58 protein-coding genes and 7 pseudogenes are annotated in these 55,607 nt (G+C 60.5%); 38 read left to right on the top strand and 27 right to left on the bottom strand.

Translation table 11 applies throughout. From position 1 onward, the window contains the following. Window positions 1-296 precede the first annotated feature (296 nt). The 4 genes from P0D80_RS29455 (at window position 297) to P0D80_RS29440 (ending at window position 2,338) form a co-directional block, all read left to right on the top strand. On the top strand, window positions 297-632 hold the full coding sequence (locus P0D80_RS29455) for a ChaB family protein (protein ID WP_408288897.1): 336 nt from the start codon (window positions 297-299) through the stop codon (window positions 630-632). Between the two features lie 98 nt (window positions 633-730). Next, the gene (locus P0D80_RS29450) at window positions 731-1,063 is read left to right on the top strand and encodes an Hsp20/alpha crystallin family protein (protein WP_408288894.1); all 333 of its coding nucleotides are present in this window, start codon (window positions 731-733) and stop codon (window positions 1,061-1,063) included. Window positions 1,064-1,206: 143 nt separating this feature from the next. Next, window positions 1,207-1,365, top strand: coding sequence for a hypothetical protein (locus P0D80_RS29445; protein WP_408288891.1), 159 nt, complete (start codon window positions 1,207-1,209; stop codon window positions 1,363-1,365). Between the two features lie 79 nt (window positions 1,366-1,444). Beyond that, a complete protein-coding gene (locus tag P0D80_RS29440; protein WP_408288888.1) occupies window positions 1,445-2,338 on the top strand; it encodes a CHAD domain-containing protein in 894 nt (297 codons plus the stop codon). Between the two features lie 12 nt (window positions 2,339-2,350). Here the strand turns inward: P0D80_RS29440 and P0D80_RS29435 are convergent, their stop codons facing one another. Genes P0D80_RS29435 through P0D80_RS29425 form a run of 3 tightly spaced genes read right to left on the bottom strand, consistent with a single transcriptional unit; the run spans window position 2,351 to window position 5,035 of the window. Continuing rightward, entirely contained in the window at window positions 2,351-3,001 is a 651-nt protein-coding gene (locus tag P0D80_RS29435; RefSeq protein WP_408289085.1) for a dienelactone hydrolase family protein, read from the bottom strand. A 37-nt stretch (window positions 3,002-3,038) separates the two neighbouring features. Next, a complete protein-coding gene (locus P0D80_RS29430) occupies window positions 3,039-4,361 on the bottom strand; it encodes an erythromycin esterase family protein (protein WP_408288885.1) in 1,323 nt (440 codons plus the stop codon). After that, window positions 4,361-5,035, bottom strand: coding sequence for a phosphoribosyltransferase (locus P0D80_RS29425; RefSeq protein WP_408288882.1), 675 nt, complete (start codon window positions 5,033-5,035; stop codon window positions 4,361-4,363). The genes P0D80_RS29430 and P0D80_RS29425 overlap by 1 nt, the downstream gene beginning before the upstream one ends. A 519-nt stretch (window positions 5,036-5,554) precedes the next feature. On the opposite strand from P0D80_RS29425, the gene P0D80_RS29420 reads away from it, so the two are divergent. Both P0D80_RS29420 and P0D80_RS29415 read left to right on the top strand, forming a co-directional pair. After that, window positions 5,555-6,877 carry a class I SAM-dependent methyltransferase gene (locus P0D80_RS29420; RefSeq protein ID WP_408289082.1) on the top strand — a complete coding sequence of 441 codons (1,323 nt, stop codon included), beginning with the start codon at window positions 5,555-5,557 and terminating at the stop codon, window positions 6,875-6,877. A gap of 654 nt (window positions 6,878-7,531) precedes the next feature. Further along, window positions 7,532-7,984, top strand: a complete 453-nt coding sequence (locus P0D80_RS29415) for a CBS domain-containing protein (RefSeq protein ID WP_408288879.1) — start codon at window positions 7,532-7,534, stop codon at window positions 7,982-7,984. Window positions 7,985-8,005: 21 nt separating this feature from the next. On the opposite strand, the gene P0D80_RS29410 is transcribed toward P0D80_RS29415, so the two are convergent. After that, on the bottom strand, window positions 8,006-8,173 hold the full coding sequence (locus P0D80_RS29410; RefSeq protein WP_408288876.1) for a hypothetical protein: 168 nt from the start codon (window positions 8,171-8,173) through the stop codon (window positions 8,006-8,008). Window positions 8,174-8,817: 644 nt separating this feature from the next. Between P0D80_RS29410 and P0D80_RS29405 the strand changes: the two genes are divergently transcribed. From P0D80_RS29405 to P0D80_RS29380, 6 genes are all read left to right on the top strand, one after another. Further along, a complete protein-coding gene (locus P0D80_RS29405; protein WP_408288873.1) occupies window positions 8,818-9,039 on the top strand; it encodes a hypothetical protein in 222 nt (73 codons plus the stop codon). A gap of 422 nt (window positions 9,040-9,461) precedes the next feature. Then, entirely contained in the window at window positions 9,462-10,181 is a 720-nt protein-coding gene (locus P0D80_RS29400; RefSeq protein ID WP_408288870.1) for a Bax inhibitor-1/YccA family protein, read from the top strand. Between the two features lie 8 nt (window positions 10,182-10,189). Continuing rightward, window positions 10,190-10,540 (top strand): hypothetical protein, encoded by a 351-nt coding sequence (locus P0D80_RS29395; protein ID WP_408288867.1) that lies wholly within the window; start codon window positions 10,190-10,192, stop codon window positions 10,538-10,540. A gap of 319 nt (window positions 10,541-10,859) precedes the next feature. Beyond that, on the top strand, window positions 10,860-13,541 hold the full coding sequence (locus P0D80_RS29390) for a cation-translocating P-type ATPase (RefSeq protein WP_408288864.1): 2,682 nt from the start codon (window positions 10,860-10,862) through the stop codon (window positions 13,539-13,541). A gap of 744 nt (window positions 13,542-14,285) precedes the next feature. Next, window positions 14,286-15,125, top strand: coding sequence for a universal stress protein (locus tag P0D80_RS29385; protein ID WP_408288860.1), 840 nt, complete (start codon window positions 14,286-14,288; stop codon window positions 15,123-15,125). A gap of 257 nt (window positions 15,126-15,382) precedes the next feature. After that, window positions 15,383-15,688: a c-type cytochrome gene (locus P0D80_RS29380; protein ID WP_408289079.1), complete on the top strand. Its 306-nt coding sequence runs from the start codon at window positions 15,383-15,385 to the stop codon at window positions 15,686-15,688. A 298-nt stretch (window positions 15,689-15,986) separates the two neighbouring features. Here the strand turns inward: P0D80_RS29380 and P0D80_RS29375 are convergent, their stop codons facing one another. After that, window positions 15,987-16,244, bottom strand: coding sequence for a transposase (locus tag P0D80_RS29375; RefSeq protein WP_408288857.1), 258 nt, complete (start codon window positions 16,242-16,244; stop codon window positions 15,987-15,989). 196 nt (window positions 16,245-16,440) lie between these two features. Here P0D80_RS29375 and P0D80_RS29370 point away from each other — a divergent pair. Further along, window positions 16,441-17,416: pseudogene (locus P0D80_RS29370) on the top strand (IS5 family transposase). A gap of 47 nt (window positions 17,417-17,463) precedes the next feature. Further along, window positions 17,464-17,616 (top strand): potassium-transporting ATPase subunit C, encoded by a 153-nt coding sequence (locus P0D80_RS29365; RefSeq protein ID WP_408288854.1) that lies wholly within the window; start codon window positions 17,464-17,466, stop codon window positions 17,614-17,616. A 15-nt stretch (window positions 17,617-17,631) separates the two neighbouring features. Here the strand turns inward: P0D80_RS29365 and P0D80_RS29360 are convergent, their stop codons facing one another. From P0D80_RS29360 to P0D80_RS29350, 3 genes are all read right to left on the bottom strand, one after another. Further along, a complete protein-coding gene (locus tag P0D80_RS29360; RefSeq protein WP_408288851.1) occupies window positions 17,632-18,027 on the bottom strand; it encodes a hypothetical protein in 396 nt (131 codons plus the stop codon). Between the two features lie 210 nt (window positions 18,028-18,237). Then, window positions 18,238-18,894, bottom strand: coding sequence for a nitroreductase family protein (locus tag P0D80_RS29355; protein WP_408288848.1), 657 nt, complete (start codon window positions 18,892-18,894; stop codon window positions 18,238-18,240). An 84-nt stretch (window positions 18,895-18,978) separates the two neighbouring features. Next, entirely contained in the window at window positions 18,979-19,575 is a 597-nt protein-coding gene (locus tag P0D80_RS29350; protein ID WP_408289076.1) for a rhomboid family intramembrane serine protease, read from the bottom strand. 60 nt (window positions 19,576-19,635) lie between these two features. Between P0D80_RS29350 and P0D80_RS29345 the strand changes: the two genes are divergently transcribed. Together P0D80_RS29345 and P0D80_RS29340 are read left to right on the top strand one after the other, a co-directional pair. Next, a complete protein-coding gene (locus P0D80_RS29345) occupies window positions 19,636-19,812 on the top strand; it encodes a hypothetical protein (RefSeq protein ID WP_408288845.1) in 177 nt (58 codons plus the stop codon). A gap of 35 nt (window positions 19,813-19,847) precedes the next feature. Continuing rightward, window positions 19,848-20,498 carry a BON domain-containing protein gene (locus tag P0D80_RS29340; protein WP_408288842.1) on the top strand — a complete coding sequence of 217 codons (651 nt, stop codon included), beginning with the start codon at window positions 19,848-19,850 and terminating at the stop codon, window positions 20,496-20,498. Window positions 20,499-20,910: 412 nt separating this feature from the next. Here the strand turns inward: P0D80_RS29340 and P0D80_RS29335 are convergent, their stop codons facing one another. The 5 genes and pseudogenes from P0D80_RS29335 to P0D80_RS29315 all read right to left on the bottom strand — a co-directional run. Continuing rightward, complete coding sequence (locus tag P0D80_RS29335) at window positions 20,911-22,785, bottom strand: exo-beta-N-acetylmuramidase NamZ domain-containing protein (protein WP_408288839.1); 1,875 nt, start codon at window positions 22,783-22,785, stop codon at window positions 20,911-20,913. Then, complete coding sequence (locus P0D80_RS29330) at window positions 22,782-23,228, bottom strand: serine hydrolase domain-containing protein (protein ID WP_408288836.1); 447 nt, start codon at window positions 23,226-23,228, stop codon at window positions 22,782-22,784. Before P0D80_RS29330 ends, P0D80_RS29335 begins: the two co-directional genes overlap by 4 nt. Continuing rightward, complete coding sequence (locus tag P0D80_RS29325; protein ID WP_408288833.1) at window positions 23,225-24,496, bottom strand: putative glycoside hydrolase; 1,272 nt, start codon at window positions 24,494-24,496, stop codon at window positions 23,225-23,227. The genes P0D80_RS29330 and P0D80_RS29325 overlap by 4 nt, the downstream gene beginning before the upstream one ends. Continuing rightward, entirely contained in the window at window positions 24,493-25,311 is an 819-nt protein-coding gene (locus P0D80_RS29320) for a polysaccharide deacetylase family protein (protein ID WP_408288830.1), read from the bottom strand. The genes P0D80_RS29325 and P0D80_RS29320 overlap by 4 nt, the downstream gene beginning before the upstream one ends. Before the next feature lie 82 nt (window positions 25,312-25,393). Then, window positions 25,394-25,921 (bottom strand): annotated as a pseudogene (locus P0D80_RS29315) (amino acid kinase family protein); the annotation flags it as partial. A gap of 348 nt (window positions 25,922-26,269) precedes the next feature. Between P0D80_RS29315 and P0D80_RS29310 the strand changes: the two are divergent. Continuing rightward, window positions 26,270-26,596 carry a hypothetical protein gene (locus P0D80_RS29310; protein WP_408288827.1) on the top strand — a complete coding sequence of 109 codons (327 nt, stop codon included), beginning with the start codon at window positions 26,270-26,272 and terminating at the stop codon, window positions 26,594-26,596. Here P0D80_RS29310 and groL read toward each other — a convergent pair. Both groL and P0D80_RS29300 read right to left on the bottom strand, forming a co-directional pair. Further along, entirely contained in the window at window positions 26,578-28,212 is a 1,635-nt protein-coding gene (gene groL / locus P0D80_RS29305) for a chaperonin GroEL (protein WP_408288824.1), read from the bottom strand. The genes P0D80_RS29310 and groL overlap by 19 nt on opposite strands. A gap of 200 nt (window positions 28,213-28,412) precedes the next feature. Further along, a pseudogene (locus tag P0D80_RS29300) lies at window positions 28,413-29,298 on the bottom strand (LOG family protein). Between the two features lie 283 nt (window positions 29,299-29,581). Between P0D80_RS29300 and P0D80_RS29295 the strand changes: the two are divergent. Continuing rightward, window positions 29,582-30,094, top strand: a complete 513-nt coding sequence (locus P0D80_RS29295) for a BCAM0308 family protein (protein ID WP_408289073.1) — start codon at window positions 29,582-29,584, stop codon at window positions 30,092-30,094. A gap of 49 nt (window positions 30,095-30,143) precedes the next feature. Continuing rightward, window positions 30,144-32,108 carry an ATP-dependent zinc metalloprotease FtsH gene (gene ftsH, locus P0D80_RS29290; RefSeq protein ID WP_459252762.1) on the top strand — a complete coding sequence of 655 codons (1,965 nt, stop codon included), beginning with the start codon at window positions 30,144-30,146 and terminating at the stop codon, window positions 32,106-32,108. 730 nt (window positions 32,109-32,838) lie between these two features. On the opposite strand, the gene P0D80_RS29285 is transcribed toward ftsH, so the two are convergent. Next, on the bottom strand, window positions 32,839-33,222 hold the full coding sequence (locus P0D80_RS29285; RefSeq protein WP_408288819.1) for a hypothetical protein: 384 nt from the start codon (window positions 33,220-33,222) through the stop codon (window positions 32,839-32,841). Between the two features lie 400 nt (window positions 33,223-33,622). Here P0D80_RS29285 and P0D80_RS29280 point away from each other — a divergent pair. The 5 genes and pseudogenes from P0D80_RS29280 to P0D80_RS29260 all read left to right on the top strand — a co-directional run. Further along, window positions 33,623-33,916, top strand: a pseudogene (locus P0D80_RS29280) (cysteine hydrolase family protein); the annotation flags it as partial. A 187-nt stretch (window positions 33,917-34,103) separates the two neighbouring features. Continuing rightward, window positions 34,104-34,190, top strand: a pseudogene (locus P0D80_RS29275) (cytochrome c4); the annotation flags it as partial. A gap of 355 nt (window positions 34,191-34,545) precedes the next feature. After that, complete coding sequence (locus P0D80_RS29270) at window positions 34,546-34,893, top strand: hypothetical protein (RefSeq protein WP_408288817.1); 348 nt, start codon at window positions 34,546-34,548, stop codon at window positions 34,891-34,893. Between the two features lie 105 nt (window positions 34,894-34,998). Then, window positions 34,999-35,443: pseudogene (locus P0D80_RS29265) on the top strand (universal stress protein). A 461-nt stretch (window positions 35,444-35,904) separates the two neighbouring features. Further along, window positions 35,905-36,183: a hypothetical protein gene (locus P0D80_RS29260; protein WP_408288815.1), complete on the top strand. Its 279-nt coding sequence runs from the start codon at window positions 35,905-35,907 to the stop codon at window positions 36,181-36,183. 2 nt (window positions 36,184-36,185) lie between these two features. Here the strand turns inward: P0D80_RS29260 and P0D80_RS29255 are convergent, their stop codons facing one another. Then, window positions 36,186-36,308 (bottom strand): hypothetical protein, encoded by a 123-nt coding sequence (locus tag P0D80_RS29255; RefSeq protein WP_408288811.1) that lies wholly within the window; start codon window positions 36,306-36,308, stop codon window positions 36,186-36,188. 32 nt (window positions 36,309-36,340) lie between these two features. Here P0D80_RS29255 and P0D80_RS29250 point away from each other — a divergent pair, with 32 nt between their 5' ends. Further along, window positions 36,341-36,568, top strand: coding sequence for a hypothetical protein (locus P0D80_RS29250; RefSeq protein WP_408288807.1), 228 nt, complete (start codon window positions 36,341-36,343; stop codon window positions 36,566-36,568). A gap of 250 nt (window positions 36,569-36,818) precedes the next feature. Here the strand turns inward: P0D80_RS29250 and P0D80_RS29245 are convergent, their stop codons facing one another. The 3 genes from P0D80_RS29245 to P0D80_RS29235 form a co-directional block, all read right to left on the bottom strand. Further along, window positions 36,819-36,968: a hypothetical protein gene (locus P0D80_RS29245; protein WP_408288804.1), complete on the bottom strand. Its 150-nt coding sequence runs from the start codon at window positions 36,966-36,968 to the stop codon at window positions 36,819-36,821. A gap of 13 nt (window positions 36,969-36,981) precedes the next feature. Next, entirely contained in the window at window positions 36,982-37,158 is a 177-nt protein-coding gene (locus tag P0D80_RS29240; protein ID WP_408289070.1) for an ABC transporter permease subunit, read from the bottom strand. A 464-nt stretch (window positions 37,159-37,622) separates the two neighbouring features. Further along, the gene (locus P0D80_RS29235; protein WP_408288801.1) at window positions 37,623-37,994 is read right to left on the bottom strand and encodes a hypothetical protein; all 372 of its coding nucleotides are present in this window, start codon (window positions 37,992-37,994) and stop codon (window positions 37,623-37,625) included. Between the two features lie 261 nt (window positions 37,995-38,255). Between P0D80_RS29235 and mgtA the strand changes: the two genes are divergently transcribed. The 6 genes from mgtA to P0D80_RS29205 all read left to right on the top strand — a co-directional run bounded on the left by mgtA (window position 38,256) and on the right by P0D80_RS29205 (window position 44,123). After that, window positions 38,256-40,928: a magnesium-translocating P-type ATPase gene (gene mgtA, locus P0D80_RS29230; RefSeq protein ID WP_408288798.1), complete on the top strand. Its 2,673-nt coding sequence runs from the start codon at window positions 38,256-38,258 to the stop codon at window positions 40,926-40,928. A gap of 488 nt (window positions 40,929-41,416) precedes the next feature. Further along, complete coding sequence (locus tag P0D80_RS29225) at window positions 41,417-41,533, top strand: hypothetical protein (RefSeq protein ID WP_408288795.1); 117 nt, start codon at window positions 41,417-41,419, stop codon at window positions 41,531-41,533. 275 nt (window positions 41,534-41,808) lie between these two features. Further along, complete coding sequence (locus P0D80_RS29220; protein ID WP_408288792.1) at window positions 41,809-42,429, top strand: LemA family protein; 621 nt, start codon at window positions 41,809-41,811, stop codon at window positions 42,427-42,429. Continuing rightward, window positions 42,426-43,286 carry a TPM domain-containing protein gene (locus tag P0D80_RS29215; protein WP_408288789.1) on the top strand — a complete coding sequence of 287 codons (861 nt, stop codon included), beginning with the start codon at window positions 42,426-42,428 and terminating at the stop codon, window positions 43,284-43,286. The genes P0D80_RS29220 and P0D80_RS29215 overlap by 4 nt, the downstream gene beginning before the upstream one ends. Window positions 43,287-43,288: 2 nt before the next feature. Then, window positions 43,289-43,786: a TPM domain-containing protein gene (locus tag P0D80_RS29210; protein WP_408288786.1), complete on the top strand. Its 498-nt coding sequence runs from the start codon at window positions 43,289-43,291 to the stop codon at window positions 43,784-43,786. Window positions 43,787-43,952: 166 nt separating this feature from the next. Further along, window positions 43,953-44,123, top strand: a complete 171-nt coding sequence (locus tag P0D80_RS29205) for a hypothetical protein (protein WP_408288783.1) — start codon at window positions 43,953-43,955, stop codon at window positions 44,121-44,123. Between the two features lie 77 nt (window positions 44,124-44,200). Here P0D80_RS29205 and P0D80_RS29200 read toward each other — a convergent pair. Then, a pseudogene (locus tag P0D80_RS29200) lies at window positions 44,201-44,619 on the bottom strand (zinc-binding dehydrogenase); the annotation flags it as partial. Here P0D80_RS29200 and P0D80_RS29195 point away from each other — a divergent pair. Beyond that, a complete protein-coding gene (locus P0D80_RS29195) occupies window positions 44,567-44,773 on the top strand; it encodes a VIT1/CCC1 transporter family protein (RefSeq protein ID WP_408288780.1) in 207 nt (68 codons plus the stop codon). The pseudogene P0D80_RS29200 and the gene P0D80_RS29195 overlap by 53 nt on opposite strands. Before the next feature lie 198 nt (window positions 44,774-44,971). Here P0D80_RS29195 and P0D80_RS29190 read toward each other — a convergent pair whose 3' ends face one another. The 5 genes from P0D80_RS29190 to P0D80_RS29170 form a co-directional block, all read right to left on the bottom strand. Further along, the gene (locus tag P0D80_RS29190; RefSeq protein WP_408288777.1) at window positions 44,972-45,622 is read right to left on the bottom strand and encodes a BON domain-containing protein; all 651 of its coding nucleotides are present in this window, start codon (window positions 45,620-45,622) and stop codon (window positions 44,972-44,974) included. Between the two features lie 202 nt (window positions 45,623-45,824). Next, window positions 45,825-46,757, bottom strand: a complete 933-nt coding sequence (locus P0D80_RS29185) for a 1-phosphofructokinase family hexose kinase (protein WP_408288774.1) — start codon at window positions 46,755-46,757, stop codon at window positions 45,825-45,827. A 40-nt stretch (window positions 46,758-46,797) separates the two neighbouring features. Then, window positions 46,798-49,203, bottom strand: coding sequence for a phosphoenolpyruvate synthase (gene ppsA, locus P0D80_RS29180; RefSeq protein WP_408288771.1), 2,406 nt, complete (start codon window positions 49,201-49,203; stop codon window positions 46,798-46,800). Between the two features lie 192 nt (window positions 49,204-49,395). Beyond that, window positions 49,396-49,869, bottom strand: a complete 474-nt coding sequence (locus P0D80_RS29175; protein WP_408288768.1) for a hypothetical protein — start codon at window positions 49,867-49,869, stop codon at window positions 49,396-49,398. Between the two features lie 227 nt (window positions 49,870-50,096). Then, a complete protein-coding gene (locus tag P0D80_RS29170; protein ID WP_408289066.1) occupies window positions 50,097-50,360 on the bottom strand; it encodes a CorA family divalent cation transporter in 264 nt (87 codons plus the stop codon). On the opposite strand from P0D80_RS29170, the gene P0D80_RS29165 reads away from it, so the two are divergent. From P0D80_RS29165 to P0D80_RS29145, 5 genes are all read left to right on the top strand, one after another. After that, window positions 50,359-50,766 carry a hemerythrin domain-containing protein gene (locus P0D80_RS29165; protein ID WP_408288765.1) on the top strand — a complete coding sequence of 136 codons (408 nt, stop codon included), beginning with the start codon at window positions 50,359-50,361 and terminating at the stop codon, window positions 50,764-50,766. The genes P0D80_RS29170 and P0D80_RS29165 overlap by 2 nt on opposite strands. Beyond that, complete coding sequence (locus P0D80_RS29160) at window positions 50,767-51,858, top strand: lysylphosphatidylglycerol synthase transmembrane domain-containing protein (RefSeq protein WP_408288762.1); 1,092 nt, start codon at window positions 50,767-50,769, stop codon at window positions 51,856-51,858. A 313-nt stretch (window positions 51,859-52,171) separates the two neighbouring features. Then, complete coding sequence (locus P0D80_RS29155) at window positions 52,172-52,720, top strand: hypothetical protein (RefSeq protein ID WP_408288759.1); 549 nt, start codon at window positions 52,172-52,174, stop codon at window positions 52,718-52,720. A gap of 381 nt (window positions 52,721-53,101) precedes the next feature. Then, a complete protein-coding gene (locus tag P0D80_RS29150) occupies window positions 53,102-54,043 on the top strand; it encodes a DnaJ C-terminal domain-containing protein (protein WP_408288756.1) in 942 nt (313 codons plus the stop codon). Then, on the top strand, window positions 54,040-54,369 hold the full coding sequence (locus tag P0D80_RS29145; protein ID WP_408288753.1) for a chaperone modulator CbpM: 330 nt from the start codon (window positions 54,040-54,042) through the stop codon (window positions 54,367-54,369). Before P0D80_RS29150 ends, P0D80_RS29145 begins: the two co-directional genes overlap by 4 nt. Window positions 54,370-54,624: 255 nt before the next feature. On the opposite strand, the gene P0D80_RS29140 is transcribed toward P0D80_RS29145, so the two are convergent. Further along, a complete protein-coding gene (locus P0D80_RS29140; protein WP_408288750.1) occupies window positions 54,625-54,852 on the bottom strand; it encodes a hypothetical protein in 228 nt (75 codons plus the stop codon). A gap of 305 nt (window positions 54,853-55,157) precedes the next feature. On the opposite strand from P0D80_RS29140, the gene P0D80_RS29135 reads away from it, so the two are divergent. Next, on the top strand, window positions 55,158-55,607 hold a 450-nt coding region (locus tag P0D80_RS29135; protein WP_408288747.1), incomplete at its 3' end, for a hemerythrin domain-containing protein.

Raw genomic sequence — 55,607 nt, 5'->3', positions numbered from 1 at the left:
ATCATCGACGCGACCATGCGTGAGGTGCTGATCCACATCAAAAGGTCGCGATGTTCGCGCGTAGGGATTGCAACGTTTAGGCTAAATGCATCGGTGTTGGCGAGTTCGAGCTGGGTAGTCTGCGCTGTTCATATCCGACACCACACTATTGACGGCATATCCTTGACAAGAATTGCCCCGACCGTCATGCGCAAGAATAAGGACGGACCTGCAAGGGTCTGATGTCAGCTGTATCAGGAGACGATACTTTCAAGGACCGTCGCGACCGACCATGACATGCAAAGCGGCTTCGGCGCATGCGTGTCTGCGCGGCGCGCAGCTGGTGGCGAGCCTGGCGTGGGAGTGCGCTCGATCGGATATTCGCTGAGCTCGTAGCACCGGCTATGCACGGCTTTGCGTCAGTGCGATCTACTGATATTTGGGGAGGGGCTGTGCCCTATAATTCCAACTCAGATCTACCTGCGCCAGTGCAAGGCCACTTGCCAGCGCATGCGCAGGACATCCCTTCAATCATGCCTATGCGGCGCACTTCGGGGGATTCGCGCCGCGAGGAGGTAGCTCATCGAATCGGCTGGGCTGCGGTGAAGCGCTCGTACATCAAGTTTGGCGAAGCCTGGGTGGTGCGGGAGTGAGCCGTGCGAGCAACCCGCGGCAACCTTGGACCGTCGTGAGCGAGCGCGCAGCATGTCACCAAGGGTTCGGACCGTCGATCTCGTGGACACACGAAACCATGCCAGTGCAGACGGCAGCGCTTTTTTGCACGTCTGGGGCTGCACTTCAGTTGATGCAAATCAATCCATCCCATCCGAGCCCGCTTACCGTTGAGTTTCTTCGGCCACGAAAGATTCTCTCGATCAACGCCACGGTGGAGCGTGACGGGGAGTTGAAGGAAGCTGACTGGGTTATTGGCTGTGAACGCTACTCGGGTGCAGTCAGTCGGACGTTCTCGCTTGCGAGCGACGTGAACGAAAACCACAGCCGCAGCACAGTATTAGGATGGAGTGCTATCGCTGACGTTGCCGGAATAACACCTTCGGCGCAGAAGCGTTTGCTGATCAACTGAAAGGCGGGTGGCGCAAGGGTTCAGAGCATTTGCGTCACCAGGCCTCTCCGGCATCAAGCAGGCCCCCGGTTCGGCACGCCCATGGGTTTGCGCGCGAATGCAGAGCTTGTAACCCCTGGCGGCAGGAAACACGGGAGGTACTCATGGAAAAGATGATGATTGACGCTGCCGTAGGCTTGTTTGTACTGGCAGCAGGCGTCGATTTCGTGGTCGCGTACGTTAGACGCGAGCGTCTCCGGGAACGCATGGTCAGCACTATGCACGGGCATCGCCTGCACGAGTTCACACGTCCGGGAAAGTAGGCGCAAGGGTGTGCGACCAATTCGATAGCCTAACCATGCTGGTTAGCCGCCAGCCATTTCTTATCATTCGATGCCGACCATGGAACAGAGACCTGCCTGCAATGTGGATTCGAAGACGGACCCCGGCACTGCGGATATCCGTTCCGTAACCGCAGCAATGCCCGCAGCCGACGCTTTCTTGTGTCTTGCTTCGTCGATCATTGAGGAGATAGGGCTGTATGTGCAGTCGCTCGATTCAGCAGCGGATCCCGAAACCCTGCACAAGCTTCGCGTTTCACTGCGCCGACTGCGCTCGCTCTGGTGGGCCTACCAGCCACTGCTGGCAAGGAAAAATGCCATGCGTCAGCGAGCGTTGTTCAAATCGCTGGCGGACATGGCGGGTAGGACGCGCAACTGGGATGTGCTACACGATCTCCTTGAAACGAGCAGGCACGCATCCCTGGAGTTGACATCGCTTTTGCATTCAGTTCGCCAATGCCGTGCTGACGCGTTATCCGACAGCCTGCGGGAAATCAGATGCGCCGGGGTCGTGAACACGCTCGGGCAATCGTTGTCGGGCGCCAGCGAGCAATTGGCCCGGCGAGATGCCGGCCGGCAATTTGGGGATTTTGCCGGGCTACGTGTTGCCGTGGCCAGAAAACGGCTTAGGAAGAAGGTGCGATGGTCGCTGCGACATCGCCATGCTGATTATGCAGGGCTGCATGCGGTGCGTATCGCGGGCAAGAAATTGCGCTACCTGACCGAGTTGTTTGCGCCTGCTCTGGAAGTCCGGGACAAAGGTGTGATCAAACGGTTGATCCGGATGCAGGATGAGCTTGGCCGGCTCAATGACCTCGCAGTGAGCCAGTCACTGCTTCGGCAGCATGCTGAACAACTCGCCAACAGCGAAGAAGTCGAGAAGGTGATTCGCTGGCTGCGAACGCGTAAGAGGCATGCCATGCGTGCAGTCATGAGGATGCTTTGGAAAGAGTGATTTATTTCCAGCCTAGGCTTGAGGTATATAGTTCGAGAACCAGGCCGCCGCGAGCCGTGCGACCTCCTCGAGCGTGCCCGGCTCTTCAAACAGGTGTGTGGCGCGAGGCACGAGGACCATCCGATGTTCGCACGCGAGCCGGCGCGCAGCCGTCTCGTTCAGTTCGATTACCTCTGTATCCAGCGCCCCGACGAGTAGCAACGTGGGCGCCCGTACGCGCGGGAGCGCATCGTCGGCCAGGTCTGGGCGGCCACCACGCGACACGACGGCCCGCACCCGTGCCGGGCGCGCTGCTGCTGCAATCAGCGCTGCGCCTGCGCCGGTGCTGGCGCCGAACAGGCCGACGTCGAACGTAGCGGTAGCCGGAAGCGCCGCGAGCCAGTCGATCGCATCAATCAGGCGTCGCGCGAGCAGGGGGATGTTGAATCGGTAGAGGCCCGTTTCCACATCCTGGCTATTTTCCTCCGCTGTCAGCAGGTCGAACAGCAGGGTCGCCAGCCCTGCCTGCTGAAGTACCGCGGCAACGTCCTGATTGCGACGACTGAAGCGGGTGCTACCGCTGCCATGTGCGAACGCGATCACGCCGTGCGATTCAGCGGGGATGGCGAGAATGCCTTCCAGCAGTACATTGCCAGACGGTATCGATACATCCTTCATCTGAATTTCGTGCATCGGGCACCTCCACCACGCATCGTTGCGATTACGCTGCCTGTTGAGGTTCCTCGCGTCGGTGCCAGTGAGGCGGCGCATCGAGGGGCTCCAGGGCATTCGTCTCATCCAGATGAAATAGCGCATCGAACTGGTTTGAAAGGGACGTCCAGAAATAGTGGCTTTCGCGTTCAGTCTGGGGCAGGTAGATCACGCCGATCGCCCGTTCGAGCATGGCTTCACGAAGCGGCGCCGCTGCAACCCCTTTGAGCGGCAGGAAGAACCGGTCCAGCCCGGTGCTGTGAAACAGGTATTCATAGGTGTCGCGCAATGCCGGCCGCACCCACTTGTGCTCGACGTCGCCATCCCATTGGGACGCGGCCGACACATATCCGGTGTAGGTAGTGAAGCCGATCAACAGGGCCTTTGCGCCGACTGCTTCACGCACCAACTGACCAAGGTTCCATTCGCCGCGCAGATGTGATTCGGTCGCGCGTGCATCTCCCAGGTGCGAATTGTGCGCCCAGACGACGACGCGTCCTTGTCCACCGCGTCGCACCCGGTAGCGGCCGAGAGCGGATAACGTGCGGTGCATGTGTGCGTCACGCAGATTCCAGGTATTCAGGCGCCGCCCGAACATCGACCGGTAGTAGTTTTCCGCGTCGACGACGACTTCGGCGTTCTGTTGTGCAAAAAACTGGGCATCGAGTGCCGCAAGGCCATCCTGCGAGAGATGGAGGAGCGCGTCGGCGCGCAGTTGCAGCAACTGGGCGACTACGCCTTCGCGTGCATCGGGCCGGGCGCCGACCGCGGCGGCATACCCATAGGCCTGGGGTTCGCGCACGTGATCGAGCGCCGCGTACCGGTTGCGTGCCATCGTCGCCTGCTGGGGATCGACCTGCTCGAGATAGCGGATCACCGCATCGGCTGACTGGTACATGCTGTACAGATCCAGCCCATAAACGCCAACCCGTTCTTCGGGCGACAGCGAGGCGTTGTAGTCACGCAACCAGATGATGAAGTCGCGCATTTCACGATTGCGCCACATCCAGGTAGGGAAGCGCTCGAAATCCCTTAGGGCGGCATTGGCATCGGCATCGGCATCGCCTTCGCCTTGCACGAAACGGTTCACGCGCCACGTGTCGGGCCAATCGCCTTCGATCGCGACCGCGTCGAAGCCGCCCTCGGCGATCAGGCGCCGCGTAATCTGTGCCCGCATTCTGTAAAAGTCCTGCGTGCCGTGCGATGCTTCACCGAGTAACACGAACTGGCGATCGCGCGCCATCTCCAGCAATGCGTCATAGTCACTGTCGTTGTCATTGAGTCGTTGCGCGAGCTCGCGCACGGCGAGAAAGGGCGTGGCGGCGGGGTGCATTACAGGATGTCCTGATGTGAGCGAGCGAGGAGCGCGCGCACTTCGGCGTCGCTCGTCTGCCCGAAGTCCCGGTAGAACCGGCCGACGCCACCAAACTGACGCGCGCTGTGCGTGCAGACGAACTCATCGGCGAGGCCGCGCAGTCGTTCTGCTGTGTCTTCGGGCGCGACCGGCACGGCAACGACGATTCGGGCCGCCCTGCCGGTACGCAACGCGTCGATGGCGACGCGCATGGACGAGCCGGTGGCGATGCCATCGTCGACAATGATGACCGTCCGCCCCTCGATATTCAGCGGCGGACGCTGTCCGCGATATAACGCCTCACGCCGTGCCAGTTCGCGGCGTTCATCGTTCACTACGGCGACCATTTCTGGCTGGGTGACGTCTGCCATCCGGATCGTCTGCTCGTCAAGATAGAGCGCACCGCCGGACGCGATGGCGCCCATTGCCAGTTCCGGATAGTGCGGCACGCCCAGCTTGCGCACGACCAGCACGTCGAGTTCGACGCCCAGCGTTTGCGCGACCTCATAGCCGACCGGTACGCCGCCACGCGGCAGCGCCAGCACGATCACATCGCTGCGTCCCGCATATCCGTCTAGTTGTCGCGCAAGCATGCGTCCTGCCTCCGCGCGATCGCTGAATCGTGGTTCGTTATCCATCCAGTATGAATTCATGAGATCACCGCTTCGACTGTCAACGCACATGCTCCGAGAGGATAATTCGCCATGTCTCCTCTCCCTCTGGGTGCGCGGTCGGATGCGAAGTTCGATGTGGCGGGCGAGAGCGCGATTCCCGTTACGAGAATTGTGGGCGGCTTGCCGGGCGAATATTTGAGGTTGATCAAGAAAACGGCGGAAGGTAGATGCGAGTCGGGGCTGATTGCGACAAGCCTCGATCTCGACCCCGGCAAGCGATACTTCGAAATTGGATCCCGATGATGCGGCTCGGCCGGCGGTGACAGCCACGCGACGCGTGCTTTGATTGATCGGTGTCAATCAATACGCGCCGTAGCCGCGCACGCTGAGCAGGCAGCTGTTCTTTTTGGATAGATGTGGCAATTCTGCCTTGGGAGTCGATGTTGAGCCGTCCGGGCAACGGGAATGCTCATGTCGTTCGACATGGTGTTCCTGGCAATATGCCGTGTCTGCGATCTGCGTCTATTGGTCGTCGAAAACTACCCTCGGGTCCATCTCATGCCTTTCCTTAGCCATCTGCGTCGATTAGCCGAGAAGCGGCTCACCGGGTTGCCGCTGCCTTGCTCACTCCAACTCGCCGGAGGCCGGAGCATTGGCGCTACGCAAGCCCGTGTCGCATTTATTGTGCGCGATATGCGTGCGCTCATGCATCTGGCGCAAGGGGCGATCGGGCGGCTCGCAGAAGATTATGTGGAAGGGCGAGTCGAAATCGAAGGCGAAATGCGCGACCTTGTGTTGGTCGCGCCGGCTCTGCTCGGAGTCGACCCGACCCAGCAAGCTAGACACGGGTTATCTCGCCTTGTCCGGCACGCTCAACGTGCCATCTGGGAGCGCACACACCATAGCCGGGCTAAGGATGCGAGACAGATTCAGCGCCACTACGACGTTTCTGACGAGTTCTTCGCCCTCTGGCTTGATCCGAAACGCGTATACTCGTGCGCCTATTTTTCCGAACCGGCTATGAGCCTGCGTGAGGCGCAGGACGCCAAGCTCGACATGATCTGCAGGAAGCTCATGCTCCGGCCGGGGCAGCGCTTCATCGACATCGGCGCCGGATGGGGTGGGCTGCTGCTATGGGCTGCCGAGCATTATGGGGTTGATGCCACGGGTATTACGCTCTCCAGGAACCAGCACGCCTACGTCACGACCCTCATCAGGCGGAAAGGTTTGCAGGGTCGCGTGCGCATGCTGCTGCAGGACTATCGCGACATCGATGAATCCCTGCCCTTTGATCGGGTGGCCTCGGTAGGCATGTGTGAACACGTTGGCCGACCCAACCTCCCTGACTACTTCGCCAAGATTCACCGTCTGCTCAAGCCCGGTGGCCTCGTAATGAACCACGGCATTACGGCTGGCGACACCGGCACTCCCCAGTTCGATGGCGGTATGAGCGACTTCATTGAAAAATACATTTTCCCCGGGGGCCAGCTCGTACATGTGAGCGTGATGCTGAACGCTATCACCCGAGGCAAGCTCGAGCCGCTGGACGCCGAATGTCTGCGCCCGCACTATGCCCAGACATTGTGGCACTGGGCCGACGCGCTCGAAGCGCATCTCGACGAAGCCCGGGAGATACTGGGTGAGGACGCGGACAGGACTATCCGTGCCTACCGACTATACCTCGCCGGCTCGGCCATGGGGTTCGAGCACGGCTGGACATCGCTGTTCCAGATTCTTGCGTCGCGCCCCGACGGCGTTGTCGGGCACGACGGGCCTATTATGGGCCGCCTGGGTGCCACGCAAAGCGAGTATCCCTTCAATCGGGCATATGTTTATACGCAAGATGGTAAGCATGTACTCGCGTCGAGTACATTGGAATAATCGCGCGGCGGCGGATTTCCGCGTCATGAATAGCTCTTTGCGGAGGAATGTGCCGCTGCATCGCAACTGGCTTCAGGATGGGGGCGTATCCGGTGGTCGGCATGTTCCTATCAAGTCCGGTGAACTTCCCAGAATACAGATCATGGAGTAGATCAGCGTCCGCCGACAGATCACCGCAGCGTTTGAACGGTGAGCATGGAACATTGTCGCAGAGATCGCTGCTACGGCACGATGCCGCCGTCATGCCCTGCAGCAGCTTTCGCAGGGCGCCACGCATCCGCTTGATCTGGATTGTGAATAGGGGACATCTCGTGCTTGTGCGAACGCTACGATAGCAACGTACCGCGGGGCTTCACCAAGCCGACCGCGAACTCATTCGAGACGTATTTCTGCGAGTTCGTGGGCGACCGTGGTCTCGCACACGAAGACAGGGTTGTTGTCGATTAGTTCTGTGCACTGGCGCCCCGACGTTTTAGCGGCTGGCGACGTGGCAAGCTGTCTCGGCCCGGCATTCGGCATGCGCTGGCTCATCGAGCAATGGGACAACGTCATGATTGACTGTAGTCAATGGTCGGTTCGCTTCTTCGGCTAGTCTGAGTGTGTTGATTGCGTCCCGGTTTGAAAAGTGATTTTCTTCGAAGGAGGATACGGGATATGAATGCGGGTGATATCTGTACAAGAGATGTTGTCACGTGTGGGCCAGACACTACCCTACTGGATGCGTGCCGGATCATGCGTGATCGTCATGTAGGCGACTTCGTAGCAGTGGAGGAGAGCGAGGATGGAAAGCTTCATCCTCGCGGCGTGCTAACCGATCGGGATATCGTACTCGCGGTTCTCGCTAGGGAAATCGATGCGTTTGGGCTGTTCGTCGGTGATGTCATGTCCTCGCCGCCCATCGTCGCATACGACTCGGAAGATGTGTGGCAAGTCGTGAAGCGAATGCGTTTGCATGCCATACGACGCATGCCTGTCCTCAGCAATGCGGGCGAGCTGGTGGGGCTGCTTTCGTTCGACGATCTGCTCGATGCGACGTGCGCATTATTGTCCGAGCTGTCGCTTGTTACAGGGAGACAGCCGCATTTCGAGCAGAAATATCGCGCGTGACCGTTTGTGCTGGGCTGGCGCTCACGTTGCAAACTGGAGGACTGCGTTGCCCATCAGGATTGCGAGCGAGCACACGATTCCCAACGCGAGATTCGACAGGCGAAGTGGAAAGTCTTTGCGATTGCGCAGCCAGACGACAAAGAGAAATGCAATCCCGACGACGACCTGCACCCCGAATATCCGGAACATAGTTGCATACTCGAACCCTGTCTGCTTGAGCTGGGAGAAGTCCAGTCCACGCTGGGATATTGATTGAATTGAGGTCCACATTGAAGGACATGTTCGACGTCTGGTTTCGTATCGAAGGGCCCATCAAGCCCCCGGCGTAGCAGCGCTGGGAGCTTATCAAGATGCGAGGCGGACCATTTTCCGGTCGTTGGGCCTGTCTTGTCGCGGAGAACGCCGACCAGGCGGCTATCGATGTGATTCTCGGACCCGCTGAGCAGGCGCAGACTTCCGGACACTCTTTGCCTCTTATGGTCTCTGGTCGCTCGGCCGCACCCGTCGCGCCAGGGGAAGTGGCGATCTCAAACCACGTCGCCTGAGGCGAACTTGCGCGACTCCGGTGATTTGACCTGCATCAATGCCCAGATCTCCTTGAAGACTAGGGTTTTAGTGTCCTCCATTCTCGAAGGACTCGAAACGGGAGTTGGTATGAAGACAGACCTGCCGTCGTATTCTGCCCACGGATGGCTGTGTCAGGCGTATCCATTTGCGTGCGCCTTCGGAGAAAACGAATGTGCAAGTCCCGTTTTACTCCAGTCGGGCTTTCTGTCGCTGCCCTCCCACATAGCATCTAATCATCCTAATGAACCACCGTTCGGGAGTCGTCGATGCAGTTCGAATACAGCGCGTTTCACATCGATTGCCGCATAGGTCGCGCCAGCGACGGGCATTATGTCGCGAGGGCGAGAATCACTCGCGGGGCCGGGAGTGAGGAAAATCGCGTCGAAACGCACGATCCGGGCGACATCGATTCCTTTGTCGATGAAGCGGATGCAATCTCATGCGCAAAGGCATGGGCTGTCGAATGGTGCGACGAAAACCAGGAGTGAGCCGCGCAGGTGGTTCCGTGCACATAGCATTGGAGACTGACATGGCTAAGGGACAAGAGCAGCTTGACGAACACATGAGAGCACCGCGTCGCGACGCCCCATGCCCTCATTTGTATATATCGCAATGCGACATATAGAGAAAGTCCGGCGTGGCGGCTCGGATCGATCCCGAGCGGGCCCACGATTACGCGCCTCCCTCCTTCTGATCTGCCCGCCATCAGGAAATCGTCGACCTTTCCCGAACGCGGGCGTTGTCCTGAATCAAGGTAGTCGGATACAGCGAATGTCAATCGAAGCGGCTTGTCGCCCGGGATGAACTTGATGTGCATCAAGGTACCCGGTGGCCCGAGGTGCGAGATTGGCCGTACGAACGGCAGTGCCGATGGGTGGCTGCCAGTGCTGCGATCTCAGGAGAATTGGCCATGGGAAACTACCTTCCCAAGGGGGCTCGAGCAGAAGGACCACAGCGCGTATTGGAAGGCGGCGAAATTGGCCTTCGGCAGTATATGCTGCGCGTCTATAACTACATGGCAGGGGGCTTGGCGCTCACGGGCGTCATTGCCTACATCGGAGCGATGAGTGGCTTTTATGCGTCGGTAGCTGGAACGCCCCTCTTCTGGGTTGTGTTGCTCGCACCGCTGGGGCTGGTCATGTTCCTGAGTTTCCGCATCGAGGGCATTAGCCTTGGCGCAGCACAGATCAGTTTCTGGCTCTATGCCATGCTAGTCGGACTGTCCCTTTCCGGCATCTTCCTTGTGTATACGGGCGAGAGCATCGCGCGTGTGTTCTTCATAAGCGCGGCCACCTACGGCGCAATGAGCATCTACGGTTATTGGACGCGGGCCGACCTCTCACGCTTCGGCTCCTTTCTGTTCATGGGGCTTATCGGTATCGTTATCGCTGGGCTTGTGAATCTCTTCATGACTTCCACGGCACTGCAGTTCGTCGTTTCCGTGATCGGCGTGCTCGTGTTCACAGGCCTCACCGCATACGACACGCAACGAATCAGGGACATCTATATAGCGGGTGAAGACGACGAGATCGCCGGCAAGAAGGCGATCATGGGCGCGCTTGCCCTCTATCTCGACTTTCTCAACCTCTTCCTGATACTGATGCGACTCTTCGGCAACCGCCACCGCTAGCCGAACGGTTGACTATCTTCAAACAGCGGCGGCTGCTGACGAATGCGACGAGCTTTTTCTGCGAACGAGACAGGCGCCTCTTCCTTGTGACGATCCGCCACGTGATGTTTGACGAACCTGGCAAACACTTTCCTGACCGAATCGAGATCCAATTGCGCACCGATCCCGGAAATATGACCAGGTTCATTGGGTTCTCGATCCCGCTATCCTGCGATCGAAAGACCATCTGGCGACAGGGCCGGGACACTGGCGGAGAGATCGATGTGGCAGTCGCTGAGATCGAGCGCTCTGCGCTGTCCATGACGGCGGTCTACCGCGCCTTCGCCAGCGCGCCTGCACGGCTCGCTCGATCGGGTTGAAATCGGCTCCTCGCTGCTGGTACTCGACTTCGAGGACACGCTGCGTCACATGCCTGTCATGCGCCATGCGGTGGTCGCTTCTTCGTTTGGCCTTCGCTTCCAGTGCAACGGCTACTTTCTGACTGACGCGCGCATTTCAGTGCACCCTGACCCAGGGCGACCTGCCGTGGATACTATTGGGTATCCACTCGGCGCGGCTCGATGTGGGTACGCGCGATCTGAAGCTGGACGATGCGCTCGGACTGAACTGCGCCTGGCATTGCTGACATACTGCTGACACTTACCGAAGGCTAACCTGGCGCGGTTTCGGGGGATTTCATTGAGAATCGATCAGCTCTCCCCATCGGACGCAGCCTCGAGCCTCGGCAGCGATCCTTCCGGCCTGACGGACGCGGAAGCCGACCGCAGGCGTGGCGAATTCGGCCGCAACGTTGTGCAGGAGGTTGCTCATGAGCCGATCCTGCTTCGATTGCTCAAGGAATTCATCGGTTTCTTTTCAGTCATCCTGTGGATCGCCGCAGCACTGGCGTTCTTCGCGGAATGGAGCGTCCCCGGCCAGGGCATGGCGAAAATCGGCTATGCCATCGTCATCGTCATCCTGGTCAGCGGCGTGTTCTCGTTCTGGCAGGAGTTTCGAGTCGAACAATCTCTTGCAGCCCTGCGCAAATTGCTGCCGCAGCAAATCAGCGTATTACGGGAAGGCAAGGTCAGTCGCCTGCTTGCGGAGGAGTTGGTGCCGGGCGATATCGTCGTGTTCGCACAGGGCGACAATATTCCGGCGGATTGCCGGCTGATCGAGGCCTTCGATGTGCGCGTCGACAACGCCGCCATTACCGGTGAATCGCTGCCGCAAGCACGTAACGCCGGCCCCTCCGATGCCACCGAGCTGATTCAAAGCAAAAACATCCTGCTCGCCGGCACCGCCATGGTCTCCGGCCAGGCCAGGGCGGTAGTCTTTGCAACCGGTATGCACACCGAATTCGGCAAAATTGCGCATCTCGTTCAGACAGCGGGCGACGAAGTCTCTCCGCTGCGCAGGGAGATCGCGCGCTTGAGTCGTCTGACCGCATACCTCGCTGTGTTGCTCGGGCTGCTGTTCTTCGCGGTTGGATGGGCGGTCGGCATCTCCTTCTGGCAGGCATTCATCTTTGCTATCGGCATCATCGTCGCGATGGTACCTGAAGGGCTTCTGCCTACATTGACCCTGGCGCTGGTGCTGGCCACTCAACGCATGGCAAAGCGCAAGGTTCTCATCCGTTATCTGCCTTCGGTGGAGGCGCTGGGATCCACCACAGTGATTTGCACTGACAAGACCGGTACCCTCACCCAGAACCACATGGTAGTGACGCAGCTATTTCTTGGTGCGACCGTCATTTCGACGGCTGACATTCAGCAAAGACAGGATCTCGCCCGCCTGTATCGGCCGTTTTTTATGGTCGGCCGAATGTGCCACGATCTGAACGAGACGGAGACTGCCGGGAAGCGGCGGCTGGTCGGCGATCCGATGGAAGTCGCGCTGGTTGAGATGGCACTGCAATATGTTCAGGGCGACCCCATCGGCCGTCGCCTCGACGAGCTCCCGTTCGACGCTGATCGCAAACGGCTTTCCACCGTGCAGCAGACACCTGAAGGCATCGTCCTCTACTGCAAGGGCGCCCTCGAGGCGGTGCTTCCGCTGTGCGGGCAAATGCTCTTCGACGGCAAGACCCAGCCGCTCGATGCATCGCTGCGAGCAAGCTTCCTTAAGGCGCAGGACGCGATGGCGGGGCAGGGCCTCCGGGTGCTGGCGTTTACGTTCAGGCAGCTTGCCGGTGGCTATGACCGCGAGCGCCTGGAGGAAGATCTGGTACTTGCCGGACTGGTCGGACTCGAAGACCCGCCTAGGCCGGAAGTACCGGAAGCTGTTCGCAAGAGCCATGAAGCCGGCATCCGGGTGATTATGATCACGGGCGACCACCCACGGACGGCGGAAGCAATCGCCCGCCAGGTCGGGCTAACGCGGTCTGACCATCCGGTGGTGATTACCGGCGAGCAACTCCGTCTGCTTACACCCATCCAGCTTCAGCTTGCCCTGGACGCGGAAGAAATCATCTTCGCACGCGTCGCCGCCGACCAGAAGATGCGGATTGTGGAAGCCTTGAAAAACAAGGAACACATCGTCGCCGTCACCGGCGACGGCATCAACGATGCCCCGGCGCTCAAAGCTGCTCACATTGGCATCGCGATGGGCATCATGGGCACGGATGTCGCCAAGGCGGCGGCCGATATGGTGCTGCTGGACGACAACTTCGCCAGCATCGTCAATGCGGTTGAGGAGGGACGTGCGGTCTTCGAGAACATCCGCAAATTTCTGACCTACGTGCTGGTGCACAACGTTGCCGAGTTGATTCCCTATCTGGTCTTCGTCTTGTTCCCGATTCCCTTGGCGCTGACACCGATTCAGGCGCTCTCGGTCGACATGGGGACGGACACGCTCACCGCCCTGGGCCTTGGTGTGGAGAAGCCGGCGCCCGTGGTCATGCGCCGTCCTCCCCGCCCGCAAACCGAAAGGCTGATGAACTGGCCTCTGGCGTTGCGAGCCTATCTCTTTCTGGGCCTGATCGAGGCGGCCATTGCCATGGCGGCATTTTTCTTTGTACTCAATGGCGGTGGCTGGAAATACGGCCAAAGTCTCTCGCTCCGCGATCCCCTCTACCGGCAAGCCACCACGGCCTGCCTGAGCGCAATCATCGTGATGCAGGTCGTTAATGTGTTTCTGTGCAGAAGCTCCACCCGATCGTCACGGTCGACAGGTTTGGGGGGCAACCCGCTGCTTATAGTTGGCGTGATCACGGAAATTGCCATGTTGATCCTGATCAACTATGCTCCGTGGGGCAATGCTCTTCTCGGAACGACAGGAATCGGAATCACTACCTGGTTCTTCATCATCCCGTTCGGGGCCGTGATGCTGGGTCTCGAAGAGTTGCGCAAGTGGGCTGTGCGGAAGAAGTCGCGTGATTAGTGATTCGCCTGCGAGCAGGTCTGCGCACGATTCGCGGCACCGCGACGCCCCCGTTGATGAGGGGCTCCAGAATAAGGCTTTCATCGGGCTGATCGGCGAGTACTGGATACCCAGTACGGCGAGCACGCTGAAGGCGATGATGGCATAGAATCCGCGCGTATCGCTCACCTTGCGTTCGAGGCGTCGCAAACGCGAGCCGACAGCGAACGGAAGGTCGCTTGGTACATGCCCGTAAATAAAGTAATCTTTTCTATCGGTTGGCGACAGGCAGCCTAACTTCGCATACCGGAATTTTTCATCCTGCTGGGCCTGCCGACGATTGCCAGGAGACTGCAATGCCTAAGAAAATGCCTACTGCAGACGAAATCCGCGAGGAGGTGCGGCAGCGGATATTTCGGGATCGACCGGTGGGCGTAGACAGGGCTGACATATCTATTCCCCTGCCGAAAGCTTATCCGGTGGATGCAGAAACTGGGATATGAAGGAGACAGGCCATGTTGGCTATGACGCCGTGAACGTCTGGAAAATCCGTGGCGACAGTCGGATTCACTCTGGCGAACGAGGTATGCAAGCGTTGACCTGCATCAAGCGGGCGACCGTCGCGCGCAATGGCGCGCTCTCACGTCGTGCAGACGAGGTCCAGGTTACAGCGTGCTTGATTTGAGTCGAGCCCGACACTGGCGCGGCTCAGAGACTTGAGATCACGCGTTGGTGCGCCTTCACACCTTTTCCGGAGCTGTCAGGATGAGCTACAAAAGCATCGTCGTTCACCTCGACACGAGCGAACGCGCTCATCCACGGCTCGAACTTGCACTGCGGGTGGCGAAGCAGTTCCACGCGCACCTCACAGGCGTGTTTGCGCTATTTACGCCGGAACCGCGGTCGTTCTGTCTGATAGCCGGCACGGCGGAGTATAACCGGGACCAGGAGAACTTGCGCGCTGAGCGCCGCGCCGTCCTTGAGCAGCTGTTCCACGCCGAGTTGGGCCGGGCGCAAGTTGCCGGCGACTGGATCGCCACCGACGAATACGCGAACATCGCTGTGCCGCGTCGTGCCCGTTGCGCCGACCTGATCATCGCGGGTCAGGACGATCCGAACGATCCCGAATCCTACATCGGCGATCATTTTCCGCAAAATCTCGTGATGTCCATGGGACGGCCGGTGTTGATGGTGCCCTACGTCGGTGCCTATCCTTCGCTCGGCAGTCACGTGATGGCCGCATGGGACGGCAGCCGCGAAGCTACGCGAGCCGTCCACGATGCGCTGCCGTTCATGCGGCTTGCAAAGAAGACGACTGTCGTCACAGTGAACGGCGAAAAGAGCGAAGCGCCCGGCGGCCGCGTTCCCGGCTCAGACATCGCCACCGTCATTGCGCGGCACGGCGCGAACGTTGAGGTCGCCGATATTGAAGTGGCGATCGGCGCGTCGATCGGCGATGCACTGCTGTCGCAGCTCACCAATATCGGCGCCGACATGCTTGTGATGGGAGCCTACGGGCACGCGCGCTGGCAGGAACTGGTGATGGGCGGTGCGACGCGCGCGATACTGAAGTCGATGACTGTGCCTGTGCTGATGTCACATTAATTCCCGTCAGGGTGGTGAGTACCATCCTGGGTGTGGCGACCTCGCGCCGACACGCCCCCGAACGCCGCCACAGAAGCCAGCGAGGAAAGCGGCTTTTGCACCCCTGCGTGCCGGACGCATGACGGCCCTGCAAGCTGCACCTGCGTCGCGTTGGTTTGCATCAACGCCCGACACCAGGCGGCCCGTAGACTGAAATCAAAATCCTTTCTGGAGTGGTAGTCGTGAACGCACTGCAAAGCACTTTCTGCGCCGTGGGTATCGCCGGCTTACTTTTTGTGCCAGGCGGCGACGCACTCGCCCAAGCCGAGCCGACGGCACTCATCGATCAACATCACTGCATGTTCTGTCACACGACCAATGGGCCCTTTTCTGCCCCGTCGTTCCACCAGATCGCCGAGCGCTACCGCAACAAGCGGAGCGCTGACGTCATGCTCGAAAACAAGCTGCGGCTCGGCGGCAAGGCGCACTGGGGTGACATGTCGATGCCGCTATCTGCCGATCGTGGCGGCCCGATCTCGCCCGAAGACGCCCACACGCTCGTTCAGTGGGTGTTGGGCCAATGACACTGCGGCTGCGGCACGCGTGCTGCGGTTCACGTCCGGAGAAGTTCATGCATATCAGGGCGTGTACCAAGCTGAGCGCGAATTTCTATCAGCCGGGGGTATATGGATCCGCCATAACAGTCTGGGCCACCGCAGTCCCGATGTTCTTCGACACCGGGATCACCCGCGGGATCGGCCAGAGCGCCAATTGGCACAACGTGTCGCAACTGGTGCCACGGAATGCTGCCCGGGAACCACCCGCTGCCTCCATACATTCGGCGAGCCTTATAACTTCAACGCTTATGATAGAAATTCGCGTTCAGCCTGGTCCACCCTCCATATCAACGACGACGGGCAACATGGCATCGGTTCGCGCCACTTCGACCAACAGTCCCTGAGCGTATAGCGTGCGCCAGGCCCACACCTGGATGGCGTTGATGTTGTTCTCGCGGGCGACCCGTGCGACCGAAGCGCCGACTTCGAACGTCTGCTCGACAACCGAGCGTTTCCATTCCATCGGATGCTGTCGGCTCTGACGCCTGGTGGGTAACTCGACTGTCTGAGGCACCGTTTCCATTCTCGTTGAACCGACACCGTCAAGGTGAGCTTTTGCGGGAGACCCCGTTGACCCTCGGTACAGGCCGGATACATTCAATGTCGAACATGGCATTTCCCTGGTGCTACGCGTAACCGCCGGAAGGGCGTCGATGCACCGATAGGTCCACGAAAGGTTGGGTAAGAAAGTGACAGCCTGACCGTTCCTGAAGCGACGCATGCCGCACAAACACAACGCCGATCGCCGACATCACATCCCGAAGATGGCGCATCGCATGACGAACCGGCCGAGTACAAAGCGGGCCTGCACAGCCGGGGGAGTCTGACGCTGTGGATCACGCCCGAGGCGCCCGCGCAGCGGCAGGCGCATCGACGTACCACTCCGGGCGGCCAGCCCCGCTATTCAGCTCTGGCGATCGAAACGGCCCTGATGCTCGGTAGTGCGTTGCGGATGCGTTTGCGGCAGGCCGGAGGACTGCTGGGTTCGGTGGTTCATCTGATGAGGCTGACGTTGCCGATCCCCGATCACACGACCCTGAGCCGGCGCGCGAACCAGCGACCCGCTGTCAGCCGCGCGCCGTTGCCCGACGCTCCACTGGAGGTGCTGGTCGACAGCACTGGGCCGCAGGCTACGGCGCGGGTCAATGGCTGAAGGAGAAACACGGCGTAAATTCGCGCCGCAGCCGGCGCAAGCTGCATCTGGCGGTCGATGCCAGCGCGGGTCGGATCGCGGCGCACACGCTCATCGATCAGGAGGGAGACGAGCCGTCGCAGGTCGCACCGCTGCTGGACCAGAACCCAGGCGAGATCTGGCGGTTCATCGCCGATGGCGCGTACGACGGCGCGCCGACGTACCCGACAGTCGCGCAGCACAGCGCGGCGGGCCAGGCCGTGATTGCGCCGCGATCGACTACAGTGCGCAGTTGCGAGACCGGCCCGCCGACCCAGCGTGATCGCCATCTCAAAGCGATCGCGGCGAAGGGGCGGCTGGGCTGGCAGGAGGTCGGCGGTTATGGTCGGCGCGACCCTGGTCGAAACGATGACGGGCCGCTACAAGGCGCTGATCGGCGCGCGTCTGCGGGCATGCAGCCCCGAAGCTCAGCAGACCGAGCAGCGATCGGTGCGGCGGTGCTCAACCGCATGCTGGCCGCCGCACGCCCCAAGCCCGTCCGCGGTAAGGTTCACACGACATAATCCATGGGGTAAGGGCGCGTTGCGCTCCGTTTCGCCTCCGTGCACCAATGCCCATGTGCGCAGTATCCCGCGAGAGGCAATCGACGCCCTCGTTCGTGGAGCAGCGCGTCACCGGTCGTAGTCTCGGGATCTTCGGTGAGCCGCGCGTGAATGTCATGGCTCTGAATCTGGCGTTGCAGCGAGTTTATCCTGGCCGGTAGCGCCTGCTTGTATTTCTACCTGCGAGCAAATTCGGTGGATTGAGTGACGAAGGCGTCGTTGATAACCAGGTCATACGTTACCTGGCTAAATCCAGGGTTATCCTCCAGCAGTTTTCTCTCCAGAGCCTCACAATCAGGACGCTTGTCAAATGCTGCCGAGACATAGGCGCGTGCGTCCTGGTTCAGGCGCCGGACTTGTGCAATCGCCTCGTTTATCTCTTGTGGGGTTTTGTTTGGGTAGATATCCGAAAGAACGATCGCCCCCGACGACAGCGAGAAACCGGGCGTTGTGTCGACGGGTCTATGGTTATAGCGCTCGACGCGAAAGACGCCATCCAGGAAATTTCCTTCTGACGCGATCTTTAACGCGTGATCGCGCTCTGTAGCAGAGAACAGTTGAAGATCGCTCATGGTCTCTCCTGATTTCATGACGAATTCCGTCGTTTATCTAATGTAGCAGATCCCAGCGTGGAGGGACGGCGTGCTGTCGCTGACATTGCCGAAGAAGGCGCCTTCAGCACAGAAGCGCCTGCAGATCGGTTAGTTATAGAAATCAGCGCCATCCCGCTGACCTTGGGCTGGCCATTCCAAAGGCCGCCCGGCAGCCTCCAGATCTCAATCTCAAGCGTGCTGCCGGTTCGGCAAGCCGACGGTTTGCGCGAGGATCGGCAGTTCATCCTCATTGAGCCGCAACGCGTCGGCGAGGAGCCGGTGATTGATCCAGCCGCGGATCACGTTGACAAGCCCGGCTGACGCGCAATAGAGCGCTACGTTCTGCGCAATCGCGCCAGCGGTGACAGCAGAAAATCGTTCGCGCTGTTGCTGCGGCATCTCCTGCAAACTGGACGTCCGGACCACATACACGAGGTCGAGCGGTGCCTTGCCGACGAAATCCTGATAGCCGGTCAGATTGCGCGCATCGATGGAGTGCTTGAGCAGCAGTTGATGGTTGGGCGCATCGTAACGATAGACACCATTGGGCAGCGCCACATAGATGTCGATTTCATTAAAGGCATGTGGCGATGGCGCGGTGCGTCCGCCGCTGACCGGGCGGTTGACGCCATCCGCAGCCCACAACAATTCTCCGAGCGTGTCCATTGACAGCGGAGTCGGTGCGAATTCGCGGGTACTTGATCGAAACGACAGCGCGGTCATGAGCGGCAGACCTGAGCGCTGGTCGGCCTGCGGCAGCGCGATGGTTTTTGGCGCAGTGCCCTCGGCCGATTCGGGCCGTGCATCAGGCAAGGTCTCGTAGGTCAGAAATTGCATCTCAGTCATTTCAAACTCCTCTCAACATCACATGTATCCGGTTGGCGCATTGCCATCTTCACGATAGTTCGCGCGCTGGCGCCCCCCTTGATCTCAATCAATCCACGAGTGGCGCCGGGTTCGCGACCAGTAGACCATGAGTGCGATCGCGCCGAGCATGCCGCCTATGTGCGCGAAATGGGCGACGTCCGCTTCCTCGCCGCTCGCGCCCAGAAAGAGTTCGAGCACGCCGTAACCGGTCGCGAATACCCACGCTGGCATCGGAATAGGCGGGAACAGCAATACCACGCGGCGGTGCGGAAACAGCATCGCGTAGCTCACCAGCAGGCCGAACACGCCGGCCGATGCGCCGATCGTCGGATAGCTGTGCGTGCTGGCAAGCGACACGGCGATTTGCACGAGCGCGCCGCTCACGACGCTGGCGACGTATAGCGCGGCCACGCGCACATGCCCGATGGTCTGTTCGACCTCACGGCCGAACATGTACAGGCCGAACATGTTGAATAGAAGGTGCATCGGGTTCGCATGCAGTGCACTGTAGCTCAGCAACTGCCAGACTTGGAAGATGGGCTCGTCGGCGGCAACTGCGGGAGATGGCGGCCAGAGTGCGAACAGGCCGATGAGCAGGTTGGGATCGCGCTGTTCGAGGAAGAACGCGACGATATTTATCGCAATCAGTGTGAACGTCATCATTACCGGTTCTCTCGGGGGACGGGTTTCCCCACCCTATCGCTGCTGGAGCGTGAAACCTTGACGCATATCAGACAGTCGCCCGACCGCAGCGGTAACGTTGACCATGCGAACCGCGCTAACCTGCTGGAGGCGAAAAACGAACCTCATTCGATTGAGCGGATTTTTCCTTTCGCTGTTTCGTCCAGAACGATAAGCCGCGGCGATACCGCGGGCGATGCGGTGCGACGCAAGTGAGTAGCGTGACCACCTGGAAATGACAGGAGAGTGCGATGAAGACGGACCAGCAACTGCAGCAGGAAATCGAAGAGGAGCTCGCGTGGGATCCGGCGGTCAACGTGACGGATATCGGCGTCGAAGTGAGGGAGCGGGTTGTCACGCTGTCGGGGCATCCAGCCAGCTATGCGGAAAAGCTGGCCGCTGAGAAGGCGGCGCAACGGGTCGCGGGCGTCAAGGCGGTGGTTGTTGAAATGAACATTCGACTGCCGCACGGTGATATACGAACGGACGAAGATATTGCCAACTCGGTTCGCTCGATCCTGAAATGGACCGTTGGACTGCCGGAGGCCTCGGTTCAGGTGCAAGTCGAGAAGGGCTGGGTAACCTTGCGCGGCGAGGTCGACACGGCGTTCCATCGGCACGTGGCCATCCGCACGATCAGCCAAATGCGTGGCGTCACGGGCGTCTCGAATCTGATCGACGTGGGCGGCGACGTGGCTGCGGACGACGTCGGTGAGAAGATCAACAAGGCCTTGCAACGCCATGCCGAGCGGGAGGCCAATCACATTGGGGTCACCGTGCATGAGGGCGTCGTCACGCTGACGGGCAAGGTGGACTCGTATGCGGAGCGATCGGCCGCTCGGGGGGCAGCGTGGTCGGCACCGGGCGTGCATGCGGTCATCGACAATCTGACGGTCGGGTAGCGTGCGAGCGCAAGCCGCGCGTGGCCTTGCGCCGAACGCGCGGCATACACCGCTAGATATCAGCGCACACACTGCATGTAGAGGCATTGTTCATGACAATCTCAGGTAATGTTTGTGAAGCAGACCGGTCCGTTTCCACCGACGTCAACGAGACCGCTGGCGTTACGATTGCCGGATTCGGGTCAGTCATCGCACGCCGGAAGGTGTCTTTACACACGAGTTCAAGCACAGCAGGATATTCGCGACGGAACGCGAAGCGGTACTCGAAGGATTGCGGGAAGGGATGGTGTGGATCGGGCTGAAGCGAGCAAAGACCATCCACGTGTAGTTTTTCCGCAGTATGCGGGCGCGCGGAGTCGACGCCTCGACACCCGAAGTGACAGCCATCTGAGACCTTGCGTCGGACCACACTTCAATAGCGCAAATATTTTTCGCGCAGGGGCGAGAAGCGCGCTAATTGCGTTGCCTCGATCGCTTCAAGCAATTCGGGCACTGCGCCCTCCTGAACCGCTTGCGACAGCGCAGCCGAGCCGATCGAATCGCGTGTCGCGTCCATATCGAACGTGGCGGGATAGCGTGCGTGCAGCGTGGACAACAACGCCAATCCGAGGCGCGCGGGCGGACGTGGCGTTTGCATCGTGTCGCGAACGATACTCACGCCATGGCAGAGCTGGCCGCGCCAGGTGGATTCGGTAGGGACGAAATCGACAGGTTCGAAATGCGCGCCGACATCGAGCACATTCAGCGCGCGTGCCAGCATGACGCCGTCGATCCATGGCGCGCCGATCCATTCGAACGGATGTGGCGTGCCACGGCCCACGCTCACATTCGCACCCTCGAGCAGGGCGACATCCGGGTACAGATCGAGTTGGGCGAGCGTGCGCAGGTTGGGCGATGGCGGCACCCAGCCCAGGCCGGTATCGGCGAACCGCATCGCGCGGCGATATCCATGCATCGGAACGACGCGCAGATCCGCACCGACGTGGCGTTCCTGGTTGAACAGATCGGCGAGCTCGCCTACCGTCATGCCGGGCAACAGGGGTAACGGAAAATATCCGGTGAACGACTCGCGCCCGGCATCCTGGAGCGGGCCGCCGAACTGGTCCGCGCCGAGCGGATCCGGGCGATCCAGCACAAACAGTGGAATGCCGCGTGCGGCGGCGGCTTCGAGCGCGTAGCCGAGCGTTGTCTCATAGGTGAAGAATCGTACGCCTGCATCCTGAACGTCGAAAACGAGGGCGTCCAGTGCGTCGAGCGAGCCGGTCGGAAAGCGCTGATCTTTACCGTAGAGACTGTACACGGCGAGGCCCGTTGCGGAGTCGATGGTGTCGCCGACCTTCGCGTCGACGTCGGTGTTCAGACCATGTTCCGGTGAGAACAGGGCCGCGAGCGTGACACCGGGCGCGTGTGCGAGGACGTCGACGGTACGCCTGCCCGCCGAGTCGAATCCGCTGCGATTGGTGATCAATCCGACTCGCATGCCGCTCAGCGGAGCAAACTGCTGCGTTTCGAGCACGTCGACGCCCACCTGTACCGGACCTGTCGACACCGGCAAGCGTGTTGCCGCACTCAGCGCCGGCATTGCCCACGGCAACAAATGGCCTGTTTGGGCCACGGATAGCGGCGCCGTGTGGCTCGCCAGCAGCGCGAGCACCTGCGCACGAACTGGCCGGGCGTCGCCCTGGTCGTCCGGATGCACGCGGTTGGTCAGGATCACCACGAACTGCCGTGATGCGAGATCGATCCAGATCCCCGTGCCGGTGTAACCGGTGTGGCCGATCGTACCGATCGGCGGCAGACGGTCGCGGTTCGATACTAGCGGTGCAGCCAGTTCCCAGCCAAGGCCGCGCCATGGGACAGTCGAAAGTGGCGACGCGGCCGCAGCCAGCGCGGCAATGCTCTGCGCCTGCAAAATGCGGCTCGTGCCGGAGCGCCCGCCGTTGAGCAACATTTGCGCAAAGCGGGCGAGATCGTCGGCGGTGGCGAACAATCCAGCGTTGCCGGAGATGCCGCCCATCCATACTGCGGTTGGATCATGCACCCGTCCGCGGCGCATGCCGGCCCGATCGGCAGTTGTCGCGGCGCTGCGCGCCGCGCGCGAGGTATCAGGCACGAAGACTGTATCGCGCATGCCGAGTGGCGCGAACACATGAGCGTGGCAATACGCACCAAGCGACTGGTGCGTGATGCGCTGCACGAGTTCGCCGAGTACCACGAAATTGAGGTCGCTATAGATGACGCGCTGGCCCGGTTTGCCGAGCAGGTGTTCTGCGGCGATTGCGTTCAATATGCCACCACGGCCCGCAGTCCGGAGGTATGCGCAAGTAACTGACGCACCGTCACGGCCTCTTTGCCGCTCGCTGCGAGGGCTGGCCAGTATTGTGCTACGGGCGCGTCGAGCCGCAGGCGGCCGGTTTCGGCCAGTTGCAGGATCGCGGTGGTGGTCGCGATCACCTTGGTCAGTGACGCAAGATCGAATTCCGTATCAAGCGTCATCGCCTCCGCGGCGGGCGCGAGCGCGCGCTGTCCGAACACCTCGCGATAGAGCACCTGGCCGGCATCGCCCATCAGCACAACCGCGCCGGGAATCCGGCCGGCGGCAATCTGTGCGTCGACGATCTGTTCGAGTTGCTGGCGCGCAGCAGCATCGAGACCGGCAGCGCACGCGAGATCCGCGGCGATGGCAAGTCCGATCAGGACCGCACAGCACCGTTTCAGAAGACGACTCACCGGTGCGGCATGTCGGCTGGCTCGTAGTGATTGCGGGGATCCCATAGCATCCATCCATCGGTGCCGGCTGCGTCGGCGGCGTCTACCTGGGCACGGATCGCCGCAGCATCAAACGGCCGGTGATCGAACGCGTAGTCGCGAAATGCCTGCAGCCACGGACGAAACCGTACGCTTGGGAGTTTTGTTCGCTGCACCGCCTCGGCTAACGAGCGCCTGACGATCTGACCAGGGTCCGCGACAGGGTTGGTGCAGCCTGGCAGACCCCACGTGAAGCCTGATGGGTACAACATCGGCGAAATATAGTCGAGCGGCGCGCCAAGCACTTCGATCTGCTGGCCGATCGCCGTATCGTCGAGATTCCAGCACACGTAACCAAAAATATCGGCGGCAACGAAGACGTTGTACGGTGCGAGGCGCGCGCGCGCCGCCTGCAGAAAGCCGACGATCGCTGCAGTCCGATTCCCCCGGGTATTGGGCAGCGCGAAACGCAGTCCACCTGCATCGGGAAAGCGGACATAGTCGAACTGGATTTCGTCGAACCCCATACGCGCGGCCTCTTCGGCGACATCGAGGTTATGCTGCCATACCTCGTGAGAAAACGGGTCCACCCACTGCAGATGCTCGCGATCGCGCCACGGCTTGCCCGATTCGTCATGCACGCTCCAGTCGGGGTGCGCGTCGGCGAGCGGGTCGTCCTTGAAGACGACGATGCGTGCGATCAGATACAGGTGCTGACGATGCAGTTCGGCAAGCAAGGCCGGGAAATCCTGCATAAGAGGCGCGTGTTCCTTGAGCTGGGCGGTCGCGCCGATCGCGTCGCGCGCCGCACTGCGGTAAGGCGTGAGCCCGCGGTCGCCCTTTACGTCGATCACGAGCGCATTGATCGCAGTGGTTCGGGTCAGGCCGGTCGCTTCGTCGCGCAGCGTGGTATTGGTGATGCCGAAGACGGAAAGATAGACGGCTTTCGGACGAAAGGGCGTGAGCGCGAGCGTGACGGACTGTCCAGCAGACACTTCGGTTTGGGCGCGCAGATATCCCGGCGCGCGAGCCGCGATCGTCGGCCCGGGCTGATCGACTTCGAAGCGGCCGCGCTCGTCGGCGCGCGTCACGCCAGCCGCGCTGGTGACGATCGCGCCGGGCACCGGACTGAGCGTGCTTTCGTCGAGTACGACGCCGGTTACCGCTGCGGCAGGCGGGCTGGCAAGGAGCGTCGCAATCACGAGCCCGGCGATGATCGAGCAGCCTTTCAGGATGTTTCTGTACGTCATTGCATGTTTTCCGAGGCGGGCATGGTTGGCGTTTGCGCTTCGTCAAGCAGTCGCGCGAGTGCACCGGTACCGTAGGCGTCGATCATCAGGAAGCGCGGCAGCGCGAGCAACGGCGAGTGACGGTCGGCTTGACGGGCGTTTAACGTGAAGCCCGCGACGTAGCCTTCATCGGCGGCAATCGCCATCAGTTCGTCGTCGTAGATTCCGAACGGCCACGCGAGCATGTCCACGTGGCCGCCCACCTCGGACTCTATTCGCCGTCGCGAGGTATCCAGCTGGGCATGCACGAACTGACGGAAATCAGCCTCGCTGCGGCGCTTGCGCTCGACGTTGAAGTTCGGATGCCAGTAGGTATGCGACTGGACATCGAACAGGCCAGTTTGCCCGAGGCTGCGCAACTGGTCCCAGGTCAGGGCATAGGACGCATTGGAGATCGCTGACGGGTAGACAAACAAGGTGACCGGAAAGCGGTCGCGCAGCACGATCGGCAACATCTTCCCGTAGACCGAGCGATGCCCGTCGTCGACCGTAATCACCACCGGTTTGGCGGGCAGCGCCGTGCCTGAACCGTTTAACCAGTTCACCACGTCGCGCAACGGCACGATGTGATAGCCGTGCTCGCGCAGGAACTGCAGATGCGTCTCGAAGGTTGTGACGCGCACGGTCATCGAGTCGTCCGCAGTGTCGGAAAAGCGGTGATAGACAAGGATCGCGACCCGCGGTTCGGCGGTCTGCGCCTGTACGGTTGCAATGTCCATCAGCCAGCAGACGCTGAGGACTATTGCGCGCCAGGCGCGCCAAATCGATCGACTCATAAGATCCTTGATTACGTGTCATGCGTGTGCCGGCCGTGCCGTTGGCCATCTGCTCAATCTGGTCGAGCGAGCCGATCACGGCAGGCCGCCCCGTACAGGATGCAAATTCACAGGCCGCCTCCACCTTGGGTCCCATTGAGCCAGCAGGGAAGGACTTGGACCGGAGCCGGCTCGCCGCTATTTCACTTGATGCAGTTTCGCGAGACGTGTGCCAGTGTTCGTAGACTGCATCGACGTCAGTCGCGATCAACAGCAGATCGGCGCCTACGTCGGCAGCCGGTAGCGCGCTGCACAAGTCCCTGTCGATTACGGCTTCGACGCCGGAACGAGCCTTGCCATCGGCGGCGATCGTCACTGGAATGCCGCCGCCTCCCGCAGCAATCGCGACCGCGTCGCGATCGAGCAGCCATTGGATCGCCCGCAGTTCCAGGACGCGTCGCGGCTCGGGAGAAGTGACGACGCGCCAGTAGCCGGCGCAGTCGGCCGTGACGGTCCAACGGTGGCGAACGGCAAGGCGTTCGGCGTCCTCTCTCGCATAGACCGGACCGATCGGCTTGGTTGGATGGTCGAAGGAGGGATCGTCGACGTGAACTTCGACGCGTGTGAGCAAGATGGTGACTTCACGGTCGTGTGGCAGAGCATTGGAGAAGGGTCGCGCCCAAGCACCCAGTCGCGCGCCTGACGTTCGCGGAGAATATCGGCGAGCAGATCATGAGTATCGAACACTTTCTCTACCAACCAACGCGGGGACTGTAACGGTGTCGCGCGCGGGCCAGCAGATATGCGGTGCGGGGTGGGGCCACCGCGACGGCTTCGCAGGAAAAGGGCGCCACACCGGCTTGCGAGGCGCGTACCCGCGTGTCCGGTGCAGCGGACACGGCCGCAGTTCGTGACGATCGCGAACTCTCGTCCGTTTTGGCACGGCTTGCGCGCGCAGTGAACGGCGCGGACCCTGCAGATGAATGATTTCCACGAGCGTGCCGGGTATGTTTGCAGTCCGGTCGTTGCGGGTTATGCGCTCGATCAATCCCAGCAGACTCACTGCCCTGCGCAGGCAGGCGGCACTGAGCCTGCCGCTCGACAGCGGGGGCAGGTCGTCAACGATAGTGGCCGCATGACGGATTTCCAGCCGGCAAGCGCGCGTCGCATCGTCGAGCACGATCAACACGTCGTACGCCCTCGCGTGGTGGCGCGCGTGCCGGTAACGGAAACTGAAGCGAGTGACGGCGGACTGACGGCCCCGCAGCCGTGCTATCGGCGCAAGCATCACACGCCACCGCTGTAGAGGTCAGGCGAGACACCGCCGAAGGACGATGCAGTGTCCGCCGCCGGTGTGCCCACGACCATGCAATCGGTCGTCAGCAGCAGCGACGCGACGGAGACCGCGTTCTGCAACGCCGTGCGCGCGACCTTGACCGGATCGACGATGCCGGCTTCGATCATGTCGCCGTACTGGCCGTGCGCTGCATCGTAGCCGTACGAACCGCTTGCCGCTGCAACCGCATGCACGACCGCCGGGCCATCGGCGCCGGCGTTCTGCGCAATCTGGCGCAACGGTGCGGCGAGCGCATTGAAGACGATCTTTGCCCCGGTATGCTGCATCTCCGTGCCGCTCCCGGGCTCGAGAAGCACGCAACGAGCGCGCAGCAGCGCGACGCCGCCGCCCGGCACGATACCTTCCTCGACAGCTGCCCGGGTCGCGTGCAAGGCATCCTCGAAGCGGGTCTTGCGTTCATGGAGTGCGGCCTCTGTTGCGGCGCCCACCTTGATCACGGCGACGCCGCCCGCAAGCTTCGCAAGCCGGTTCGCCAGCGCATCGCGTTCGCGTCCCGCGCCAAGCGTCTCCAGCTGTTGCTTAAGGCTGGCGATGCGCTCGTCGATTCGCTTGCGCTCGCCACCGCCCGCGACGATCGTGGTCGTATCGCGCGTAATCTCGACGCGCCGCGCGGAGCCAAGATCGTCGAGCGTCGCGTGTTCAGCGGTGCGTCCCATCTGCGGCGAAATCACCGTGGCACCGGTCAGCGCGGCGAGATCGGCGAGTTGTCCGGAACGTCCTTCACCGAAACCGGGTGAGCGGATCGCACAGCACTTCAGCGTACCGCGCAGGTGATTGACGACGAGCGTGGCCAGCGCTTCGCCTTCGACTTCGTTGGCGATCAGCAGGAGCGGCTTGCCGATGCCGATGATCGCTTCGAGCACGGGCAGCAGATGCGCGACAGCCGCAATCTTCGTATCGCACAGCAGGATACGCGGCTCTTCCAGCACGAACTCACGGTTCTGCGCTTCTACGAAGAGGGGCGAGAGGTAGCCACGCTCGATCAGGGAGCCGTCGACGATCTCGAGTTCATCGTCGAGCTTCGAGCCGTCCTCGATGCTAATTGCACCGTCCTTGTGGACACGCTCGACCGCCTGCGCCACCAGCGTACCGATACTTCCATCGCCGCTCGCTGAGATGGTCGCGATCTGGCGCATCTCCTCGATGGTGGAGCAAGGCCTCGCAAGGCGATGCAGTTCTTCGACGACGCTTTTGCCGGCAGCCTCGATCGCCCGCTTCAGCGCCATCGGATCGTAGCCAGCGGCCACGCATTTCATGCCTTCGACCATCATGGCCTGGGCGAGCGTGGTGGCAGTGGTAGTGCCGTCGCCGGCCACTTCGCTGGTTTTCGTTGCGACTTCGCGCAGCAGTTGCGCGCCCATCGCCTCGAAGGGATCCTGCAGCTCGATCGAACGGGCAACGACCACACCCGAATTCGCGATCAGCGGCGGGCCACCGGGCCGCTCGACAATCACGTTGCGGCCACCGGGGCCAAGGGTGACCTTGACTGCTTCCGCTAATGCGTTGACACCATTAAGCAGCAAGTGCCTCGCACTCTGATGAAAGACCAGCGACTTGGCCGACACAGTTCACCTCCAGATAGATAAGACGGTTTGCGCGATGTGCGGGCGTCCGCGACTGACCATGCACCATGTACCTCACTGAGCCGGAAGAGCACGCTACGGCCCGCGCCGGTTCGATAGCGGTGGATCTCCACAAGATGCTTATTCCACACCCTGCACGCCGTGAAGCGTTGATATAAGTCAAGCCGTTCCGCGCGGGACAGCTATTCCTCGCGGGGCACCCGTTCATACCAGTGCTCAATGATCTGCCAGATCTGAGGAGCGGTTTCGGCAACGCAGAACAGGTCCGCGTCACTCTCAGCGATCATGCCCTCGTCGATCAGGAACTGGACGTCAAAGGCCTGGCGCCAGAAGCGCTCACCCACGAGCAGTACGGGAAGCGGTTTGATCTTGCCTGTCTGCAGGAGCGTCAGCACCTCGAATAGTTCGTCGCAGGTGCCGTAGCCGCCGGGGAAAAAGACCGCCGCCTTTGCCCGCTCGAGCAGGTGCAACTTGCGGATCGCGAAATAGTGGAAGCGAAAACAGAGGTCCGGGCTCAGGTACGGATTCGGCAACTGCTCATGAGGCAGCGAGATGTTGAAGCCGATGCTCGCCGCGCCGGCTTCGAACGCACCGCGATTTGGCCGCCTCCATGATGCCGGGCCCACCACCTGTGACGACCGTCAGCTTGGGCAGCGTGGGCGTCGGCTCCGTGCGCCCTATGAGACGGCCAAGCTCGTAGGCGACCGTGTTGTATGCGCTCTTATCCAGAAGACGCTGCGCGAGTGCGACCGCGCGCTTGCAGACCGGATCGCCGGCGGCGGCGTCTAGCGCGCGCTGTGCCGCCTCAAGCCGCTGCAGCGCCACACCGGGTTCGATGAGGCGCGTGCTTCCGTATACGACGACGGTATGGTCGATCTGGTGGCGCTGCAGCAGCGCTTCAGCCTTCCAGTAGTCCAGTTGCAGGCGCACGCCGCACATGTCGGGGCGCTGCAGGAAAGCGAGGTCTTCGTCAGCCTGCTGATAGCTCGGGCTTTCGACGAGGCGCTGAACCCGGAGGTCGACGCGAGGCGTGGACAGCAGCGATGCGGCAGCGGGTTGTTCAGTCATGAAATGCTCCGTACGGAGGAAGCGGAGTGTCCCCGTATTGCAATCAGCTTCATGATTGACGCGTGCCGGGTGCACTTCATGATCCACATCAAATGCGATCAAAAGTCAGAGCGCCGAGTTGACATTGCGGCACGACGCCCACGTCATGGCTTGCTGCGTCCGTAGCGGCGCGCCGGGCGTCTGCTTGATCTGGATCATGAAGCGCGCTGCGAGCATCCTTATTCTGACCACATGCACTGCACTTGAATTACTGAAAACGGCACTCAACAGGAGGGGCTCGGTGATGACTGCCATACGTGCACGGATGAAAAAAGGTCAGATGCGCCGCGACAAGCAACCGCAGGCACATACTCGCGACAGCTACCGGTTGCCGAAGCGCAGTTTGGGAGCCTCGCGTTGTCCCGATTGCGGCGCAGTGTATGACAAGGGGCGCTGGACGTGGCACGCATTGCCTGGCCAGATGCACCAATTGCTATGCCCAGCGTGTCAGCGGATTCATGAGCAGGCACCGGCCGGAGAGATCAGCTTTCATGGAGACTATCTGCTGAACCGGCGCGACGAAGTGCTGGCGTTGCTGCGTCATCAGGCAGACGGTGAAAGTGAAGAACATCCGCTTGAACGGATCATGGATGTCCAGCAAGACGCGGAGCATATCGTCGTGCATACCACCGGAGCGCATCTGATCCGGCGGCTCGGCGCGGCCATGCTGCACGCGCATCAGGGAGTCCTGGAGCTCAGCTATCGCGACAATGAAGGGCTGTTGCGCGCCCATTGGACGCGTTCGTCGGGTACGTGATCCGGGTTGCCGGCTATTTCCAGTTGTATAACGGTCGACGCTGAAAGCGATGAACGATAAGTCCAATTTAACCAGCGTCTGGATCACAGTCGGCTTCATGCTTCTATTCGTAGCGCAGATCTTCCTGTACCGGCAGCCAATTGAAGCGATCGCCTACAGCGATTTTCACCGGCTGCTGGTTGCGCGGCAGCTCGACAACCTGGAGATCAGCTCCGCACAGATTACCGGTACCATCCGGATGCCTGGGGCTGCGCCCTTGCTGCCTGCGTCCGCCGCCAGCGACCTCGCTGCTAGCGGCGCGCCGTGGCGTTTTTCCACCGTGCGCGTCACCGACGATCATCTGATCGACGATCTGGCGAACTCGGGTATCCGCTATACCGGCGTGGCCGACAGTACGTGGCTCGTCACGCTGCTTGGCTGGCTCGTGCCGGTGTTCGTGCTCGTCGCCGTCTGGGGCGTATTCATGCGGCGCGCGGGCGGCGGTCTGCGTGACTTCAGCGGGATTGGCAAGAGCAAGGCCAGGATATACGCGCAGCAGGACACCGACGTTACGTTCGACGATATCGCCGGCATCGACGAAGCGAAAGCCGAACTGAAGCAGATCGTCGAATTCCTGCGCAACTCGGAGCGCTATCGGCGCCTCGGCGGCAAGATTCCGAAGGGCGTGCTGATCGTCGGCGCTCCCGGCACCGGCAAAACGTTGCTCGCGAAAGCTGTCGCGGGCGAAGCGGGCGTGCCGTTTTTTTCCATCAGCGGCTCGGCGTTTGTCGAGATGTTCGTCGGGGTAGGCGCCGCGCGCGTGCGGGACCTGTTTGAACAGGCGCAGCAGAAGGCGCCGTGCATCGTCTTCATCGACGAACTCGATGCGCTCGGCAAGGTGCGCGGTGCGGGTCTGACTGGCGGCAACGACGAACGCGAGCAGACGCTCAACCAGTTGCTGGTTGAAATGGACGGCTTTCAGCCGAATTCAGGCGTGATCATTCTGGCAGCCACCAATCGTCCGGAGATTCTCGACCCGGCCTTGCTGCGCCCCGGACGCTTCGACCGGCACATTGCAATCGACCGTCCGGACCTCAATGGGCGCCGGCAGATTCTGCAGGTCCATGTCAAACACGTGAAGCTCGCTGCGGACGTCGATCTGGGCGAACTCGCGTCGCGCATGCCAGGTTTTGTCGGCGCGGATCTCGCCAACGTGGTCAACGAAGCCGCGCTGCATGCTGCCGAACTCGACAAGCCGGCAGTCTCCATGACCGATTTCGACGAAGCGATCGACCGTGCGATGACCGGCGCGGAACGCAGAAGCCGCGTAATGAACGAGCAGGAGAAGATCACAATCGCCTACCACGAAGCGGGGCACGCGCTGGTCGCGCAGAGCCGGACCCACTGCGATCCCGTCAAGAAAGTATCGATCATTCCGCGCGGTATAGCAGCGCTTGGCTATACGCAGCAGGTGCCGACCGAAGACCGCTACGTGCTGCGCGAGAGCGAGTTGCTGGACCGGCTCGATGCGTATCTCGGCGGCCGCGTCGCGGAGGAGATCGTGTTTGGCGACGTCTCGACCGGCGCAGAGAATGATCTGGATCGCGCGACCGCGCTGGTGCGGCATATGGTGACACGCTATGGCATGAGCGAGGCGCTCGGGCTCGCTACGTTTGACGGCAGCAGTCCTGGTCCCGGTTATTTCCCGTCCGGAGGACGCGGCGAGCACTACAGCGAAAGCACGGCGAAGCTCATTGATGACGAAGTCCGGCGCGTGCTTACTGCGGCGCACGAACGGGTCACGCGCACGCTGAGGGACAGGCGCGCGCAGCTCGATCGCATTGCAAAGCGGCTGCTGGAGTGCGAAGTGCTTGACCAGCAGAGCTTGCTGAAGTTGATCGCGGGCGATGAAGCACCAGCACCAGACACGCAACACCAAACCCCTGACGTGGCCGTCGCATTGGACGGCGAATCTGGCCACACGGCGCCCGCTTCCCAGCACGCCAGCACCGCGACGACTTCGCCGGCTGGGTGATCGCTCCCGAAAGCGCCTTGCATCATCTTCAGGGGTTCCGGTACTGCGGTGTCGCCTTTAACTGCGTGATGGCCAAACTGTAACCGGTCGCGTAATGGGCCCATCCTGCACGCCCCAAGGTTTCCATATTCTGCCTGAGCCGTGGCAATCGGCTGGGAAACAGGGTCCACGACTGGCCGATGGTTTGGACCTGAATGCGCTGCAAAAGTCATTTGGTCCCCTTCCTGCAAAGAAGGCCAAGGTTACCCCGGAGACGGCTGCGTGGCGTCGCCTCGCGTTGAATCGCCATATCCGTGGCGCCCGGTTTCCGTGGAAAGGCTGCTCGATCTGCGTGGAATAGGCATGTCACGAGGATGACTATTTCTTCCTGATGATCGGTGCCGTGTGTCAGGGCGTCGGCCGGTTTCTATGCTACAAAAGTCTAGGGACGTCGTGCGACGACTTGATGGGAGCAAAGGTACGTCATATATGTGACGCTGAGATGCCTGGCCAATTTTTAAGCCCTATCCCGATAACTCCGATTCTACTATGTCCTCCCCCTGTGCGGGTGAACAAGCTGACCGGAATTCAAGCGAGGAACTGGGTACAGGCACACGGATGCATTTCACCATCGCACAGACGCAGCGAAATCGGTTGCCAACGACTGCTCTCGCAACAAATTGAAATGGTGATTATCGGCGCAAGTTTTCTCGCCATTCGGTGCGATGCTGATAACACCTCTCTGCTTTTATCAGCGAAACCACGGAACTTCTTTTTGGAGGCGCTCAGCATAATCGTTCCAGCCACGAGGATTGTTAGCAAAGACATTGGTACTTACACTGGAGACGAATGCATGGTGATCGAGATTTTCATCGAGTAGCCATTGTGGCCACATGCAAAAGGCGTGCAGGGTTTTTCCAACGAATTCATTTACTGTTATTTGACATGCTGAGCACTCGATCAGCGGGTGATCTGTTATGGCGTCGACGTCGAAAACGTCTGTCAATGTTTTCTCGCCGCAATCAAGTGCGTGTAGATCGCTCAGGAGTTCCAAAACGCTGCCCATATGGAGCAAAAGTGCCCGACGTTCGAAAGCGTCTGTTGCGGACATAATCGGTCTGCTTTGTTCTGACATGATCTCCTCGCTGGTCGCAATCGATTGAAATCTCAGTTCGTCTATCCCTTTCCCAAAGCTAGCGGGTCAGCGCTCTCTTGCGGTTGACATGGGTCAAGCCCCGGTGCGTGTTGTCCGCCTGCGCAGCAGTTGAGAAATCCGCAAATCATGATTGACCGGTAGTTGATCTACCGTAGGTGAACGATTAATGTCGCAGGTGTTCACTTTTCGCTCGAGGCACCTTGTGAAAGTACAGCAGGTGCGCGAGCAATCGCCATGTGGATCATTAGCAGCCTGTTTGATCGTGCCTTACCTGCCCCCAAATCATCTATGCCGCAATACGAATCAGCGAGTGGACGCCATTATGTTGACACGAGTCAAGGCCAATGCGGTTTTGTAACTCATACTTTGTGAACTTGCCATGTTTGCGCTCCCGGAAGTGTCGGTAGGTACCCGTCGCGTCCCAACTGAGGGTCTGCTGGTCATTGACGTGCAAAACGACTTCATACCTGGTGGAGCGCTGCGAGCCTTGGGAAGCGACGAGGTCGTGCCACTGATAAACTGGCTCGCCCGCCGGTTCAGCAACGTCGTTCTCACGCAAGATTGGCACCCCCCATCGCATCCGTCATTTGCCGCGAATCATCCGGGACTGAGAGCGCGTGCAGTCGACACAACTGTTGCTCTGAGCGCGTGGCGAGGGCATTGTCACGCTGGCTGGTTAAGGGGGTAATCGTACCTTTCGTGCGAAATCTGGCGGTAGTCCCTTGCAGAGCCGCTTTCAGCTTTCAGCAAAGTTCCGCGGCTCCACGGCATTTGCGCAATCGGTGGATGCGCAAGCCATTGGTCGATAACGATTTTTAGGATCAAACCGCCATAAATTGCACGAAAGGTACGAATACCCCAGCAACGCGCCCGTGATGACCGCCGTCGCACATACGTTGAGCTCCGAACAGGCCAATGCCGTTGCCGCCTATCTGCAATCCAAATGAGTGGCTGCCATTCTGCGGTCGACTGGGACTGACACCACGGACCATCATGTAGGCCAGGTCGTTGATCTCCATCAAGGCAGTGGCGCTAGCGCGCTTTGATGTCGAGCGGAGGATGACTAGCATTAAGCTGAGGGCGCAATTTAATGCTCGTACCGCAGAAAATCGATTCGCCGATGGTGTTCATGTACTGCTGCGCAGCTTGATATGCAGTCTCCAGAGTCGCGTAGTGTCATAGCAGTTCGGCCGCCCCTTTCGATGGGCGACCGGTCACGTGATCTAAACGCGAGACAGCCGGGTCTGTTGCCGCGCAAAGAGTCTTTGGGACACCTGACCTGAAGCAGACCCAGGAGGGGATATGCAAGCCACTCGTTACTTTCATCTGAAACTGCGGCACGCAAACGTGCCGACCTATATTGCCAGCTACGTCTTTCCGATCCTGTTGCTGGCGTATGAGGTGCATAGGGTCGGCAGGTGGATTCTCGATTACGGGATGAACTTCGCGAACTTCAGGTTCATGGCTTATGAGTTCCTGCTGATGCTGGCGTTCGTTGCGCTGCAGGTAGTCTTCGAAGGCATTTTTCTGATGGGGGCGTGGATGAGCCGGAATCACGATTTCGAACAGCGGATCGCGAATGTTCTGGCCGGCCTCGGCTGTTCGCTGGTCGTGATCGGCTTCGATCTTGCTTTGCAGTACGCGTTGTAGCACGGGTTCTGTCGCAACCGTGCGTGACCGCGTGGGGCATGCATGACGTGGCACGGGGCGACGTTGGGTGGGAGCAGGCTCATCTGCTCCGTCTGGAGAGAAATCATGTTCAAGCATCTGCTAGTGCCGACTGATGGGTCAACGTTGTCCGAAGCTGCGGTTCCCCTGGCCGTGAGCTTGGCCAAAGAGCCCGGCGCCCGGATCACCGGGGTTCACGTGATCCCCGAATTCCCACCTGTTGACCTATGACACCGAGATGCTGGCCGACACCAAGGCGGAATACGCGCGGCACGCGAGGAACGAGGCTGAACGATATCTGGCTTTCATCGAGAGGGTCGCGGCGGACGCAGGGGTGCCGCGCGACACAACGTGGGTTGTCAGTGACCATCCTTACAAGGCGATTATCGACACGGCGCAGGAGCCGCATTGCGACCTGATTGTCATGGCGTCGCATGGCCGACATGGGGTTCAGGGGTTATTGCTCGGCAGCGTGACGCAGAAGGTGCTAACCCACAGCCGGATTCCCGTGCTGGTGTATCGCAACCTGTGACGGACCGTGGAGACTTGCCACGCATGGGGTAGTCCAAGCTTCGTTTATGTGCTGCAGAGCATAAGCGCTGAGCTTGGTCTACCCGCGAATAGGCCTGGCAGAGCGGCGGCGCCGGTCTCATGGTTCATGTAACAAAGGACGTGACTCATGGGCGCAGGAATGCGAGGCCTTGTCCCACGTTTTTCCCGTGGTTGCATTTTGTTGTGCGGGCGTGACAGGGAAGCATCCCGTTCGCGATTCCCCGGCGTTTGATCAACAAGTATGCGGTTCATTGACGACGCCCCTCAGAGTAAGGGTAAGGGCGCGGATCTCATTAGGTGTGGTTTGGGAATCAGTCAGCGGAGATCGACGGGCATCCAACCTGACGTTCGCCTGTCCTCCCTGTGTTTCCAGTTTGTTGCGAAGATTCGTTGTGTTGCTGCTGGCATGCGTGGATTTCTCCAAACTCGATGGAGGAGGAGATGGCCGAAGGGAAAGAGCAGTTTGAAGATCACAAAGGCTTTACCATCCGTGTCCTGGTTGTGCCGGAGTATTCGCCGCACCCGCCAGACGTCACGTTCGGCTACGTCGGATACGTTGCTCGACCCGAAACAGATTTTCGCTACTCGTCTAGTCGGGTGAATTTCTCTCACTCGGTCGCCGACCTCGCTAATGCAGAAGCCGCTGAGCGAGCCGGCTTTGCCGAAGGGCGGTCGATTATCGACCGAACGCACCCGGATCTCTCTGTTGATGGTCTGTAGTTTCATGCGTCAACGCTCAGAAGCTCGACTACCCATAGCTTCACGGCACGCCGCATCTGCGTCTTGCTGTCGTCGAGACGCGCCTGCACCATTGCACCGCTGAAAAGGATGAAGCATTCCTTCATGCTACGATCAATCCAGAAATAGGGAGAACGCCATGACTCCGCGCACGAAGTACTTCCACTATTGGTATGAGATATCGACCACTTCGGCGGGCCCGCATGGTTCGCAGTGGCAGGGTGAACTGAGGCTCGAGAGAGACACGACCGACGGAGCGCAAGAGCTTATTTTGGACGGGCACCTCGTACCGGGCTACTTCGATACTGAGGCTCAGGCACGATATGCCGCCGATGCATATGCGCGCGTATATATTGATCAGCTCTGAATGCGATCCGTCGAAAAGCATTGCGCGTTCCGTCATGGCTGCTCCGCAGGGATTGGTGGCGAGCATGGTCATAGCACCGCACCTTCGTCGAGCTAGTCTGACAGCGGCTCAGACTTCGGACGATTGGGCCGCCTGCGATAGGCGTGTACAGCAGCCCGCGTTCCGGCAGCCGTTCAGCGAACCGTCTGACCCCAGCGGCGGACCACGACATTGACGAGGATCGAGGCGAGCAGTACGACGGCGGTGGCCATCAACTGGTCGCAGCGGGAAGGCCGAGCAGCGCCACGCCGTTCGCGGTCGCCGCGATCACGGCCCAGCCAGGGACGGCGTGCAGAGGTCGACCACGTCCGCCGAACAAGCTGGTGCCGCCGATCACGGCAGTCTCGACTACATAGAGCATGATCGTGCCGCCGTCAAAAAATGGAGCGTAGGCGTGACGCGTAGATGGTTCCGCCGATACCAGCGGTCAGGGAGCCTGATGTGAAGGCCAAAGTCGGTATTCTGGCGAGGTTGATGCCGGCACGCCTTGTCGCCTCTGCATTCCCGCCGATCGCGTAGACGTAATGGCCGAAGCGTGTGCGTGAAAGCAGAAGCGATCACGCAACGAGGACGGAGAACACGATAGGGATGACCCGTGGCGACTGGAAGAATTCGAAGCGCAGCCGCTGCAGATCCGATAACTCAGTGTGATTGTCAGGCCTTCAACCTGCATGACCAGTACATGGGCGTCGTCGTTGCCGATGTCGCTTTGCAGCAGCAACCGCTCGCCGTCGCCCGTCGCCGCGGTGTCGAGCCCGGGATGATCGAACTTCAGTGGCGCCGTGCGGTTCAGCCCGCGCAAGAACGCGACGACGAGCGACGGCGAGCGGCTGCAGTTGCCACACGTGCGCACCCTCGATCGCTTCGCTGGAAACCGTACTGGCCAGCTGGTTTAGCGCATGGTGAAGGTCCATCACCAACAGGTGCAGGCTATCACCTGCGTTCGCTGGCCCGCGTCAGCGATTGCAATTGCGCGCGGCTCGCGTTCGCCGCGCAGTGTGTCGAACCCGTCCAGTCAGTGGTGGACACGTACGCGCAGCGCGTCTGGCTGAGCATCCGGTCGGAGCAGCGGCCGGGCCATCGTCTCCAGATCTTCGGCGAAACGTTGCACGAGACGCGCCAGGTCGGGCAACAGCAACGTACCGTCGACGAGCGAAGCGCTTGCCGGCATGTCCCGAAGCCAGGGCGTGTCGACATGCGAAGCGACAAGTTCTGCGGTGAGGTCGGGCAACTCGCCGGCGGGATGTTCGGCGTGCGCGAATGCAGCCTGCACCAGGCCCAGATAGAGCTTCAGACGGTCGTTGGCAGACAGAGCCGCGTTGATCCAGCCTGGCAGCAGCAGGCAGCGCTGTCCCATTGCCGCGATCGCTTGGGTCTTTTGCGTCATGGCAGCCGGTTGTCTGTTGTCTGGGTAACCCGCCCAGCCTCGGCTGCCTACGTGACACTTTCCTGACGGCAGTGGCGATTCTGGCGCGTTCGTTGATACACATCAACTGTGTACCGGTTCGCCCGCGCGAGCATCTGCAGAACCGCCAATTAGGTGTGTAGGGTGCATGATGGTGAGGGAGGAACTCGCCGCCAGACTGTTCTCCCCATTCCTTTTCTGCAATCGAAGGGCGCCGGTGTTCAACTTCCGACTGACCTCGTCATGAAATTTCTCGACGGCAAATCTGGCGTGGACGGCATGATCCCGGTCCTGACCTGGCTGCGGCGTTCGTCTCCGGCGGTGGCGCACGTGTCGAACGCCACCAGCGAAACGCTCGGCGAGTTCGCGCGGCTGCCAGCCGACGAAGCGCTCCAGCGCCTGCACAGCACGGCGGACGGTCTCGCTGTCGATGAGGCGGCACAGCGGTGGCGCACAGCCGGTCCCAACCAGGTGGCCCACGAGGCGCGCCACACAATCCTGGGCGAACTCGCCAGCCGATCGATCAACCCTCTGAACCTGCTGCTGTTGTCGCTGGCGACAGCGTCGTACTTTCTCGGCGATCCACGCGCGGCGATCATGATCGCGGTGATGGTTGTCCTGAGCGTTTCACTTGGCTTTCTTCAGGAACACCGCTCAAACAAGGCTGCCGACGCACTGCGCCGGATGGTGCGTACGACCGCCACTGTGCGCCGGCGTGCAGCGAAGGCCGGGCCGGACCATGTCGACATTCCAATCGAACAGATCGTTCCGGGCGACGTCGTCCTGCTGTCGGCCGGCGATATGATTCCTGCTGATCTGCGGCTGATCTCGGCGAGAGACCTGTTCGTCAATCAGTCAGCGTTGACCGGCGAGGCAATGCCACTCGAGAAAGTCGGGCATGCCTGCACCGCGTCAACCGAGACGCACTTCGACCTGCCGAACATCTGCTTCATGGGCAGCGCTGTCGTTAGCGGCATCGGCTGCGGCGTCGTTGTCCTCACAGGAAGCCGGACGGCTTTTGGCCGCGTCGCTGATATGATCGCCGCGCAACGTGTCGAGACAAGCTTCGACAAAGGCATTACGCGGTTCACGTGGCTCATGATCGGCTTCATCCTGGTGATGGTGCCCCTGGTATTCGTCATCAACGGCCTGACCAAGGGCAACTGGTTCGAAGCGCTGCTTTTTGCCGTAGCCGTGGCGGTAGGGCTCACGCCCGAAATGCTGCCGATGATCGTGACGGTCAATCTCGCCAAGGGCGCCATTGCGATGTCGCGCAAGAAAGTCATTGTGAAGCGCCTCAACGCGATCCAGAATTTCGGTGCGATGGATGTGCTTTGCACTGACAAGACAGGCACCCTGACTCAGGACCGGATCATCCTGAAGCGCCATCTGGACCTTCACGGCGACGAATCGGATCAGGTGCTCGAATATGCTTACCTGAACAGCACTCACCAGTCGGGCCTCAAGAACCTGCTCGATGTTGCCGTGCTGAAGCACGTCGAGCTTCATGAGCAACTCAAGGCTCATGAGCAGTTCACGAAGATCGACGAGATGCCGTTCGATTTTGAGCGACGCCGGATGTCTGTCGTTCTCGCACGGGGAGACGGTGCTCATATTCTGATCTGCAAAGGGGCTGTTGAGGAAATTTTCTCGGTCTGCACCCGTTACGTCATCAACGGCGAAACGGGCATGCTCGACGAAAGCCATTTCACCGCGGCCAAGACAACCACTGCTGCGCTCAATGAAGATGGGTTTCGAGTCGTCGCGGTTGCCTACAAGGAGATGCCGCCGGAGCAGTCAGCTTATTCGGTCAGCGATGAGGCTGATCTGACGCTCCTCGGCTACATTGCGTTTCTCGACCCACCGAAGGAGACAGCCGCGGCGGCAATTGCCACATTGAAATCGCGTGGCGTGCAGGTGAAGATTCTCACCGGGGATAACGACATCGTTACCCGCAAGATCTGCCATGAGGTTGGGCTCACGGTGGACCGGGTCGTGCTTGGCAAGGAACTCGAACCACTATCGCCCGCTCAGCTGGCTGATCTGGCGGAGACCGCTTCCGTCTTCGCCAAGGTATCGCCGGCGCAAAAGGCCGCGATCATCGATGCTCTGCATCGGAAGGGGCATGTCGTCGGTTTCCTGGGTGACGGCATCAACGACGGACCGGCGCTCAAAGCCGCGGACGTGGGCGTTTCCGTCGATAGCGCGGTCGATATCGCGAAAGAGTCGGCTGATATCATTCTGCTCGAGAAGAGCCTCGCCGTACTTGGTGAAGGGGTGCTCGAGGGCCGGAAGGTGTTCGGCAACATCACCAAGTACATCAAGATGGGCGCCAGCTCGAATTTCGGGAACATGTTCAGCGTGCTGGGTGCCAGCATCATCCTGCCGTTCCTGCCGATGGCGCCTATCCAGGTGCTCACCAACAATCTGCTATACGACTTTTCGCAGACCACCATTCCGACCGACAACGTCGATGAAGAATATCTGACCGTGCCGCGGCGATGGGACATCCGCAACATCATGAAGTTCATGCTTCTGATCGGGCCGATCAGTTCGATATTTGATTACGTCACGTACTTCATGATGTTGCATGTTTTCAATGCGTGGGACCAACCAGCCTTGTTCCAGACCGGCTGGTTTGTGGAATCGCTCCTCACCCAGACTCTGATCATCCACATCATCCGCACCGCGAAAGTGCCATTCCTGGAAAGTCATGCAAGCGCTGCATTGATCACGACGAGCCTCATCATCGCTGCCGTGGGAATAGCCATACCCTTTACGTCGCTTGGCACGTTTCTGGGTTTTATCCCCCTGCCGCCGAATTACTGGCCCCTGCTTCTGTTGATTCTTCTGAGCTACGCTTTGTTGACGCATCTGTCGAAGACATGGTTCATCCGACGCTTCGGGCTGGATTGACCAGGCGCGTCATGACGTCGGACATGCGCTGGCAAACGGACAGAGGTCAGAATGAAGCCACACCATCGCGAGCGTGAACCTGTTCGATCACTCGGTATGAAGATCTGCACAGGCTTCCTCGACGCGGTGACCTGCGCGAAGTCGCTAGCGACAGCCGCGGCGCAGGATGTGGAGTCGCCCCTCGAAGGGAACGGGTGAGCAGACCCCTTGATGTTGTATTTCCAGAGATGGCATAGACAATGATTGACCCATGTCAAGCGCGAAGCGGCCACTCCTGCCCCGATCTGGATGGCTCAAATCGGTCGAATGCGCGCATTCGACATTTCGGCAAGCACGGGCACTCAAGCTGCGGAATTGGCGCTCACACGCGAAAACCGCAGCTTCACATAGCAGAATTGCGGTGAGGGACGTCGCGGCGGTCCTCGCCCATGGCGCGTCAGGGCACGAGGCCGAGCTTGTCGTGATGAGGTACGCATGGCCGTCACGGCATGTGCCGGATGCTGCTGGGCAGCGTTGCAGAGTCCGTTATCCCGATCGCCAATGCGCCGGTATTGCTGGTGCGACACGCTCCGGGCGTCGAACCGGAGATTGACTCCGATCTGTAATCGCGCGCGTGAGTACCTTGTACAAGCCGTGGCGCTCCGGCAAGAGACTGTCCGTCCGTTAGACCTTCGGCCGCAGTGAGTGCGCTGTAGTGCACTCGGCTGATTTTCCCCTGACGGGGTACTTGATATGGGTCAACGTACGCCCGGTCCTTACGTGTAGCCTGAGGTTGCCTGCATCGAGGATGCAGGAAAGCCCTTCTGGTCCAAATCTCACCACACCGCGGTCCTCACCAGAGCCGTACTCGGGGCGGTTCCCAGAAGAACAGGAAGGTTCAATGCGCACTCTATGTCTTGCATTGCTTGCTGTCGTCGTGATATCCCTCTCCGGATGCGGTTACAACGCTATCCAGACTCAGGACGAGCAGGTGAAAGCGAGCTGGTCGGAGGTACTCAACCAGTACCAGCGTCGTGCTGACCTGGTGCCGAATCTCGTGAACACGGTGAAGGGCTACGCGAGCCAGGAGCGAGAAGTGTTCACGAGCGTGACCGAGGCGCGTGCCCGGGTCGGATCCGTGCAGGCGACACCGGAGCTCATCAACGACCCGCAGGCATTCGCCAGATTCGAAGCGGCCCAGGCTCAGTTGTCGTCTTCGCTATCGCGACTTCTCGTCGTCTCGGAGAATTACCCGCAGTTGAAGTCCGATGCTAATTTTCGCGACTTGCAGGCACAGCTCGAAGGAACCGAAAACCGCATTACTGTGGCCCGCAACCGCTATATCAAGGCGGTGCAAGACTACAACACGACCGTGCGTTCGTTCCCGTCCAATCTCACCGCAAACCTGTTCGGCTACAAGGAGAAACCCAATTTCTCGGTGTCGGACGAGGCGGCGATTGCGCGTCCTCCGCAGGTCGATTTCAGCACGGCGCCCGCGCCGGCCAGTGGAGCGGCAAATTGAAGATCCTCAAACTCGTCGGTATGCTGCTGCTCACTGTCCTCGCGTTCTTGCCGTGCGGTGCCAGCGCGGACGTGGCGATTCCCGCATTGACCGCGCATGTCACCGACGAGACGGCCACACTCACCAGCGAACAGCGCTCGACGCTAGAACAGACATTGCAGGCGTTCGAGGCTAAAAAGGGGAGCCAGATCTCAGTGCTCATCGTGCCCACTACGCGGCCGGAAACCATCGAACAGTATTCGCTGCGCGTTGTTGAGCAATGGAAGCTTGGACGCAAGCGCGCTGACGATGGCGTGCTGCTCATCGTCGCCAGAGACGACCGGACCCTGCGTATCGAAGTGGGCTATGGTCTCGAAGGGGCACTCACGGACGCAACCAGCAGCCGGATCATCAACGAGACGATTGTTCCGAGATTCAGGCAAGGGGACTTTTACGGCGGCGTGGCGGCAGGCGTCGACAGCATCATGCACGTTGTCGATGGCGAGCCTCTGCCGACTCCGGAACAGCATGCAGGTGGCGCGTCCGGGCTACTCGCGCGCTATCTACCGATTCTTTTCGTGCTCACCATGGTCGCCGGCGGCGTGTTCCGAGTGCTACTAGGGAGACTACCCGGTTCTGTGGTGACGGGCGGAGCCGTCGCGGTCGTCGCGTGGATGTTGTCGGGCACACTTTACATCGCAGTGGTGGCAGGCGCGATCGCTCTCGCATTCACCTTGCTCGGCAGCGGTCTCGGCGCCTACGCGGGCGGGCGTGCGATCGGCGGGCAATCGGGCCGATTCGGCAGCGGCTCCGGCCGCACGATCTTCAGGGGCGGTGGCGGCGGATTTGGCGGCGGCGGCGCATCGGGCAGGTGGTAGCCATGGAGCTCAAACGTATCCTGAAGCATTTGTTCGTGACCCGGTGGCACGTGAATCGTGCTTTCCCGACTCCTACACTACGCGCCATTGAAAAAGCCATCCAGGAAAGCCATCGGGCCCATATTGGGCAGATCCGGTTTGCAGTCGAAGGTGCGCTGCATTTCGAGGCTCTGCTGGAAGGAATGTCGGCTAAGGAACGTGCAATAGATGTATTTTCCGAGTTGCGAGTCTGGGATACCGAACACAACAATGGGGTGCTCATATATCTCCTGCTAGCCGATCACGATGTTGAGATCGTTGCGGACCGCGGAGTGCATGCACGGGTGAAACCTGGTGAGTGGGAGGCCATCTGCCGGCAGATGGAGGCCGCTTTCAAGCTGGGCAACTATCACGCCGGAGTACTCCGGGGCATCGAGGAGGTGACGGCGCTGCTGAAAAGGCATTTTCCAGCTCAACAGGAAAAGCGCGACGAGTTGTCGAGTAAGCCGGCTGTGCTTTGAGTGGTAGCTCGCTCGAAGCGGCGGCAGGAAACAGTATGGCGCTGCTTAAATGCGTTGAGGCGCTTGCGTTTGCCCCGGAGCCATTGGGGGAGCGCCAGATTGAATACTCCTCGACCGGAGGTTGAATTGATTCGTAAGCCCTCTGCCAACCTTGCAAGGAACGACCATGAATGCCGATGACGTCAGCAAAATTTTTTCAGAATTCGATGACCTCGCCTCGAAAAGCGAGGACGCAAACGTCCAGTTTCTGATTCGGGCGATGAAGCTCCATGCCGAGCTTACAAATGCCAGGCTCGTGTCCCTCGAGCAAGCCATGCTTGCGTTGCTGAAGAGGTGAGCGAGGTAAGCTGATCGCGGCGTGACCGCACTGAAATTCTGCGGGCACGCCTTCTGGATCGCTCAACAGGCAGCAGGTCAGTCGAGTGTCAGCCCCACGCGGCCGTCGGTTTTTGCCGGCCTTGAGGTCCGCGAGCACAGCGTTGATGTTCTCCAGACGGTCGGTGTGAATGTGTGCCCGCACTCGTCCTTCGGCTGCGAACTCGAGCGACTCCTGCAAGTCACGGCGAGTCCCGACAATCGATCCGCGCACCGTGATGCCGTTGAGCACAGTCGAAAAGATCGGCAAAGGAAAATCGCCCCGCGACAAGCCATTGAGCGAGACAGTACCGCCGCGCCGGACCATGCCGAGCGCCTGAGCAAAGGCGCTACGCGATAGGGCCGTGACCAACACGCCACGCGCCGCCAATCTCCTTCTGAATCCCTGCCGCCGGATCCGCCGTCGTGGCATTGACGGTGAGTATCGCGCCGCGTTCGCGCGCGAGGGCGAGCTTGTCATCTACGATAACCACAGGCGAGTATGTTTCCGTCAGTGCGCAGGCCGATGTCGAGCGCGCCTACCTCGAAGTCGAGCAACTGTCGCTCCAAGGCGAGTTCCAGAAAGAGCGGGCAGAACTCGCGGACATCTATATGCGGCGCGGCCTCGAATGAGTGTCACGGACCTCGCGGGCACGGTGTTCGGTGCGCTCACGCGAGAACGGCCGGCGCGCATCGAGCGATCCTTTGCGCGCGCAGCGCTTCATAGGGATTCCGCATTAACCTGCGTCAACAGGAGACCACTGCATTGCATACCTGCCAGTTCGGACGGCGGGGCGTTGTCAGAAACAGCTCGTATGCGCGACGCGATGTTCAGTTGACGCTCAGTTGATCCACCACCCACCGCACGCCTTTCGCTGCCCACGCTACGCCGCATGCTGCACGCTTTTCCGCCAATGAATCGACGGTTCCGGTCAACCTGACGACGCCATCGTGCACATTTACGTTGACCCGCGCCGACTCGCGCTGTGCCCGCCGCGCCAGCGCCTTGGCGATCTGCGTGTGGATATCGGTGGCAACTTCATCGCCACGCACGGTGATCTGATTGGACAGGCCAACCACATCGCGCATGCGGCTCACCACCGTTTCGGCCGTCTGGCGTTGAAAGCCGTGGTTGACTTCCCCACTGAGAGTGACGCAGCCGTGGTCCACGACCACCTGTATTGCGTTCTCCGGCACACCGTCCTGCCATTTCAAAGTCGACATGACCGCTGCGGCCAGATCTTCATCCGTGTGCTTCGAAGGCGACGGCGGACGCACGACGAGTTCCATCACGACCGCGCGGCTGTCAGCCACACGCTGCGCGGCTTTCTGCACGGCGAGTTTCTGGGCATAGCTCGATACCGAGCCTTCGAGCGTCACGACACGACCCTGAACGGTTACGTCGATATTCCGGGCATCGATGGCGGAATCCCACAGCAACTCCTGCTCGACGTCATGTTTGAGCGCCTCATCTGACTTCATCTCTTTCTCCTCGGACAACGCATCCCGCAACCCTGCGCGATGCATAAGTTATAGGGTGGCGCAGCGCGTACTCAATATATTGATGCCGGTCAATGACGCGCCTTTTACACGCGCGCAAGCGATCTGAAATCGGTTGACTCTGCTTTGCCCAGTAGAAGATTGGAGAGGCCACGGGGTTGTGCAGAAGGGGCAGACAGTCATCTCAGTGGCTCGACACTTCACGATAGAGCCGCTCGACATCGGCCTGCTTGCAAAGCGCTGTGCCGGCACTCAGCAGCGTGGCCGATGCCGCGGCTACGCCGTAGTGAAAAGCCTCATCGAGACTGGCATCGCGGTTGAGCGCCCAAACCATCGCAGCTACAAAGCTGTCACCCGCCCCAATCGAGCTGGACACCTGCACGGAGAGCCCGGTTGCTCGCAGGAAGCGTTCGGCCGTCACTAGCACTGCGCCTCGGTCACCGAGCGTCAGGGCCACGATTTGTGCGCGTCCGTCGCGGACGATTTCCTCTGCTGCGGCGAGCCATTCAGGCTCGCTGGCAAGGGGCTGACCGGTCAGGGACCTCAGCTCATTCAGGCTCGGCTTGACGAGCCACACGCCTGCGTCGAGTGCAGCGGCGAGCGCGGGGCCCGACGTATCCAGAACAACACGCGTACCGGACGCGCATGTCGAGCGCGCGATTCGCGCATAACTATCGACTGGCGCGCCGGGGGGCAAGCTGCCGCTCATCACCAGATAGTGCGGCGGCGCCCCCAATGCATTGATCCGGTCGATGCACCGTTGCAGGTCACTTTCCGCGACGGTGGGGCCCGGCATCACGAAACGGTACTCCCGCCCGGTCGACGTCTCCTGAACCGAAAAATTTTCACGTGTTTCTCCGGTGATCTCGACGCCCTGGCCGGCCACATGTTCCGCATCGAGCAATTGCCGCAGCATATGACCGGTTGCGCCTCCGTGGAGATAGAGTGCGACGCAGTCGCCCCCCAGCCGTTGCGCCACGCGTGCCACGTTGATCCCGCCGCCGCCAGGGTCCCGCTGCGCAGCGCTGCATCTGAGCTTGCGCGTGTCGGTGATCTGCTCGACAGACGTTGCCACGTCCACCGCGGGATTCAGCGTTACTGTCACAATGTCTGTCATGATCAATCCTGTTGTGGGCCTGCGGCGAAACGGGCATCGCCTACTCAGCGATGTCGGAAAGTACAGTCTGTTCGGCGGTCGCAACGCGGCGCTTGACCGCGATAAAACTGTCGGGACTCACCGACATCGAATCGATGCCGCATTCCACCAGGAAGCCGGCGAACTCTGGTTGGTCGCTCGGCGCCTGTCCGCATAAACCGACGTCGGCGCCGGCCTTGTGCGCCTGGGTGATGACGTTCTGGATCATCCAGCGAACGGCTTCGTCCTGCTCGTCGAACAGTTCGGCAAGCTCTGCTGAGTCGCGATCCACGCCGAGGGTCAACTGCGTCAGGTCGTTGCTGCCGATCGAGAAGCCATCGAAGCGTTGTGCGAACGCCTTTGCCAAAATGATGTTGGAGGGAATTTCGCACATGACGTAGACCTCCAGCCCAGCCTCGCCGCGCCTGATGTCGTTCTCGGCCATCACTTCGAGTACCCGGTCGGCTTCCTTCGTCGAGCGGCAGAACGGAATCATGACGATGACGTTCCTGAAGCCCATCTCGTTGCGCAGACGGCGGATCGCGCGGCACTCGAGCGCAAATCCCTCCCGGTAGCGCGGCGAATAGTAGCGTGACGCGCCACGGAATCCGAGCATGGGATTGTTTTCCTTCGGCTCAAATTCGCTGCCCCCAATCAGGTTCGCGTACTCGTTGGTCTTGAAGTCGCTCATGCGGACGACCACAGGATGCGGGTACTGAACCGCCGCGATCCGTCCCAGGCCACGCGCGAGCCGGTCCACGAAATACTCTGTCCGGTCCTCGTACCCTGCGGTCAACTCGTCGATGGTGCGCTTCGCAGCGTCGTCCTTGAGTGAGTCATACCGTACAAGCGCCATTGGATGGATCTTGATGTGGTTGCTGACGACGAATTCCATCCGCGCGAGCCCGACGCCATCGGCGGGAAGCCGCCACCAGCGAAAGGCTGCTGCCGGGTTGGCCAGATTCAACATGACCTTGGTGCGGGTCGCGGGAATACTGTCAAAGTCGATGTCCTCGACTTCGTAGTCGGCAATGCCCTCGTAGACAAAACCCTCGCGGCCTTCTGCACAGCAGACGGTCACCTCCTGCTCGTCGTGGAGCAGATGAGTGGCCCTGGTCGCCCCCACGATGGCTGGCAGTCCGAGTTCGCGGCTCACAATGGCCGCGTGCGAGGTGCGTCCACCGTGGTCGGTGACGATGGCAGAGGCGCGCCTCATGATGGGCACCCAGTCGGGGTCCGTCGTCCGCGCGACGAGAATGGCGCCGTCGACGAAGCGCCCCATCTCGCCCGGATTCTCGATCACGCAGACTTTGCCAGTCGCCACGGCCTCGCCAACGCTCACTCCGGACAGGAGTTTGCGACCCGCTTTTTTGATTCGATAAGTCTTTACCGCACTGGCTTCACGCCGCGACTGGACGGTTTCCGGCCGGGCCTGCACGACGAACATTTCGTTGGTCTGGCCATCCTTGGCCCATTCGATGTCCATCGGCTGCCCGTAGTGGCGCTCGATGACACAGGCCCAGCGTGACAAGGCCAGAATTTCCTCGTCGCTCAGAACGAAGGCAGCGCGCTCCGCCTTCGAGGTCGGGACATTCCTGGTCGGCTGCCCGCTATCGCTCGTATAGAGCATCTTGAGGGCTTTCTCGCCGAGCTTCTTGCCGATGATCGGCGACAGGGACGGGTCGGACAGCAGCGGCTTGAATACCTCATATTCATCGGGGTCGACTGCGCCCTGAACGACGTTTTCGCCGAGGCCCCAGGCCGCGTTGATCAGCACCACATTGTCGAAGCCCGTCTCCGTGTCAATGGAGAACATCACACCGGCGCCACTGAGGTCGGACCGGACCATGCGTTGCACGCCGACCGACAACGCGACCTTCAGGTGATCGAAACCTTTTGCTTGCCGGTAACTGATTGCGCGGTCCGTGAAAAGCGATGCGTAGCAGCGCCGGCACGCGTCGAGCAATGCTCGTCCCCCTCTGATGTTGAGATAGGTTTCCTGTTGCCCGGCAAAGCTCGCGTCCGGCAGATCCTCGGCCGTCGCACTTGAGCGCACCGCCACGTCCATATCGTGCTGTCCGATGCGGCGGTTGAGTTCATCGTACGCGGAGCGAATCGCCTGGGCGGTCTCCTCGGGCCAATCGCCGCGGAGGATGGCGCGACGAATGGATTCTCCCGCTTCGGCCAGAGAAAGCTTGCCACCGGCGAATTCACCAAGCACTGAGGAGACGGTCTTTTGCAATCCATTTGCCTCGATGAATTGCCGGTAAGCATCGGCTGTGACGGCGAAGCCCGGCGGAACCTTTACGCCCTGTTCCGAGAGGTTGGCGACCATCTCGCCGAGCGATGCATTCTTGCCACCGACTCGAGGAACGTCGGCGCGCCTCAGTTCCTCGAACCAGACAACCTGTGAAGTGTCGCGGGCCATTTGATGCTCCTCTGCGGTAGTGATGCGTCGGAACCTGCCCGCGGTGAGGGCAGCGTGCCGCCTTGAACGATGCAAGCAGGGCGCAACGGTGGCGAACTAGTCGCGAGCGCAACCGGCCAATGCGCGAAGTGTGGGCGTCGAACCGAGTGCGCCTGAAACCCGTTCGTCGGGGAACGCCGCCTGCATGCGTCTTCAGATGCTGATGTAACCGTGGAACGTCCACGGAAGCCCCATTTGAGAGGGCGGCTGCGTTTCTTCGGCTAGGTCGATGCTTGACCCGAAAAAGCCCGGACTGCCGTCCGACGAAAAGACCGGCACGAAAGAAAAGACCCGGTTGATTGTGACCAGAAAGTCAGGGTTAAAGCGCGACGGCGCATAGATTGTCACTTCGCGAAAGAACTGCGGCGACGGTTCACCCGCGGGGAATCCAGCAGCGGACGTCGTGAGTGGCTGCACAGCGTCGTAGTGAGCCGGTAGCTCATAACGCAGACCTCCTGCTTCGACCACTTGAGCGGGGGTCAAGGCGAGTGGCACACCCGGATAGGGGAGAACGTATGCCGGTTGTGCGACGGGTCCATCGGGTCCCAGAATAAGGGGCGGGTGTGCCCACAGACTCAGAGTCAGCGGACTGGTGCGCTGCGCAAAGTATTCTGCTAGCCATTTCATGTCAACCTCCAGGTGGTGCGTCGTTTCAGCAACCCGCACGCTATGCCGGCACGGCGTTCAGAAGTCATGCAAACACGTTATTCCCCGAAAGGCGGACGAATTCTCAGCTGGCCCGCAACTACCGGGCCTGCGCGATGGTCGCTCATTCCGCCTCTCGATGTCTCCGCGTAGTTTTGTCTAGCGTTGGTTCAATATATGTGATTGATTTTGCTGCCAGTTGATGTGTATCAATCCCTTCGTGGGCGGAAAATCAGCCAGGCGGCCACGCTGGTCAACAGCAGCGCGATGAGCGCGACGATCCAGAATCCGTGGTTGTCGTATTTCAACGGCAAGCCACCTATGTTCATACCCAGCAAACCGGAGATCAGGTTGACCGGTAACGCGATAACCGTGACGGCGGTGAGGATCAGCACGCTGCGGTTGGTGTGCTCGGCGACCCGGTCGGCGATTTCCTCTTCGAGCAACTTGATGCGCTCCTGAAGCCCGGCCATGTCGCGCAACGTCAGGGGAAAACTCCTCTGCGGACTGTTCGCGCGCTTGCGGCACCGTGTCAACGACCTCGACCAAACCATCGACGAACTCGAAAAACAGCACGCTCAAGGCAAAGCGCGATTGCGAGACATCGAACATGCGTTGACCCGATACGAGTTGGCCGGCGACTCCTGTCTCCCGGTATTGCGCGAGACGGTCGAAGAATACGCCGTGTTTTCCGCAAATCACAGGCGTCTGGAAGAAGAGGTAATTCTAGCTGCCGCGCGTCAATGGCTGACCGAGGTGGACTGGAACGAGCTGAATGAGGCGTTTGGAACAAACCGCGATCCGTTCGCTGGGGTCGAAGTCGAGGCAGATCTCGGCCGTCTCTTTTCGATGATCATCAGGGCGACCCGGCAACCTTGAATGAGCACCTCGCAAACTCGCACCGTTCGCACGGCCCACAATCTTGAGGGTGACGTCCTGCCGCCGGAGGGAAGGCCTGTGCCTTCTACCGAGACGGGGTTCGTGAGGATTGCGCCAAGTGTACTCGGTAAAGCATCCCGGCTGCGGTCGCTGATGGTTTGGGTGATCGGTATGCTGGGCTTCCTGGCCGTCATTCTCGTCAGCCTGCATTTCGGTTCGCTCGAAAAGATGGGCCAGCTTGTGAGGTCGGCGCATCCTGCGTGGTTGTTCGTGGCGCTCTTTGTGCAGGCTGGAACGTACGTTAGCGCCGCTTACGTATGGCGTCAGGTGTTGAATCGCGCGGGACATCCAATGCCGCTGCGGACCCTCGTTCCGCTTGGTGTCGCGAAGGTCTTTACCGATCAGGTCCTGCCGAGCGGTGGCATCAGCGGCACGATGCTGGTCGTACGAGGGTTGATCCGACGGCGCGTCCCGCCCGAGGTAGCGATGGCAGTGATGCTGGTCGGCCTTCTCTCCTACGATATCGCGTACCTGGTCGTCGTGCTCACCAGTGCCGGTATGCTGTGGCTGCAGCATCGCCTGAGCCTCCCATTACTGATCGCGGTAACTATTTTTGTGATCATCACGGTGGCAGTCCCAGCGGCTGTCCTGAGCCTGAAGCAGTGGGGAAAACGCCGCCCGATTGCTTGGGTCAGCAAATGCCTGGGCGCCACAGCCCTCCTTCGGGAACTGACCGATGCGCCCACGGATCTACTCCGTAGCCCGCGCTTGCTTCTGCAGACCGTGGGACTTCAGTTGTGCATCTTCGTGCTCGATGCGCTCACGCTTTGGCTTGCATTCAACGCCATCGGCGACGTGCCCCCGCTCTGGGCGGTCTTCGTCAGCTTTGCCATCGCCTCAATGGTCGCGACGATCGGACCCATCCCCGTCGGTCTTGGCACCTTCGAAGCGGCGTCGGTTGGCATGCTGAGCCTGCTTGGCGTGTCGGTCGAAGCGGCACTGGCCGGGACGCTCCTGCTGCGCGGACTGACCTTCTGGCTTCCGATGTTGCCAGGCATCTGGCTTGCGCGGCGCGAGATCAGACATGCCTAGCTGGCGTTGTTTGCAGCCGTTGCCATTGAGGGGGAACGAGAATGCTCCACGGCACCGTTCATGGGTTCGATGTGTATTTCACCGTCTACGCCACCAATCAGGCCTTCGGGCGCGCACCAGGGCACCAGAAAGTTCGCGGCACGCGTCAGCCGGTATTTCGATTAACGTGTACGACGGCTTCGTCAGATTGGCCAGGATTGTTGACTCATTGCTTGATGTATGTTTCCAATCTGCGCGGTCGATCGTAATCCGCGGGTGTGAATATTGCATTTAGTGCCAAAACTTTGAACTGAACCGATTCACGGAGTCCAGCATGAGATTCCACCGTCCGAAAACGAACAGCCCAACATGGCGTCAGGCCAGGCGCAGGTGCAGCGGGCTGGCCTGCGCGGCGCTGCTCGCGTTGGGCGCCTGTGCGCAGCCCTGGCAAGGTTTTGAGGTAGGCGAACCGCAATCCAATCTCATTGCAAGACTCGGCCAGCCGCGGGAGATGTACGACCTGCCCAACGGTGCGAAGCGTCTGATGTGGCCGACGCAGCCGATGGGTGAAGTGACCACGGCTGCAGACATTGACGCGGAGGGCAGGGTGATCAGTGTCCGTCAGGTGCTCCAGCCGAGCGAATTCTATCGAGCGGAGTTCGGCAAATGGACGAAGAACGACGTGCTCGTCAACTTCGGACGCCCCGAGGAAACCGCGTATTTCCCTCTGATCAAGCGCGAGGTATGGAGCTATCGATATCTGGAAGACGGTGTGTGGTATCAGTTGTTCCATTTCTATTTCGACGACACCGGCGTGCTCCGCTCAACCCAGAAGAGCCCTGACCCGCTCCACGAGCAAAACGGCAATGACCACCCGTCCTGACAAGCAGATCCACATTCCTGATCTCGAAGGCTTCAGCCTGGTATGGAAAAGATTTGCGTTTGGCGTGGGCGTTGTCGTGACCGGCGACACGCAGCCGCCTTGACCGCGTGTCGAGATCCACTCGACTACATGGTCGGATGCGGCTGTTGCGCATAGATGCGCTCATGGATTGTCAGGTAGGGCTCGCAATGCTGCGTGGTTGGACAGGGTTTCCCGAAGACAATGTAGTCCCGCATGACGGGCTACAGCAATGCAACCACTGAGCCGCGTACCGAACGTGCAACTTTGCCGGTCTATCCGGATCGGTATAAAGTCAATCCCTGACCGCCACGCGATGGAGTGCGCATTGCCGCATCCGTTCCTCATGGGTCTGCCGCCAGTATGAAATACAAAGACTATTACGAGACCCTGGGTCTCGAGCGCAGCGCGTCTCAGGAAGACGTCAAACGTTCGTATCGGAAGCTCGCGCGCAAGTACCACCCGGACCTCAGCAAGCACACCGACGCCGAAGATCGCTTCAAGGAACTGGGCGAAGCCTACGAGGTGCTCAAGGACCCGGAGAAGCGCGCAGCCTACGACCGCATGGGCAGCGAATGGCGTAACGGCCAGGACTTCCAGCCGCCGCCGAACTGGGACGAGGGCTTCGAATTCCGCGGCGCGGGCAACGAGACCGTCGAACAAGCCAATTTCCACGATCTCTTCGAGAAGATATTCGGCGGCGCGCGTGGCGCGCATCCGCGGCAGCGGCCTTTCGATGTGCGCGGCGAAGACCATCACGCGAAGGTACTGATCGATCTCGAAGATTCCTATCGTGGTGCCCAGCGCTCGATTTCGCTGCAAATGCCGGTGATCGATGCACAAGGCCATGTTTCGCTGGAAACACGTACGCTGAATGTATCCATTCCCAGGGGGATTCGCGCGGGCCAGCATCTGCGACTGAGCGGGCAGGGCGCCGCAGGCGCCACGCCCGGAACTGCCGGCGACCTCTACCTGGAAATCGCCTTTCGGGAACATCCGCGCTTTCGCGTGGATGGGCGCGACGTCTCGCTCGAGTTGCCGGTGGCGCCGTGGGAAGCCGGCCTCGGCGCGCAGGTTACCGTGCCGACGCCTGACGGTTCGGTCGAGATGACGGTGCCGGCGGATTCTGCCGGCGGCAGGCGCTTGCGGCTCAAAGGCAAAGGCATTCCAGGCGACCCGCCAGGTGATCTCTATGTGATTCTGAACATCGTGCTGCCGCCGGCGGATAGCGACACTGCGAAGGCCGCCTACGATGCGATGCGGCGGGCGTTCAACTTCAATCCTCGCGCGAACTTCTATCGGTGATCATCGTGAAAGAGACGAGTACGACGACCTATTTGCAAGGGCAGATTGTCGATGAGAAAGTCGAGTTCACCCTGGTTGATTTGAGCCGGGTGAGCGGGGCATCGGAGGAGGAATTGACGCTCTGGGTGGCTGAAGGCGTGTTTGAGCCGAGGGGCGAGCGGCCGCAGGAGTGGCGCTTCAGCGGCGCAGCGCTGCGGCGCGTACGCACCGCGCAGCGGCTGGCGCACGACCTTCAGATCAACCCTCCGGGAGTCGCGCTAGTCCTCGATCTGCTCGATGAGATCGACGCACTGCGCTCGCCTGTGAAGCGCCCCCGTGGAAGCTAGGCGAGCGAGCGCCTGATGTCCTGCTGCACCGCCGTCAGGCGACCTGCTGTGTGATTCCGTTAGCGCTGGATTGCATACAGCCTCCGCAGAGGAGGGCAACGCCCCCTCTGCGGCAGAAAGCACCGGGAGATTGGCCTGCAAGACCTCAGTAATGAATAGCCGTTCACACTCTAGAGACGTCTTCGCCTTGTGGCGCGAATTACAAAAAGGCCTGAAGCTCTACGGGGCGAGTGGCCGCACGTCCGGCTACGGCGGTCATTCCATCGACGGCGGATCCATCGGTCCAGCAAACAGCGCGCGGTCGAAGAACGGGTCGTCCAGTTCCAATATTTCATCGTCGCCGAGAAGGACCACGACTAACTGCCGTGAACCGTTCCCGGGCACGTCTGCGATCTCCCCGATTGTTTGCTTCGGCGACCGGTCGTCCGTAAATCGCATCCAGTAGTATCCCGGCGCGACGGGCCGTGTGTCCGTCCATTCCATAGCTGCTACCTCCTGAAATTCCGTGTAGTTGAGCGCTACCGCATCGTCGATTTTATCGCCGCGGCGTCGACGGCAGTTGCACGGGACAGTCAGTCAGGAATCGTTGCGGTCGACGGGCGCTGACCCCATGGACACCATGTCCGTACCGCTGTTGATCTCCATCAAGACAGTGGCGTTCGCGCGCTTTGATGTCCAGGGGCAGATGACTAGCATTAAGGTATCGGCGCAGCTTCCTGCTCATCCCGCTGGTATGAAGCAGCAAATCTGTTCGTCGATGCCTTTCATATTCTGCTGCGGAGTTTGATATGCAGTCTCAGGGACCGCGTAGTGCCATAGCCGTCATCCTTCATGAACACCAGCAGATGTCGACCGTGGTAGAGGGCATGCGACGCTTCGTGCGTCTACTGGCAGCAGGCACGCCCACTCCGGGCCTCATGGTGTTACGGGCGATGCTTTATTACATCCGCGAGTACCCCCAGCAGGTGCATCATCCTAAAGAGGATCGTTACCTGTTCACACCGCTGCGGGATCGGACGGATGAATTTGACTACGTCCTCACGGAACTGGAGTCCCAGCATGCCCAAGGTGACGTGAGGTTGAGAAATATAGAGCACGCGCTGACCCGGTATGAATTGAAGGGGCCTCCCGCACTTCAGGACCTGCGAGCCATGGTGGATGCATATGCCGAGTTCTGTGCAGACCACCGGTGTATGGAAGAGACGTTGATTTTGCCGGCCGCAAGACGTCTGCTGACA

The organism is Paraburkholderia sp. RL17-373-BIF-A, from assembly GCF_046030175.1.
Taxonomy (GTDB): Bacteria; Pseudomonadota; Gammaproteobacteria; order Burkholderiales; family Burkholderiaceae; genus Paraburkholderia.
Note: the sequence above shows the minus strand (reverse complement) of the source record. Positions and strands in the feature narration are given on the sequence as shown.

What these genes read in the sequence shown, in the direction of transcription:
- P0D80_RS29320 (WP_408288830.1), bottom strand. Translation starts at nt 25,311, where the DNA reads ATGAGTCGATCGATTTGGCGCGCCTGGCGCGCAATAGTCCTCAGCGTC.
- P0D80_RS29260 (WP_408288815.1), top strand. Translation starts at nt 35,905, where the DNA reads ATGGCCGAAGGGAAAGAGCAGTTTGAAGATCACAAAGGCTTTACCATC.
- P0D80_RS29250 (WP_408288807.1), top strand. Translation starts at nt 36,341, where the DNA reads ATGACTCCGCGCACGAAGTACTTCCACTATTGGTATGAGATATCGACC.
- P0D80_RS29150 (WP_408288756.1), top strand. Translation starts at nt 53,102, where the DNA reads ATGAAATACAAAGACTATTACGAGACCCTGGGTCTCGAGCGCAGCGCG.
- P0D80_RS29170 (WP_408289066.1), bottom strand. Translation starts at nt 50,360, where the DNA reads ATGGCCGGGCTTCAGGAGCGCATCAAGTTGCTCGAAGAGGAAATCGCC.
- P0D80_RS29455 (WP_408288897.1), top strand. Translation starts at nt 297, where the DNA reads ATGCGTGTCTGCGCGGCGCGCAGCTGGTGGCGAGCCTGGCGTGGGAGT.
- P0D80_RS29365 (WP_408288854.1), top strand. Translation starts at nt 17,464, where the DNA reads ATGCCCATGTGCGCAGTATCCCGCGAGAGGCAATCGACGCCCTCGTTC.
- P0D80_RS29155 (WP_408288759.1), top strand. Translation starts at nt 52,172, where the DNA reads ATGAGATTCCACCGTCCGAAAACGAACAGCCCAACATGGCGTCAGGCC.
- P0D80_RS29175 (WP_408288768.1), bottom strand. Translation starts at nt 49,869, where the DNA reads ATGAAATGGCTAGCAGAATACTTTGCGCAGCGCACCAGTCCGCTGACT.
- P0D80_RS29375 (WP_408288857.1), bottom strand. Translation starts at nt 16,244, where the DNA reads ATGGAAACGGTGCCTCAGACAGTCGAGTTACCCACCAGGCGTCAGAGC.
- P0D80_RS29245 (WP_408288804.1), bottom strand. Translation starts at nt 36,968, where the DNA reads ATGCTCTATGTAGTCGAGACTGCCGTGATCGGCGGCACCAGCTTGTTC.
- P0D80_RS29430 (WP_408288885.1), bottom strand. Translation starts at nt 4,361, where the DNA reads ATGCACCCCGCCGCCACGCCCTTTCTCGCCGTGCGCGAGCTCGCGCAA.
- P0D80_RS29295 (WP_408289073.1), top strand. Translation starts at nt 29,582, where the DNA reads ATGACTGCCATACGTGCACGGATGAAAAAAGGTCAGATGCGCCGCGAC.
- P0D80_RS29310 (WP_408288827.1), top strand. Translation starts at nt 26,270, where the DNA reads ATGAATGATTTCCACGAGCGTGCCGGGTATGTTTGCAGTCCGGTCGTT.
- P0D80_RS29360 (WP_408288851.1), bottom strand. Translation starts at nt 18,027, where the DNA reads ATGAGCGATCTTCAACTGTTCTCTGCTACAGAGCGCGATCACGCGTTA.
- P0D80_RS29325 (WP_408288833.1), bottom strand. Translation starts at nt 24,496, where the DNA reads ATGACGTACAGAAACATCCTGAAAGGCTGCTCGATCATCGCCGGGCTC.
- P0D80_RS29270 (WP_408288817.1), top strand. Translation starts at nt 34,546, where the DNA reads ATGCAAGCCACTCGTTACTTTCATCTGAAACTGCGGCACGCAAACGTG.
- P0D80_RS29415 (WP_408288879.1), top strand. Translation starts at nt 7,532, where the DNA reads ATGAATGCGGGTGATATCTGTACAAGAGATGTTGTCACGTGTGGGCCA.
- P0D80_RS29400 (WP_408288870.1), top strand. Translation starts at nt 9,462, where the DNA reads ATGGGAAACTACCTTCCCAAGGGGGCTCGAGCAGAAGGACCACAGCGC.
- P0D80_RS29160 (WP_408288762.1), top strand. Translation starts at nt 50,767, where the DNA reads ATGAGCACCTCGCAAACTCGCACCGTTCGCACGGCCCACAATCTTGAG.
- P0D80_RS29165 (WP_408288765.1), top strand. Translation starts at nt 50,359, where the DNA reads ATGTCGCGCAACGTCAGGGGAAAACTCCTCTGCGGACTGTTCGCGCGC.
- P0D80_RS29235 (WP_408288801.1), bottom strand. Translation starts at nt 37,994, where the DNA reads ATGACGCAAAAGACCCAAGCGATCGCGGCAATGGGACAGCGCTGCCTG.
- ppsA (WP_408288771.1), bottom strand. Translation starts at nt 49,203, where the DNA reads ATGGCCCGCGACACTTCACAGGTTGTCTGGTTCGAGGAACTGAGGCGC.
- P0D80_RS29220 (WP_408288792.1), top strand. Translation starts at nt 41,809, where the DNA reads ATGCGCACTCTATGTCTTGCATTGCTTGCTGTCGTCGTGATATCCCTC.
- P0D80_RS29255 (WP_408288811.1), bottom strand. Translation starts at nt 36,308, where the DNA reads ATGAAGGAATGCTTCATCCTTTTCAGCGGTGCAATGGTGCAGGCGCGT.
- P0D80_RS29190 (WP_408288777.1), bottom strand. Translation starts at nt 45,622, where the DNA reads ATGAAGTCAGATGAGGCGCTCAAACATGACGTCGAGCAGGAGTTGCTG.
- ftsH (WP_459252762.1), top strand. Translation starts at nt 30,144, where the DNA reads ATGAACGATAAGTCCAATTTAACCAGCGTCTGGATCACAGTCGGCTTC.
- P0D80_RS29350 (WP_408289076.1), bottom strand. Translation starts at nt 19,575, where the DNA reads ATGACGTTCACACTGATTGCGATAAATATCGTCGCGTTCTTCCTCGAA.
- P0D80_RS29445 (WP_408288891.1), top strand. Translation starts at nt 1,207, where the DNA reads ATGGAAAAGATGATGATTGACGCTGCCGTAGGCTTGTTTGTACTGGCA.
- P0D80_RS29140 (WP_408288750.1), bottom strand. Translation starts at nt 54,852, where the DNA reads ATGGAATGGACGGACACACGGCCCGTCGCGCCGGGATACTACTGGATG.
- P0D80_RS29440 (WP_408288888.1), top strand. Translation starts at nt 1,445, where the DNA reads ATGGAACAGAGACCTGCCTGCAATGTGGATTCGAAGACGGACCCCGGC.
- P0D80_RS29385 (WP_408288860.1), top strand. Translation starts at nt 14,286, where the DNA reads ATGAGCTACAAAAGCATCGTCGTTCACCTCGACACGAGCGAACGCGCT.
- P0D80_RS29340 (WP_408288842.1), top strand. Translation starts at nt 19,848, where the DNA reads ATGAAGACGGACCAGCAACTGCAGCAGGAAATCGAAGAGGAGCTCGCG.
- P0D80_RS29420 (WP_408289082.1), top strand. Translation starts at nt 5,555, where the DNA reads ATGCCTTTCCTTAGCCATCTGCGTCGATTAGCCGAGAAGCGGCTCACC.
- P0D80_RS29285 (WP_408288819.1), bottom strand. Translation starts at nt 33,222, where the DNA reads ATGTCAGAACAAAGCAGACCGATTATGTCCGCAACAGACGCTTTCGAA.
- P0D80_RS29425 (WP_408288882.1), bottom strand. Translation starts at nt 5,035, where the DNA reads ATGAATTCATACTGGATGGATAACGAACCACGATTCAGCGATCGCGCG.
- P0D80_RS29355 (WP_408288848.1), bottom strand. Translation starts at nt 18,894, where the DNA reads ATGACTGAGATGCAATTTCTGACCTACGAGACCTTGCCTGATGCACGG.
- P0D80_RS29410 (WP_408288876.1), bottom strand. Translation starts at nt 8,173, where the DNA reads ATGTTCCGGATATTCGGGGTGCAGGTCGTCGTCGGGATTGCATTTCTC.
- P0D80_RS29450 (WP_408288894.1), top strand. Translation starts at nt 731, where the DNA reads ATGCCAGTGCAGACGGCAGCGCTTTTTTGCACGTCTGGGGCTGCACTT.
- P0D80_RS29185 (WP_408288774.1), bottom strand. Translation starts at nt 46,757, where the DNA reads ATGACAGACATTGTGACAGTAACGCTGAATCCCGCGGTGGACGTGGCA.
- P0D80_RS29210 (WP_408288786.1), top strand. Translation starts at nt 43,289, where the DNA reads ATGGAGCTCAAACGTATCCTGAAGCATTTGTTCGTGACCCGGTGGCAC.
- P0D80_RS29405 (WP_408288873.1), top strand. Translation starts at nt 8,818, where the DNA reads ATGCAGTTCGAATACAGCGCGTTTCACATCGATTGCCGCATAGGTCGC.
- P0D80_RS29205 (WP_408288783.1), top strand. Translation starts at nt 43,953, where the DNA reads ATGAATGCCGATGACGTCAGCAAAATTTTTTCAGAATTCGATGACCTC.
- P0D80_RS29225 (WP_408288795.1), top strand. Translation starts at nt 41,417, where the DNA reads ATGTGCCGGATGCTGCTGGGCAGCGTTGCAGAGTCCGTTATCCCGATC.
- mgtA (WP_408288798.1), top strand. Translation starts at nt 38,256, where the DNA reads ATGAAATTTCTCGACGGCAAATCTGGCGTGGACGGCATGATCCCGGTC.